General features: G+C 66.0%; 50 protein-coding genes, 1 tRNA gene and 1 pseudogene (2 of these 52 only partly in view). 29 read left to right on the top strand and 23 right to left on the bottom strand.

Going from position 1 to position 56560, the window contains the following annotated elements; translation table 11 throughout:
• The 3 genes from NJD74_RS13435 to NJD74_RS13425 all read left to right on the top strand — a co-directional run.
• On the top strand, positions 1-1464 hold the final stretch of the coding sequence (locus NJD74_RS13435; RefSeq protein WP_319624334.1) for a TIM-barrel domain-containing protein. The gene continues 1896 nt to the left of window position 1, outside the view; only the last 1464 of its 3360 coding nucleotides appear in the window; its start codon lies beyond the left edge, outside the window; its stop codon occupies positions 1462-1464.
• 138 nt (positions 1465-1602) lie between these two features.
• Entirely contained in the window at positions 1603-4575 is a 2973-nt protein-coding gene (locus tag NJD74_RS13430) for a TonB-dependent receptor (protein WP_319624333.1), read from the top strand.
• A 53-nt stretch (positions 4576-4628) separates the two neighbouring features.
• The gene (locus tag NJD74_RS13425; RefSeq protein WP_319624332.1) at positions 4629-5984 is read left to right on the top strand and encodes a Gfo/Idh/MocA family oxidoreductase; all 1356 of its coding nucleotides are present in this window, start codon (positions 4629-4631) and stop codon (positions 5982-5984) included.
• A 142-nt stretch (positions 5985-6126) separates the two neighbouring features.
• On the opposite strand, the gene NJD74_RS13420 is transcribed toward NJD74_RS13425, so the two are convergent.
• Positions 6127-6203, bottom strand: a tRNA-Arg gene (locus NJD74_RS13420).
• A gap of 158 nt (positions 6204-6361) precedes the next feature.
• Between NJD74_RS13420 and ubiA the strand changes: the two genes are divergently transcribed.
• From ubiA to NJD74_RS13405, 3 genes are all read left to right on the top strand, one after another.
• Positions 6362-7255, top strand: coding sequence for a 4-hydroxybenzoate octaprenyltransferase (gene ubiA, locus NJD74_RS13415; RefSeq protein WP_319624331.1), 894 nt, complete (start codon positions 6362-6364; stop codon positions 7253-7255).
• 122 nt (positions 7256-7377) lie between these two features.
• Positions 7378-8802, top strand: coding sequence for a TIGR00366 family protein (locus NJD74_RS13410; protein WP_319624330.1), 1425 nt, complete (start codon positions 7378-7380; stop codon positions 8800-8802).
• Positions 8803-9069: 267 nt separating this feature from the next.
• Positions 9070-9213, top strand: coding sequence for a hypothetical protein (locus NJD74_RS13405; RefSeq protein WP_319624329.1), 144 nt, complete (start codon positions 9070-9072; stop codon positions 9211-9213).
• A gap of 64 nt (positions 9214-9277) precedes the next feature.
• Here the strand turns inward: NJD74_RS13405 and NJD74_RS13400 are convergent, their stop codons facing one another.
• Complete coding sequence (locus tag NJD74_RS13400) at positions 9278-9949, bottom strand: VOC family protein (RefSeq protein WP_319624378.1); 672 nt, start codon at positions 9947-9949, stop codon at positions 9278-9280.
• 780 nt (positions 9950-10729) lie between these two features.
• On the opposite strand from NJD74_RS13400, the gene lanKC reads away from it, so the two are divergent.
• From lanKC to NJD74_RS13375, 5 genes are read left to right on the top strand one after another with little or no spacing between them, the layout of a single operon-like run.
• A complete protein-coding gene (gene lanKC / locus NJD74_RS13395; protein ID WP_102788641.1) occupies positions 10730-13438 on the top strand; it encodes a class III lanthionine synthetase LanKC in 2709 nt (902 codons plus the stop codon).
• Positions 13410-15116 carry an ABC transporter ATP-binding protein gene (locus tag NJD74_RS13390; protein ID WP_319624328.1) on the top strand — a complete coding sequence of 569 codons (1707 nt, stop codon included), beginning with the start codon at positions 13410-13412 and terminating at the stop codon, positions 15114-15116. The genes lanKC and NJD74_RS13390 overlap by 29 nt, the downstream gene beginning before the upstream one ends.
• Complete coding sequence (locus NJD74_RS13385; RefSeq protein WP_167390343.1) at positions 15116-16435, top strand: ABC transporter permease; 1320 nt, start codon at positions 15116-15118, stop codon at positions 16433-16435. The genes NJD74_RS13390 and NJD74_RS13385 overlap by 1 nt, the downstream gene beginning before the upstream one ends.
• A gap of 11 nt (positions 16436-16446) precedes the next feature.
• Positions 16447-17661, top strand: coding sequence for an FtsX-like permease family protein (locus NJD74_RS13380; protein WP_102788638.1), 1215 nt, complete (start codon positions 16447-16449; stop codon positions 17659-17661).
• Between the two features lie 50 nt (positions 17662-17711).
• The gene (locus tag NJD74_RS13375; protein WP_102788637.1) at positions 17712-18407 is read left to right on the top strand and encodes an ABC transporter ATP-binding protein; all 696 of its coding nucleotides are present in this window, start codon (positions 17712-17714) and stop codon (positions 18405-18407) included.
• Positions 18408-18503: 96 nt separating this feature from the next.
• Here the strand turns inward: NJD74_RS13375 and NJD74_RS13370 are convergent, their stop codons facing one another.
• On the bottom strand, positions 18504-20006 hold the full coding sequence (locus NJD74_RS13370) for a YifB family Mg chelatase-like AAA ATPase (RefSeq protein ID WP_319624327.1): 1503 nt from the start codon (positions 20004-20006) through the stop codon (positions 18504-18506).
• A gap of 158 nt (positions 20007-20164) precedes the next feature.
• Between NJD74_RS13370 and yidA the strand changes: the two genes are divergently transcribed.
• Positions 20165-21004 carry a sugar-phosphatase gene (yidA, locus tag NJD74_RS13365; RefSeq protein WP_319624326.1) on the top strand — a complete coding sequence of 280 codons (840 nt, stop codon included), beginning with the start codon at positions 20165-20167 and terminating at the stop codon, positions 21002-21004.
• 22 nt (positions 21005-21026) lie between these two features.
• Here yidA and NJD74_RS13360 read toward each other — a convergent pair whose 3' ends face one another.
• The gene (locus tag NJD74_RS13360) at positions 21027-21290 is read right to left on the bottom strand and encodes an accessory factor UbiK family protein (protein WP_019185256.1); all 264 of its coding nucleotides are present in this window, start codon (positions 21288-21290) and stop codon (positions 21027-21029) included.
• Positions 21291-21416: 126 nt separating this feature from the next.
• On the opposite strand from NJD74_RS13360, the gene NJD74_RS13355 reads away from it, so the two are divergent.
• Positions 21417-21755, top strand: coding sequence for a P-II family nitrogen regulator (locus NJD74_RS13355; RefSeq protein WP_070472404.1), 339 nt, complete (start codon positions 21417-21419; stop codon positions 21753-21755).
• A 30-nt stretch (positions 21756-21785) separates the two neighbouring features.
• On the opposite strand, the gene NJD74_RS13350 is transcribed toward NJD74_RS13355, so the two are convergent.
• Positions 21786-22439 (bottom strand): RIO1 family regulatory kinase/ATPase, encoded by a 654-nt coding sequence (locus NJD74_RS13350; protein ID WP_070426140.1) that lies wholly within the window; start codon positions 22437-22439, stop codon positions 21786-21788.
• 475 nt (positions 22440-22914) lie between these two features.
• Between NJD74_RS13350 and NJD74_RS13345 the strand changes: the two genes are divergently transcribed.
• On the top strand, positions 22915-23820 hold the full coding sequence (locus tag NJD74_RS13345) for an aspartyl/asparaginyl beta-hydroxylase domain-containing protein (RefSeq protein ID WP_070472400.1): 906 nt from the start codon (positions 22915-22917) through the stop codon (positions 23818-23820).
• A 138-nt stretch (positions 23821-23958) separates the two neighbouring features.
• Here the strand turns inward: NJD74_RS13345 and speE are convergent, their stop codons facing one another.
• The gene (gene speE, locus NJD74_RS13340) at positions 23959-24813 is read right to left on the bottom strand and encodes a polyamine aminopropyltransferase (RefSeq protein WP_319624325.1); all 855 of its coding nucleotides are present in this window, start codon (positions 24811-24813) and stop codon (positions 23959-23961) included.
• A gap of 192 nt (positions 24814-25005) precedes the next feature.
• On the opposite strand from speE, the gene speA reads away from it, so the two are divergent.
• Positions 25006-26895, top strand: a complete 1890-nt coding sequence (gene speA, locus NJD74_RS13335) for an arginine decarboxylase (RefSeq protein WP_070426138.1) — start codon at positions 25006-25008, stop codon at positions 26893-26895.
• Between the two features lie 94 nt (positions 26896-26989).
• Entirely contained in the window at positions 26990-27307 is a 318-nt protein-coding gene (locus NJD74_RS13330; RefSeq protein WP_070426137.1) for a DUF6122 family protein, read from the top strand.
• A gap of 146 nt (positions 27308-27453) precedes the next feature.
• On the opposite strand, the gene NJD74_RS13325 is transcribed toward NJD74_RS13330, so the two are convergent.
• The 3 genes from NJD74_RS13325 to NJD74_RS13315 are packed head-to-tail and all read right to left on the bottom strand — an operon-like array spanning position 27454 to position 29695.
• Entirely contained in the window at positions 27454-28794 is a 1341-nt protein-coding gene (locus NJD74_RS13325) for a sensor histidine kinase (RefSeq protein ID WP_102788632.1), read from the bottom strand.
• Positions 28791-29453, bottom strand: coding sequence for a response regulator transcription factor (locus NJD74_RS13320; protein WP_019185264.1), 663 nt, complete (start codon positions 29451-29453; stop codon positions 28791-28793). The genes NJD74_RS13325 and NJD74_RS13320 overlap by 4 nt, the downstream gene beginning before the upstream one ends.
• Positions 29453-29695, bottom strand: a complete 243-nt coding sequence (locus NJD74_RS13315; RefSeq protein ID WP_046273066.1) for a PepSY domain-containing protein — start codon at positions 29693-29695, stop codon at positions 29453-29455. Before NJD74_RS13315 ends, NJD74_RS13320 begins: the two co-directional genes overlap by 1 nt.
• 198 nt (positions 29696-29893) lie before the next feature.
• On the opposite strand from NJD74_RS13315, the gene NJD74_RS13310 reads away from it, so the two are divergent.
• Positions 29894-30328, top strand: a complete 435-nt coding sequence (locus NJD74_RS13310; protein ID WP_019185266.1) for a PepSY domain-containing protein — start codon at positions 29894-29896, stop codon at positions 30326-30328.
• Between the two features lie 78 nt (positions 30329-30406).
• On the opposite strand, the gene NJD74_RS13305 is transcribed toward NJD74_RS13310, so the two are convergent.
• The 3 genes from NJD74_RS13305 to NJD74_RS13295 all read right to left on the bottom strand — a co-directional run bounded on the left by NJD74_RS13305 (position 30407) and on the right by NJD74_RS13295 (position 32725).
• A complete protein-coding gene (locus NJD74_RS13305; RefSeq protein ID WP_019185267.1) occupies positions 30407-30913 on the bottom strand; it encodes a hypothetical protein in 507 nt (168 codons plus the stop codon).
• Between the two features lie 98 nt (positions 30914-31011).
• Positions 31012-32223, bottom strand: a complete 1212-nt coding sequence (locus tag NJD74_RS13300) for an FAD-dependent oxidoreductase (protein ID WP_319624324.1) — start codon at positions 32221-32223, stop codon at positions 31012-31014.
• Positions 32224-32230: 7 nt separating this feature from the next.
• The gene (locus NJD74_RS13295; RefSeq protein WP_046273045.1) at positions 32231-32725 is read right to left on the bottom strand and encodes a lipocalin family protein; all 495 of its coding nucleotides are present in this window, start codon (positions 32723-32725) and stop codon (positions 32231-32233) included.
• 183 nt (positions 32726-32908) lie between these two features.
• Between NJD74_RS13295 and NJD74_RS13290 the strand changes: the two genes are divergently transcribed.
• Both NJD74_RS13290 and NJD74_RS13285 read left to right on the top strand, forming a co-directional pair.
• Positions 32909-33157 carry a hypothetical protein gene (locus NJD74_RS13290; RefSeq protein WP_026070111.1) on the top strand — a complete coding sequence of 83 codons (249 nt, stop codon included), beginning with the start codon at positions 32909-32911 and terminating at the stop codon, positions 33155-33157.
• 117 nt (positions 33158-33274) lie between these two features.
• Positions 33275-35689: a DUF3772 domain-containing protein gene (locus NJD74_RS13285; RefSeq protein ID WP_319624323.1), complete on the top strand. Its 2415-nt coding sequence runs from the start codon at positions 33275-33277 to the stop codon at positions 35687-35689.
• 282 nt (positions 35690-35971) lie between these two features.
• Here the strand turns inward: NJD74_RS13285 and NJD74_RS13280 are convergent, their stop codons facing one another.
• Positions 35972-38074 (bottom strand): phosphoglycerol transferase I, encoded by a 2103-nt coding sequence (locus NJD74_RS13280; RefSeq protein WP_319624322.1) that lies wholly within the window; start codon positions 38072-38074, stop codon positions 35972-35974.
• A 305-nt stretch (positions 38075-38379) separates the two neighbouring features.
• Positions 38380-40035 (bottom strand): annotated as a pseudogene (locus NJD74_RS13275) (AarF/UbiB family protein); the annotation flags it as partial.
• A 166-nt stretch (positions 40036-40201) separates the two neighbouring features.
• On the opposite strand from NJD74_RS13275, the gene NJD74_RS13270 reads away from it, so the two are divergent.
• Positions 40202-41113 (top strand): DUF808 domain-containing protein, encoded by a 912-nt coding sequence (locus NJD74_RS13270; protein WP_070472385.1) that lies wholly within the window; start codon positions 40202-40204, stop codon positions 41111-41113.
• A 12-nt stretch (positions 41114-41125) separates the two neighbouring features.
• Here the strand turns inward: NJD74_RS13270 and NJD74_RS13265 are convergent, their stop codons facing one another.
• From NJD74_RS13265 to NJD74_RS13255, 3 genes are read right to left on the bottom strand one after another with little or no spacing between them, the layout of a single operon-like run.
• The gene (locus NJD74_RS13265) at positions 41126-41785 is read right to left on the bottom strand and encodes a hypothetical protein (protein WP_070472381.1); all 660 of its coding nucleotides are present in this window, start codon (positions 41783-41785) and stop codon (positions 41126-41128) included.
• Positions 41786-41794: 9 nt separating this feature from the next.
• Positions 41795-42307 carry a sigma-70 family RNA polymerase sigma factor gene (locus NJD74_RS13260; protein ID WP_046273067.1) on the bottom strand — a complete coding sequence of 171 codons (513 nt, stop codon included), beginning with the start codon at positions 42305-42307 and terminating at the stop codon, positions 41795-41797.
• Between the two features lie 57 nt (positions 42308-42364).
• Positions 42365-43927 carry a diguanylate cyclase gene (locus NJD74_RS13255; RefSeq protein WP_319624321.1) on the bottom strand — a complete coding sequence of 521 codons (1563 nt, stop codon included), beginning with the start codon at positions 43925-43927 and terminating at the stop codon, positions 42365-42367.
• A 147-nt stretch (positions 43928-44074) separates the two neighbouring features.
• On the opposite strand from NJD74_RS13255, the gene NJD74_RS13250 reads away from it, so the two are divergent.
• The 5 genes from NJD74_RS13250 (at position 44075) to NJD74_RS13230 (ending at position 49290) form a co-directional block, all read left to right on the top strand.
• Positions 44075-44713, top strand: a complete 639-nt coding sequence (locus tag NJD74_RS13250; protein ID WP_070472375.1) for an NAD-dependent dehydratase — start codon at positions 44075-44077, stop codon at positions 44711-44713.
• Between the two features lie 71 nt (positions 44714-44784).
• On the top strand, positions 44785-45663 hold the full coding sequence (locus tag NJD74_RS13245; protein ID WP_019185279.1) for a tryptophan 2,3-dioxygenase family protein: 879 nt from the start codon (positions 44785-44787) through the stop codon (positions 45661-45663).
• A gap of 243 nt (positions 45664-45906) precedes the next feature.
• Positions 45907-47409 carry a peptide MFS transporter gene (locus NJD74_RS13240; RefSeq protein WP_046273049.1) on the top strand — a complete coding sequence of 501 codons (1503 nt, stop codon included), beginning with the start codon at positions 45907-45909 and terminating at the stop codon, positions 47407-47409.
• 8 nt (positions 47410-47417) lie between these two features.
• Complete coding sequence (locus NJD74_RS13235; protein WP_102788627.1) at positions 47418-48026, top strand: thioredoxin family protein; 609 nt, start codon at positions 47418-47420, stop codon at positions 48024-48026.
• A 121-nt stretch (positions 48027-48147) separates the two neighbouring features.
• The gene (locus tag NJD74_RS13230; protein WP_102788626.1) at positions 48148-49290 is read left to right on the top strand and encodes a hypothetical protein; all 1143 of its coding nucleotides are present in this window, start codon (positions 48148-48150) and stop codon (positions 49288-49290) included.
• Positions 49291-49294: 4 nt separating this feature from the next.
• Here NJD74_RS13230 and NJD74_RS13225 read toward each other — a convergent pair whose 3' ends face one another.
• A complete protein-coding gene (locus NJD74_RS13225; RefSeq protein WP_026070113.1) occupies positions 49295-49783 on the bottom strand; it encodes a MarR family winged helix-turn-helix transcriptional regulator in 489 nt (162 codons plus the stop codon).
• Between the two features lie 127 nt (positions 49784-49910).
• Here NJD74_RS13225 and hppD point away from each other — a divergent pair, with 127 nt between their 5' ends.
• A complete protein-coding gene (hppD, locus tag NJD74_RS13220; RefSeq protein WP_070426127.1) occupies positions 49911-51026 on the top strand; it encodes a 4-hydroxyphenylpyruvate dioxygenase in 1116 nt (371 codons plus the stop codon).
• A 119-nt stretch (positions 51027-51145) separates the two neighbouring features.
• A complete protein-coding gene (hmgA, locus tag NJD74_RS13215) occupies positions 51146-52447 on the top strand; it encodes a homogentisate 1,2-dioxygenase (protein WP_102788625.1) in 1302 nt (433 codons plus the stop codon).
• Positions 52448-52453: 6 nt separating this feature from the next.
• On the opposite strand, the gene NJD74_RS13210 is transcribed toward hmgA, so the two are convergent.
• Positions 52454-52984 (bottom strand): hypothetical protein, encoded by a 531-nt coding sequence (locus NJD74_RS13210; RefSeq protein ID WP_102788624.1) that lies wholly within the window; start codon positions 52982-52984, stop codon positions 52454-52456.
• Between the two features lie 156 nt (positions 52985-53140).
• On the opposite strand from NJD74_RS13210, the gene NJD74_RS13205 reads away from it, so the two are divergent.
• Both NJD74_RS13205 and NJD74_RS13200 read left to right on the top strand, forming a co-directional pair.
• Positions 53141-53722: a hypothetical protein gene (locus NJD74_RS13205; protein WP_174704350.1), complete on the top strand. Its 582-nt coding sequence runs from the start codon at positions 53141-53143 to the stop codon at positions 53720-53722.
• A gap of 100 nt (positions 53723-53822) precedes the next feature.
• Positions 53823-54779 carry a sodium:calcium antiporter gene (locus NJD74_RS13200; RefSeq protein WP_070426122.1) on the top strand — a complete coding sequence of 319 codons (957 nt, stop codon included), beginning with the start codon at positions 53823-53825 and terminating at the stop codon, positions 54777-54779.
• A 126-nt stretch (positions 54780-54905) separates the two neighbouring features.
• Here the strand turns inward: NJD74_RS13200 and NJD74_RS13195 are convergent, their stop codons facing one another.
• The 4 genes in view from NJD74_RS13195 to NJD74_RS13180 are tightly spaced (each overlapping or abutting the next) and all read right to left on the bottom strand, a layout consistent with a single transcriptional unit that may run on beyond the window.
• Positions 54906-55319, bottom strand: a complete 414-nt coding sequence (locus NJD74_RS13195) for a Na+/H+ antiporter subunit G (RefSeq protein ID WP_019185291.1) — start codon at positions 55317-55319, stop codon at positions 54906-54908.
• A complete protein-coding gene (locus NJD74_RS13190; protein ID WP_070472350.1) occupies positions 55316-55600 on the bottom strand; it encodes a K+/H+ antiporter subunit F in 285 nt (94 codons plus the stop codon). The genes NJD74_RS13195 and NJD74_RS13190 overlap by 4 nt, the downstream gene beginning before the upstream one ends.
• Complete coding sequence (locus NJD74_RS13185; RefSeq protein WP_070472347.1) at positions 55597-56103, bottom strand: Na+/H+ antiporter subunit E; 507 nt, start codon at positions 56101-56103, stop codon at positions 55597-55599. Before NJD74_RS13185 ends, NJD74_RS13190 begins: the two co-directional genes overlap by 4 nt.
• Positions 56100-56560, bottom strand: partial view of a monovalent cation/H+ antiporter subunit D gene (locus NJD74_RS13180; RefSeq protein ID WP_102788622.1) — the end only. The gene runs 1075 nt beyond the window's last position; only the last 461 of its 1536 coding nucleotides appear in the window; the start codon falls outside the window, past its right edge; the stop codon is at positions 56100-56102. The genes NJD74_RS13185 and NJD74_RS13180 overlap by 4 nt, the downstream gene beginning before the upstream one ends.

The following is a 56560-nucleotide window of genomic DNA, read 5'->3' as shown; positions in this document are numbered from 1 at the left end:
GACGGTGAGAAGCCGCTGGATGAAGTGACCTTCGATCTGTACCCGCGGGGCACCTCGCAGTACACGCTGTACGAAGATGATGGCGCCACCCGCCGCTATGAGAAAGGCGAATCGAGCACGCAGGCGATCACGGTGCAGGCCCCGGCGCAGGGCACTGGCCCGGTGCAGGTGCGCATCGATCCGGTGCAGGGCCGGTATGCCGGCCAGCTGCCGCAGCGCCGCTATGCGCTGCGCGTGCTCAGCCGCCAGCGCCCGGCCACGGTGACGCTGGGCGGACGCGCGCTGCCGATGCTGGCCGACCAGGCAGCGTGGCAAGGTGCGGGCGAGGGCTGGTACTTCGATGCGGCAGAGCGCCGCGGCACCCTGCACGTGCGCACCGCGCCGACCGACATCCGCCAGGCACTCACGCTGCAGCTGGATCTGCCGATCGCCGCCGCACCGGTCGACGATGCCTTCCCGGCCGCACCGGAACTGGGCCGCGCGCTGCCCTCCGACAGCCTGCTGGTGGTCAACCGGCCGGCCGAGGAGCAGGGCTATGAGATGGAGAAAGCCTTCGACGATGATCCGGCCACGTGGTTCCGCACCGTGCGCAACCAGGCGGTCAAGACCGGCGCGCACGAGTGGGTGCTCGGCTTCGGCGAACGCAAGCTGATCGACGGCATCGAACTGGCGCCGCGCAACGACCAGCACTGGAAGAACGGGCAGATCCGCGACTACGAAATCTACATGGCCGACAGCAACGGCGAGTGGGGTGAGCCGATCAAGCGCGGTCGTCTGACCCTGCAGCAGGGAATGCAGCAGATCGACTTCCCCGCCCATGCCGGCCGCCTGCTGCGCTTCCGCGTGCTGAGCACGCAGAACCCGGAAGGTGATGGCGCCAGTGGTGCCGATCCGATGGTGACGGCTGCGCAGGGCAGCGTGGCACGTGCGGTGGATGCGCTGCAGCCGCGCGATGTCGGCCCGATCGTGCTGTCCACCTTCCACGTGCTGGAGCATCCGCAGCCGGACGGCCCGGCGCAGCAGCTGTACCTGTCTGCGCTGCCGCTGCCGACACCGTTGCAGGCCAGCGTCGCCACTGACCACGCCTTCGGCGGGCAGGCGGAAATGCGCATGAACGGCCTGCATTTCCGCCGCGGCCTGGGCGTCAACGCCAGCGGCCGCATCGACCTGAAGCTCAACGGCAGCTGGCGCCTGCTGCGCGCCGACCTGGGTATCGATGATCAGTGCCGCACCGCCGGCGGCATGCAGTTCCAGGTGTGGGGTGACGGTCGGCTGCTGTATGACAGCGGCCTGGTCAACGCACCCGGCGTGGTCAAACCGGAGCTGGACGTGCGCGGCCTGCAGCGGCTGAGCCTGCGCACGCTCGGAGCGCAGGGCGACCACCCCGCGGAGGTCTGTGGCAACTGGGCCAATGCCGCCCTGATCGGACAGGAGGGCGATACCGCCAGCATCGTGTCGCCGTAACCGAAGAAACACGCTTTCAGAAAAACAGCTCTCTCCCGTTTCCCGTCTGCGGCCCTTTGGCCGCGGCACGGGGGACGTTTGCCCGAACACACCCATCCACCGCCAGCCCCACGCTGCGGATCGAACAAGGAGCCCAAGATGTTGACCGAACGCCATCGCCATCGCCGCATCACCGCCACCCCCTTGTCCATCGCACTCGGCCTGGCCGTCGCGGTGGTCGGCAGTGCCAGCGCCCAGGACGCAACGCCCGATACCAAGGCCACCGAGCTGTCGCGCATCGAGGTGACCGGCTCCAACATCCGCCGCAGTGATGTGGAAACCGCCTCGCCGGTGCAGGTGATCAGCAAGCAGGACATCGAGAACATGGGTGCGCGCACCCTGCTGCAGGTGCTCGACAATCTGCCGGCGGCACGTCCGGGTCAGCAGGATGCGCGCTCGCTGTTCACCGGTTCGGATGGTGCCTCGCAGGCCAACCTGCGCGGCCTCGGCGCACAGGGTACGCTGGTGCTGCTCAATGGCCGTCGCCTGTCCTACTACGGCGCGCCGGCCGGCTTCCAGACCCAGTTCGTCAACATCGATGCAATCCCCGCTGCAGCGATCGAACGCATGGAAGTGCTGACCGACGGTGCCTCGGCCGTGTACGGCACCGATGCGGTGGCCGGTGTGATCAACGTGATCACCAAGCGCTCCTACCAGGGCGCGGAGATCAATCTCACCACTGACAAATCCTCGCGGATCAGCTCCTACGGCGAACACCAGGGCAGCATCACCGCCGGCTTCGGCGACCTGGATGAAGACCGCTACAACGTCTACGCCTCGGTGAACCTGTACCGGCGCGATGCGATTCCGCTGAGCGACTTCTACGACAAGCGGCCCGACCAGTACTACGTCAACAACCCGAACTACCTGCCCAACCTGCGCCTGGGGACCGGCAGCAAGCCGGGCGAGTTCAACCCGGGCAGCTACTTCGCCTTCGATCCGGTCACCGGCCGCCGCGTGCAGGAAGCCGCCCCGGGCTGCAACAACGTACTCACCAGCGAAGCGGCCGGCCCGCGCTGTATCTGGGAGACGTGGATGAACAACGAGATCGACGCCGGCGCCAAGTCCGAGCGCAACACCGGCTACGTCAACGCCCACTTCCTGATCGGCGACAGCACCGAAGCCTTCGCCGAAGCCACGTACACCGACATCGACCTGACCGCCAACGGTGGCACGCCGCGTGCCTACGGCACCACCACCGGCAACCCGACCAGCTGGTTCTCGCGCAATACCGGCACCACGGTCAACCAGTTCCTGTATCCGTACCTGGGCCCGAACAACGAATACAACAACGCCTCGCCCGAACTGAAGGCACTGATGGGCGGCGTGGTCGGCCTGCAGTACCTGCTGCAGGACGTGGGCGCCAACCACTTCGGCCAGCGCAACACCGATCAGAGCTACCGCGTGGTGGCCGGGCTGCGCGGTGACATTGGCGACTGGAACTGGGAAACCGCCTTCGCCACCGCGGGCAGCCACTCGGTCACCTACCAGACCACCAACGTGAACCTGGCCGGCTTCGAGAAGGCCTTTGGCCCGTACTCCGTCGACCCGGGCAGTGGCCGCGTCATCATTTCCGACCATCCGGCCTACAAGTTCGGCGAGATCAGCGAGGCCAACGCCGCGCTGATCCGCGAAGCGTTCCCGACCTTCGATATCCAGTCCTGGACGCGCCTGCATACCCTGGACGGCAAGATCGAAGGCCCGCTGTTCCAGATGCCGGCCGGCGAAGTGCGTGCGGCCTTCGGCTTCAACGCCAGCCGCGAGACCTTCTACACGCCTGGCAACCCGGACGCGGCCAACGGCCTGATCACCCAGCAGGGTGGCTCGTGGTTCGACGGCAAGCGCAACACCTACGCGCTGTTCGCCGAGACGGTGGCGCCGCTCACCGAGAAGCTGGAACTGGACGCCGCGCTGCGCGTGGACAAGTACCCGGACTTCAGCGCCAACCTGGCCCCGAAAATCGGCCTGAAGTACCAGATGTTCGACCAGCTGATGCTGCGCGGCACGTACTCCACCGGCTTCCGCGCGCCCAGCCTGGCCGAGTCCGGCAACGGCGGCGTGTTCGCCCAGCTGGGGGGCTACCGTGATGAAGTGCGCTGCAACGAGACCAACGCGATCGCCAACCTGCTGCTGAAGTCGCAGCGCGGCGGTGACGTGGACCTGGGCAATACCCTGCTCAATACCGATTGCAGCCGCACCGTGGCGCGCATGACCCAGCCCAACCCGGACCTGAAGCCGGAAAAGGCCAAGATCACCACGCTGGGCTTTGTCTACGAGCCGACCCAGTGGCTCTCGGTATCGGCCGATTACTGGTTCATCTACCGCAGCAACGAAATCGTCGCCCCGGATTTCACCCGCGATGAAGACATCATCTCCTCCACCCGCTCGCCGATCACCGACAGCGACCGCGCCAACCTGGCCGCCCTGGCGGCGATGTGCGCCGACCCGGCCAGCGGCGTCGCCTGTCCCGGCACGCTGCCCGGCTACAGCGTCGGCAACGTGGCCAGCGTGGTGGGCCAGTACAAGAACCGTGGCAAGACCCTGATCGACGGCTTCGACATCGACGCGCGCAGCCGCTTCTCGCTGGGCGAGTGGGGCAACCTGAACATCGGCGTGGCTGCCACCCTCGCCAACCGCAACCGTTCCTACCTGGATGACGAAAGCGGCTGGTACTACGGCGACCTGGTCGGCTACTACAACAACCCGCGCCTGCGCGCCACGTTGAACGCGGACTGGAGCTACAAGCAGGTCACCACCAGCGTTTTCGTCAACTACGTCGGCGGCACCAAGTGGGCGCTGCAGCAGATCGACGAGGAAGACAACAACCCGCAGACGTGCACCGCCGGCTACCTGCCGGTGGAGCAGAGCAAGTGCGATGGTGCGCCGTCGTGGTGGACCGCCAACCTGAGCGTGGCCTGGCGCCCGGACGAGCACTGGAACGTGGGCTTCACCATCAAGAATCTGTTCGACCGTCTGCCGTTCTATGACCCGAACAGCTTCCTGGGCGACTCCAGCGATTACGCCACCATCTTCGGTCGCGGCTACAGTCTGACCGTGGGCTACAAATTCTGATGCAACCCTCGCGCCGGTCCCGGCCGGCGCGATCTTCACACGAGGTACTGTCCATGAAACGCAGAGAATTCATCGCCGCCAGCGCGGCCGTCGCCGCCACCAGCCTGCTGCCGAACACGCCCGCCTGGGCGCGCGGTCGCAAGGTACGGCTGGGCCTGATCGGCACCGGCATGCGCGGCCAGGTATTGTTGAAGGAACTGGTCCGCCGCGATGACGTGGAGGTGGTCGCGCTGTGCGACATCGAGCCGATCATGCTCAAGCGCGGCATGGACATGGTCGCCAAGGCCGGCAAGCCGGCGCCCAAGGCGTACGGCCAGGACGGCGACGTCAACGCCTGGAAGCGGCTGATCGAGCAGCGCGGCCTGGATGGCGTGGTCATCGCCACGCCCTGGGAATACCACGCGCCGATGGCGATCGCGGCCATGCAGGCCAAGGTCGCGGTGGGCTGCGAAGTGGTCGCCGGCATCACCCTGCAGGACCACTGGGATGTCCTCAAGACCCAGCTGTCCACCGGCACCCCCTACATGCTGCTGGAGAACGTCTGCTATCGCCGCGACGTGATGGCGGCGCTGCAGATGGTGCGGCAAGGCCTGTTCGGCGAACTCGTGCACCTGCAGGGCGGCTACCAGCACGACCTGCGCGGGGTGAAGTTCAATTCCGGCGACCCCAGCCAGCCCTATGACAGCGGCGTGGAGTTCGGCGCCAAGGGCTGGTCCGAAGCCCGCTGGCGCACCGAGCACTCGATGAAGCGCAACGGTGAGCTGTACCCCAGCCACGGCATCGGCCCGTGCGCGATGTACACCGGCATCAACCGCGGCAACCGCTTCACCCATATCAACGCTTTCGCCAGCAAGGCGCGCGGTCTGCATGAGTACACCGTGGCCAAGAGCGGCGGCACCACCCATCCCAGCACCAAGGTGAACTTCAAGCTCGGCGACATCGTCACCACCACGCTGGCCTGCGAGAACGGCGAAACCATCCTGCTGCAGCACGACACCTCGCTGCCGCGCCCGTACTCGATGGGCTTCCGCGTGCAGGGCACCAAGGGCCTGTGGATGGATGTGAACCAGTCCATCCATATCGAAGGCCGCAGCCCGCCGCACAAGTGGGAACCGTTCCAGGCCTACCAGGACCAGTACGAGCACCCGCTGTGGAAGCAGCACGCCGCTACCGCGGCCAGCGCCGGCCACGGTGGCATGGACTGGTTCGTCATCCATGCCTTTGTGGAGGCCCTCAAGGCCAAGGCACCGATGCCGATCGACATCTACGACGCGATCACCTGGAGCGCGATTACGCCGTTGTCCGAGCAGTCCATCGCCAACAGCTTCCAGACGCTGGAGTTCCCTGACTTCACCGCCGGGTTGTGGAAGCAGCGCAAGCCGATCTTCGCGTTTGATGGGACGTACTGAGGAAGGCTGACGTCCCAGGGCCGGTACCGATGTGTACCGGCCATTCCGTGCGCGCGTTCACCCGGTCGGCCAGGCGATGGCGCGGCCCAGCCTGGGCGCGGTCAGCGCAGGCAAAGCAATGAACACGGGGAAGTGGCGAGGATGGTGCGCCCGGAGGGATTCGAACCCCCGACCAATGGCTTCGGAAGCCACTACTCTATCCGGCTGAGCTACGAGCGCGTTGTGTCCTGCGTCCCGCCGGGCCGCCTGATGGGGCCACGGACCGCCAAAGCGGCGCGGGAGGAGCATTCTATCCGTAAACGCCGCGCAGGTCTGCCCCCCGCACCGATGCGCCGGGCGACGGCGCGCCCGGCCAGCCCAGGCGGTATCCTTTACCGATGGCTTACGAACGTTTTGAGGCGCCCGAGGCGGCGCCCCCGTCGCGCTGGCGGCACTACTGGAAGTTGATGCGCGCCGACCGTCCGATCGGCACCCTGCTGCTGCTCTGGCCCACCTGGTGGGCGCTGTGGCTGGCCTCGGGCGGGCTGCCGCCGCTGTGGACGCTGTTCGTGTTCACCGCCGGCGTCTGGCTGACCCGCTCGGCCGGCTGCGTGATCAACGATTACGCCGACCGCTGGCTGGACCCGCACGTCAAGCGCACCAAGGACCGCCCGCTGGCCAGCGGCGCTGTCTCCGGGCGCGAGGCGCTGGCCCTGTTCGCCGGGCTGATGATCGTCGCCTTCGCCCTGGTGCTGACCCTGAACTGGCTCACCATCGGCATGAGCTTCATCGGCGTGTTCCTGGCCGCCAGCTACCCCTACCTCAAGCGCTACACCCACCTGCCGCAGGTCTATCTCGGCATGGCCTTCGGCTGGGGCATCCCGATGGCCTTTGCCGCAGTGCAGGGCGAGGTGCCGGTGATCGGCTGGCTGCTCTACGGCGCCAACATCCTGTGGTCGACCGCGTATGACACCTGGTACGCCATGGTTGACCGCGATGACGACCTGAAGATGGGCTCGCACTCCACCGCGATCCTGTTCGGGGATCTGGACCTGGTGATCCAGGGGATTCTCTACGCGCTGTTCCTGGGCACGATGGCGCTGGTCGGCCTGCGCGCCGGGCTGGGCGTCTATTACGGCCTCGGCGTCGGCGTGGCCGCCGGGCTGATCGCCTACGAGTTCTGGATCGCCCGCAAGCGCGAGCGCGATCCGTGCTTCAAGGCCTTCCTGCACAACAACTGGGTCGGGGCGGCGCTGTTCGCCGGCATCGCGGTGTCGCTGGCACTGCGCTGAGGGGTCCACCCGACCGACGGTCGGGTGCTACCGGTAACGCGCACTACGACCATTAGGCGACTGACAGCGCCGCCCCCAACGCCCAGAATCCCTCCCATTGAATGATCGGGGAGGGCGGGACGATGAACACGTCGACGGTGGTACAGGACGGCTGGATGGCGCGCGCGGCACTGCGCTCGGCCGCCTGGGCGGAAAAGTGGTTCCCTGATGCGTACGTGTTCGCGGTGCTCGGCGTGGTCATCGTCGCCGCCGCCGCGATGGGCTTCGGCGCCACCCCGCAGGCCACCGCTACGGCATTCGGCGAGGGCTTCTGGAGCCTGATCCCCTTCACCATGCAGATGGCCTTCGTGGTCATCGGCGGCTATGCCGTCGCTACCGCGCCGATCGTCGCGCGTTTCATCGATCTGCTGGCCCGCGTCCCCAGGACCGGCCGTGGCGCGGTGGTCTACGTCGGTCTGATCAGCATGCTCGCCTCGCTGCTCAGCTGGGGCTTCTCGCTGGTGTTCGGCGGCTTGCTGGTCCGCGCACTGGCCCGCCGCGAAGCACTCCACATGGACTACCGCGCCGCCGGTGCCTCGGCGTATCTCGGCCTGGGCGCGGTCTGGGCGATGGGCCTGAGCTCCTCGGCCGCGCAGCTGCAGGCCAACCCGGCCAGCATGCCGCCCGGCCTGGTCGAGATCACCGGCGTGCTGCCCTTCACCGAAACCATCTTCCTGTGGCAGTCGATCGCGCTGACCGCCGCGCTGATCCTGGTCTCGCTGCTGATCGCCTGGCTGACCGCCCCCGGCGCCGCCACTGCGCGCACCGCCAAGGACTTCGAAGGCGCTGCCCGCGCCGAGGCCGAGCCGCTGCAGCCGCGCACCCGCCCCGGCGAGTGGCTGGAGTACAGCCCGCTGCTCACCGTGCTGCTCTCGCTGCTCGCGTTCGGCTGGCTGTTCGGCGAGTTCGCCAGCAAGCCGGTGGTGACCGCCATCGCCAACCTCAACACCTACAACTTCCTGTTCATCTCGCTTGGCCTGCTGTTGCACTGGCGCCCGCGCAGCTTCCTCAACGCCGTGGCCAAGGCCGTCCCCAGCACCACCGGCGTGCTGATCCAGTTCCCGCTGTATGGCGGCATCGCGATGATCCTCACCCACGCCACCGGCAGTGGCGATGAGACGCTCGCGCATCGGCTCTCCACCCTGTTCGTGCATATCGCCACCACCGACACCTTCGCGCTGGTGATGGGCGTGTACTCGGCCGTGCTCGGCTTCTTCGTGCCCTCCGGCGGCGGCAAGTGGATCATCGAAGCGCCGTACGTCATGCAGGCGGCCAACGAACTGAAGGCCCATCTGGGGTGGGCGGTACAGGTCTACAACGCGGCCGAGGCGTTGCCGAACCTGATCAACCCGTTCTGGATGCTGCCGCTGCTTGGGGTGCTCGGCCTGAAGGCGCGCGACATCGTCGGCTTCACCTTCATCCAGCTGCTCGTGCACATCCCGCTGGTGCTCGGCCTGCTGTGGCTGCTCGGCATGACGCTGACCTACGTGCCGCCGGTGATGCCGTGATCGTCATCTGCGCGTCATCTGCAGACGTTGGCTCAGCGATGCCCTGTTCAGTCGCACGACGAGGCATTCTGTGGGAAGCGGAATAAGGGAATTCGAACCGTTCATATGCGGGTCAACGCTTACTGCGACATGGGGTTTATAACTGCAGAAAAGGCTGGCGTGGGGACGTTGACGAATTCGTATACAAACCCCCATACGTCGTTAACCTCGCGCTGCAGAGGATGGCCCGGACCGCGACATTCCGTTTGCGGCAACCGGAGAACCGAGATGGCTCAGCAGAACCAGCAGAGCCCGAATCAGCGCGGTGAGCAGCAGGAAGGTGGTCGCGGCCAGCAGCAGCAACAGCAGCAGGAACAGCAGCAGCGCAACCAGAACCAGCAGCAGGGCGGCCAGCAGGACGAGGAAGAGTGAGCCCAGCTGGCTGTTGTGTGAACTGAAGCCCCGCTCCGGCGGGGCTTCGTTCGTCCGGGCCTGCTCAGGCCGAGCGCAGGTGCCAGCCCAGTGCCGCGTCTTCAACCACCGCGCCCGGCACCACGTCATGCAGCACCACGCGGATGCCGCGCGCATTGGGCAGCACCTTCTGCTCGGGGAACCAGCGGCGGGTGGCATCGACCACGATCAACAGGCCTTCGTCATCGCCGAGTGGTGCGAAGTGCGGCGTGGGCTGTGACAGCGGCGCCAGCCCGAAGGCGTTCTGTGCGTTTGCCTGCACTTCACCGACGTGTTCAGCGGGTAGGCCGACCTCGCTGATGCAGGTCATCTCGCTGCCGTGGAACCCGCCCTGGCACTCGCCCGCAGGCAAGCGTCGCCGCGCGATCAATTCCAGGATCAGGCCGTCCGGCCCGGTGAAATAGATCGATTCCGAATCCCAGCGGCCATCGAACGTGAAGTGGTCATGGCCTTTCAGATCGCGCTGCAGGGTGGCGCGTGCTTTGAGCCAGTCGGTGGCCGCCTCGAAGCGATTGGCGGGCACGTTGAACGCCAGGTGCACACCGCCGACCGGGTTCGATCCTGCGGGTTGCAACTGCAGGGTGCTCCAGCCGATGCGCACGGCCGAGCCCTCGACCCGCAGCTGAAGTTCATCGCGGAAGTACGCCACGGTGGCGGCGACATCGGCCACAGGGAGATCGATCTGATGGATGCGCATGGTGCGGGAGGCCTCGCGTAGATACGTCGACATTCTGCTGGATAACCGGGGCGCGCGCTATGCGTTGATCTGATCACATGGACGCCGTTACAAGGGCATTTCCTACTTCATTACGCGGAGAAGACCGGCTACTCGCTTGGCTACGAAAGGCGTTGAATATTCGTCAACGCCTTCGCCCCTTCGCGGACGTTTATCGGCAGGAAAATCAACCGCAATCCGCAGTCCGCAGTCCGCGGCGCTACACGGTCCATTACGGTTGTTGCTGTTTCGTAATGCCCATCTATCTGCGCAACTGAAATGCCAGTGCGCAGTGTCACCGACTGATTCGATACACAATCAAGTCAGATCGGATTCTTCGTTTCATAATAAGGAGATATCTCATGAATCGCGTACTCAATCTGCAGCGCCTAGCCTTGGACACCAATACCGGCACGATGGGAAACAGCTCGGGTAGCTCGACGCACACCTGCTGCGGCGCCGGGAGCGTGGATCGTTAACCACCGCCTGTGACTGATGTGAATAATCGTGGGTGTGGAACGCACCCACGATTCAGACCTTCAGTGATCGGCTTCCAAGCTGGAGATCCTGCCTGACGGTGGGCAAGGTGAGAGGAGGAGCTCTCACCCCGGCGTCCTACCTGCGACATGCGTCTCAGGATCGCTAGCCGGCGTATCCAGCCGGAGAGGGGACCGCTGCCCGATGTCCTTCCCGCAACAGTGTTGGACACCGCTTGGCTCAATACACGGGTCAAGCGCCGAGCCCATTCAAGGAGCGCGCGCCATGGCATCTGAAAATCTGACACTGCGGGAACTTCGGCACGTAGACAAGATCACCTTCATCAATAGCGATGATCGCTTCTATGAGCCGGATTACGACCATTACACGCCGGGCGATGAGCTCGCCGCAATCGTGCGACCACTACTGGCAGCGCATGGGCGTGGTTGGGAAATTCGCCGGAAGAATGTTTGGTCGCACGTGACGCCTGGTGGCGATGCTCAGGTGCGCTCTCTTCCCATCCAAGGGTGGAAGATTCACCTGTCGGCGATCGAGGGCAATTGCCGCGCCATGCTGGCTGACGCTGCGGCGCTGTTGCTGGAGCAGGATGTCCAGTTCAAGTTCGCGAACGATTGCCGGACGATGAGGATGATGACATCCAAGCGATGGCCCCGGGGAGGGTCCGGAAAGTTCATCACCGTCTATCCGCACACGGAGGGCGAATTCATCCAGGTGATCGAGGCGCTTTACCAGGCGCTTGGCGCCCGGACCGGCTCCTACATTCTGTCCGACAGACGCTACAAGGACAGCCGCTGCCTGTACTACCGCTATGGCGGCATCATCCAGGTGAGCCACCTGGACATCATGGGTAAGCGGATACCGATGCTAGTGGGGCCATCGGGAGAGCACATGCCTGACCGCCGGAACCCATACTTCGAGAGTCCGCCGTGGGCTCAGGATCCGTTCCCGAGTGATGAGGATGAAACTGACGACCGATCCCTCAATGGGGGACGATATCTCGTCGAAAGCGCGCTGGGCTTCTCCAACACGGGAGGTGTCTATCTGTCGGTCGAGCGCGCTACCGGCCGACAGGTGGTCATCAAGGAGGCACGTCCTCATGTCGAGCTTTACGAGAACGGCGGGGATGCGACTACCCGTCTCAAGCGCGAGATGGAGAACCTGAGCATCCTGAGTTCCTTGGGTATCGCGCCAGCGGTCCTCGATATGTTCTGGGACTGGGAAAACCTCTACATGGTCGAAGAGTACGTCGATGCCCATGACATGCGTCAGGTCATGCTGCAGTTCTCTCCATTGATGAAAGTACGCCCGACGCTGGCGGACAGTGATGCGTTCTACGCGATGTACAGGGACATCTTCGTCAACCTCGTGCGTGCAGTTGATCTAGCTCATGGGGCGGGCATGGTGATCGGTGACTTGTCTCCTCCCAATATCCTTGTTGCCAAGGACAGTCTGGCAGTCCGCCTGATCGATCTTGAGGCCGCGTTTCGACCCGAGCTCGGAGAGTCAGAGGACATCCACACACCTGGATTCCGGAGCAAGCTTAAGAGCCGGGCAAGGATCAGCAGCTACGAAGATGACAACTATGCCGTGGCTGCCATCATGATGTACGCCATGTTCCCGATCGTCGCCATGGCCTACATCAGAGATGATCTATTCGATACAGTGCTGCCTGAGATTGTGTGGGATATCGGCTGGGAGGACACGCCCGTCATGGGGGTCATCCGTGACCTCGCACGAGGCAAGGTCAGCCTGAAAGAGGCGGAGGAACGGCTGCTGCAGCCGGTGAGCATTCGCCAGCCCTATGCCTCCAGAGCTGGTAAACGCCTTCCCGCTGACAGCGTGCTGAAGAGGCTGGCCGCCTTCATCCAGGTCAATTATCGCCTCGACCCGAATCACACGCTCTTCCCGTGCGATCCATTCGCGCTGGCGACCAACGGTAGCAGCCTTGGTTTTGGGTCATCAGGGGTGATCTACGCGCTCATCCGTGCCGGAGTGGAGGTGCCCCAAGCTGCATGGGATCGGCATCTCGCCGAGGTCTCGAGCCTGAACAGCCAGAATGCGGCACCGGGCTTCCTTACCGGCCTCGCGGGGATCGGTTGGGCGCACCTGGCAATGGGAGAGGCCGCCACTGGCCTCAGCTTTGTGGACCAAGCCAACAGGAGTGCGCAGAAAATCACACATCCTTCGCTGTACTACGGGATGGCGGGCTTGGGTTTGGCCGATTTGGCCGCCTACGTGGTCTCTGGTCACCATCGCTATCTTGACCTGGCCCTGGAGCTCGCGGCACAGCTCGAGTCCTCCGCGCTTCGGAGCAACGACGGGCTGTATTGGGAAGACGATGGAGTCGTCCGAATTGGCTTTGGCTATGGACAATCCGGTATCGCTCTTTTCTTCCTTCGGCTGTCACAGGCCGCCGGGGACCAGCGCTGGCGAACTCTGGGCAAGGCTGCCCTGTGCTACGACCTCGCTCATGGCCATGAGCTGGAGGCAGGGGTGACGACATTTGCCGCTGCTCCAGCAGGGATCACGACTTATGAGCATTACATTGAGCAAGGCACCGCCGGCATCGTCAAGGTGGCCATCCGGTACGGACTTTGGGAGACGGTGGATAAGCTCGTACTAGATCTGCACAGAAAGTACGCCGGCTTCGCAGGCCTCATGTATGGCTTGGCTGGCCTCATCGACACGCTGGTTGATGCCCACGTGTACTCCGGAAATCCGAAGTATCTGGAAATGGCCCAGCGTGCCTACCAAGGCCTTACCGATCTCTATGTTTTCGGGGACGACGACATGGCGGCGGTGCCTGGAGAGAACCTCTTCCGCATATCGTGTGATTATGCAACTGGAATGGCCGGGGTCATACGCGCCATCCAGAGGCTCAGTGCTCCCGATGGCGATGACTTCTGCTTGGATGTCATGGACGGGCCACTGCTGAAGCGCATTGGTGCGCACGCTGTCCAAGCGTCTGCGTGATCGCGAGGAGAGCGCAATGAAATTCGCAGCCCGAGGACAAGGAGTGCAGGCTGCCTCCACTGCCAAGACTAGCGTGAGAGACTTCGCTCGGCTGTTGGGCGGCGATCGACGTGAATACATCGGCGTGACTGCTGCAGGTGTGCTGATCGGCGCTGCCGAAGGCCTGATTCACCCCTTGCTGATCAAGGCAATTCTTGATCATGCGTCGTCCAGCGGCGAAGTTGAAAGGGTGATTATTTTGGTGCTCGGCTATCTGGTGCTTGGCATATCCCTGAATGCCGGCGCCTACGCCACCTCGTTGTGGCAGCAACGCCTGGATAACAGGATCGTGAGGCGAATCAGTGCGGATCTGCTTGGAGCGTTCTACACCGAAAACTACCGTCGTTTCCTCCGCAATGGGGTCGGGCACTACGTATCGCGCATACGAGCGGATGTAAAGGATGGGTTGGTACCGATGCTTGCGTTGGTGCGAGTGCTTGCGACGAAGATCTCCATGTTGCTGGCCCTGGTCTCCGCATTGATTCTCATCTCCTGGCAAGCATTTGCCGTGCTGGTTGTCATCATTCCCGTGGCGACAGTCGTGAGCTTGTCTGTCGGCAACAGAATCCGCCACCTGACATCGACCGAGCGTGAAAATGAAGCCGACGTGCTCGGTGTGCTGACCAAGGCCGTTGGAAGCATCAAGATGGTTTGCGGCTTTGGGCTTGTGAACAAGACGGTCAAGGAATTCGATAACGGTATGGGCGTGTTGCTTGATACCGGCTACACGCGATTCAAGGCCGTCCGCACCCTGCAGGGTGCCAGTGACCTGACCATGGTGCTGTCGGATGTCTGCTCGATCTTTGTTGGCGCGTTGTTCGTCCTTCAGAGAAAGATGACGTTCGGCTCATTCATTGCCTTCATTAATTCATTCTGGCGGGCCGCGACGACATTGATCGCGATCTTCAAGCACTGGGCCGAGCTCCAGAGCCATGGCGCAACCGTTCATCGGATCACCCAATTCCTTCATGGTCACGAGACGCCTGATTTCGACGTCTGCGACGGCGTGATCGCCATGGATGTTGGCTTCTCCTACAACGCGGCCGACGTGCTGCGGGATGTATCGGTGGCCTGGAAGGCCGGGCGCCGCGTTCTTATCACGGGCGACAACGGATCCGGGAAGACAACGTTTGCCAACATTCTGGCAAGATGCCTGTACCCGACGCAGGGGCGCGTTTTGCTTCCTTCCCGGATCAGTGCAGCTACGCTGCCACTTGCATTTCCACCGCTGAGGGTTGGACAGCTTGACGTCGAGCAGCGCCTGCTCCAGTCCTTTAGCCTGGACTGTCCGGAAATCCTAACGGCCTATCCCGACCAGCTGTCAGCCGGGCAGCAGCAGAAGCTCGCATTGGCCATGGTGCTGAGCAAAGCAGCGGATCTTTATGTGCTGGATGAGCCCCTTGCAAACTTGGATACCAGCGCTCAGGACGTCGCGATGCGAGAGATCATGGCATGGACCGAAGGCGGAACCCTAGTGATGATCATGCATGGCGGCAGCCGGTTCCGAGACCTCTTCGACGAATGTCACCACCTTGGGTCGCCGGAGCAGCCCTCACCAAGTGTGTTCAGCCCCGACCAACCGCGGGCGACGTCAGGAAGACAGAGAACCTTGGTGGCGAACCACGGAAATGCTTCATGATGATTTTCTACTACGTCAAGGTCGCTCTGCACAATGCAGCGAGAAGCAAGGTCGTCACCGGATTGATGGTTCTGGCGATCGCCGTCGGTATTGGTGCCTGCATGGCTACGCTGACCGTCATGCGACTGCTGTCGGGCGATCCACTTCCGGGAAAGAGTGCCCGCATCTTCTACCCTCAGGTCGATGTGAACCCTGCTTCCAGAGGACGCGAGCCGTATGACGTACTGGATTACCGGACTGCCCACGATCTGTGGTCGTCCAGCCAGGCCGACAGGCAGACGATGGTCGTGTCGAGCCCGGTGAAAGTACGATCAGATCTGGCCGGTACCGTTCCATTGATGGTGTCTTCGACCTCGACCACAGCCGACTTTTTCCCGATGTTCGAGGTGCCGATTCAGTACGGGCGAGCGTGGACGCAGGAGGACGATGGGCGGCGCAGCCGGGTAGTTGTCATATCCGATCGCCTGAATCGGCAACTGTTTGGAGGTCGTGACAGCGTCGGTCAGACCCTCACGGTCAAAGATGCGAAGCTGCAAGTAATAGGCGTACTCAAGCCATGGCGCCCTGCGCCCCTGTTTTACAAAATCCGAGGGGGGCGCTTCTCTGGTGGCAAGACCTCGGGATTCTATGGCGCAGCCGATGATGTCCTTCTCCCGATGTCAGCGAGCCTTGAGATAAACGAAGGGGACTTCCAGCCCTTTACGTGCTGGGCCGCCCCAGAGCGCACCGGCGTCCTGCAGGGGTCACCGTGCGTGGCGGTCGGTGTATGGGTGGAGCTTGGCAGTCGGGAGAAGGTCGCAAATTACCGTCGCTATCTCGCCAACTATGCCAGCGAGCAGAAGCGCCTGGGTCGTATTGCGCATGACCAGAACACTCGTATGCCATCGCTGATGGAGTGGCTGGACTTCAATCGCGTCGTACCCAGTGATGTGAAGGTTCAGGCCGTTCTGTCATTCGCTTTTCTCATCATCTGCTTGGCGAATGTCGTGGGCCTGTTGCTGGCCAAGTTCATGAGGCATGGCGGGGAGATTGGACTGCGGCGGGCGTTGGGAGCGAGCAGGACAGCGGTGTTTACGCAGTGCCTTGTGGAGGCGGGGGTCATTGGCATCATTGGTGGGGTCGCTGGCCTGCTTCTGACTCTGTTCGCCTTATGGGCGATCCGCATCCAGCCGGTGGCATACGCAGACCTGATACGCCTGGACGTCACCATGTTCATCGCTACGTTTGTCCTGTCTTTGGTGAGCAGTTTGCTGGCCGGTGCCCTTCCGGCCTACCGGGCCAGCTCGATCCAGCCAGTGGCCCAATTGAAGCTGCTATAGCGGAGTCCATCATGCAAGTGGGAATCATCGTCGCCGCCCTGCGAAAGCATCGATTGGCCACGTTTCTGATAGCAGCGGAGATTGCACTGGCATGCGCAGTGCTCTGCAATGCAATCTTCATGTTTATGGAAAGACGTCGGGCACTGAATCTGGACAGCGGGATCCAGGAGTCTGCGCTTGGTGTCGTTCAACTCTCTGGTTTCAGCTCGGACAACGCCAATGACATCAATGCCCGTGTGATGAGTGCCCTCAGGGCGATTCCCGGTGTCGAGTCGGTGGGGGTGATAAGCGCTGTGCCTTTTGGAGAGCCGGGAATCCGGGCCGGCGTGAGCACCGACGAGGCGCTGGAGCAACCTGGTGGCGTGCTGGATTTCTACCTGGGAGACTCCGCTGCGCTCCAGGCGTTGAGCTTGAGGCTTGTCGCGGGCAGGATGCCAGAGCCGGCGGAGTACACACCTGTTGCGCAGTACGTCCCTTCGAATGCGCCCGTGCTGATCACCCAACAATTGGCGGAGCGCTATTGGCCCGGCCAGAGCGCCGTGGGGCGGAGCCTGTGGGCGTTGGATACGCGATTCACTGTCATCGGCGTCGTCGAGCATCTCATCATCTCGCAACCCGGCGGCGGCGAGGCCTTGGGAAATGATTGGTCCCTCTTCGTGCCAGCAAGTCCTGGGCCATACCTTGCAGGACGTTACATCGTTCGAGCAATGCCCGACGATCTCCCGCGGGTATTTGGCCAAGTAGCAAGGGTGGTGTCATCTGCCGCCCCTGATGTGGTCTTCGATCAATCCGCCAGTCGAACGTTGAGTGAGCTCCGTACAGAGTTCTTCCATGATGCAACGGTGATGATGGGACTTCTGGCGGGCGTCATCGCCGCGCTCCTCGGTGCTACTGCACTCGGCATCGGCGGGTTGGCGAGCTACTGGGTGGAGCAGCGCCGCAAGCAGATCGGTATCCGCCGCGCATTGGGAGCAACACGATGGGACGTGCTTCGCTACTTCCAGATCGAAAATTTCATGATCGTGAGCGTCGGCGTCGCCGCAGGCCTGGTGCTGGCCTACGGACTGAATCTGGCGCTGATGCGCTTCTATGAATTGCCCCGGCTGCCCGCGATGTACTTGCCACTTGGCGCCGCGGCGCTATGGATACTCGGCCAGTTCGCAGTACTTGCGCCGGCGCTGAAGGCATCGATGATCACGCCTGTTCAGGCGATCCGGTCGTTCTGAATTGATCTAAGGGCGCCTGAAAGGCGTCTCCCTAAAGCGCGAGGTGGAAGATGTTGAGAATGCAGGGATTGAGCAAGGTCTTTCAGGTCGAACAGGTGCGAACGCATGCCTTGAGGGAGGTTGACCTTCACGTAGGCGAAGGGGAGTTCCTCGCTGTCACCGGTCCCTCGGGCTCTGGCAAGTCCACATTGCTCAACATTGCTGGTCTTTTGGAGGGTGTGACGACGGGTACGTACACGCTCGATGGCCGGGATGTGTCCACACTCAGTGACGGCAATCGAAGTCGGATCAGGAATGAAAAGGTTGGTTTCATCTTCCAGGGCTTTAATCTGATCCCTGATCTGACACTCTACGACAATGTCGATGTGCCCTTGAGGTATCGCGGACTCGGCGTGAAAGAGCGCACTGAAAGAATCATCCGCGTACTGCAGCGTGTCGGCCTCGGCTCCCGGATGCATCACTTTCCGCGAGCACTGTCTGGTGGACAGCAGCAGCGCGCAGCCATCGCGCGAGCGTTGGCTGGCCGCCCGCGGCTCCTGCTGGCGGATGAGCCAACAGGCAATCTGGACGCCGAGATGGCGGGAACTGTCATGGAGCTGCTGCAGGAGATCAACGCTGGCGGCGCCACAATCATCATGGTCACCCATGATCCTGATCTCGCCCTGAAGGCGACCAGAAACGTGCACTTCGTGGACGGTACCCTCAGTGACAGATTCAGGCTCGATGTGAATCTTGTGGCCGCTTAGCCGCTTAGCCGCTTAGCCGCTTAGCCGCTTAGCCGCCTGACGGCTTTGCCGGCTACCGGCAAGCTGATGGCTCGGACTTCGCCGGCTTGTGCCGCATCACGTCCCCCCACCCCGATCCAACTGCCGATACCCGATCGCCTCCGCCACATGCGCGGTCTCGATGTCTTGGGCATGCCCCAGATCCGCCAACGTCCGCGCCACCCGCAGAATGCGATGCATCGAGCGCGCTGACAGCTGCAGTCGCTCCACGGCGTCCTCCAGCAGTTGCTGATCCTCCCGCGACAACCGGCAATGCGCGCTCAGCTCGAACGGCAGCAGCTGGGCATTGGCCTTTCCGCTGCGCAGCAGCTGCACGTCCCGCGCGGCCACCACCCGGGCGCGAACACTCGCGCTGTCTTCGCCCAGCGGCGCGTCATCGCGCAGCTCGCGCGGGTCCAGCCGCGGCACCTCGACATGCAGGTCGATGCGGTCCATCAAGGGCCCGGAAACCCGCCCCCGGTAACGCTGGATCACCTCTTCGCTGCAGAGGCAGCGGCCACTGCGATCGCCCGCCCAGCCGCACGGGCAGGGGTTCATCGCCGCAACCAGCTGAAACCGCGCGGGAAAGCGCTCCGTCCTTGCCGCGCGGCTGACCACGGCCACCCCGGATTCGATCGGCTCGCGCATGACCTCGAGCGCGTGCCGGCTCCATTCGGGCAGCTCATCCAGAAACAGCACCCCGTTGTGTGCCAACGAGATCTCGCCTGGCCTGGGATGCGAGCCGCCGCCGATCAGCGCCACCGCGCTGGCGGTATGGTGCGGCGCCCTATACGGCCGCTGCCGCCAGCGCCCCGCATCAATGCCCTGACCGCTGCATGAGGCAATGGTCGCCGCTTCCAGGGCCTCGAGCTCGCTGGCCCCGGGCAGGATGCCGGGCAGACGCGACGCCAGCAGCGTCTTGCCGCAGCCCGGCGTGCCAAGCAGCAACAGGTGATGCCCGCCGGCGGCGGCCACTTCCAGCGCCCGGCGCGCCTGCAGCTGCCCGCGCACATCGCGCAGGTCGGGAATGCTGACCGGCACCGTGGCGGCGGCCACAGCCGGTGGCAGCGTGCCGCTTTCAAGGGCGCTGCAGACTTCCAGCAGAGTGCGGGCGATGCGTACGTCGGCATGCTGGGCCAACGCCGCCTCTTCACTGTTGGCGGCAGCCACGATCAGGCTCCGGCCGTCCCGCGCGGCAGCGATCGCGGCAGGCAGGACACCGTCGACACCGCGCAGCTCGCCGGTGAGGGCCAGTTCGCCCAGGAATTCGTACTTGTCCAGGGATTGCGCATCGATCTGGCCACTGGCGGCGAGGATGCCGAGCGCGATCGCCAGATCGAATCGGCCACCCTCCTTGGGCAGATCAGCGGGAGCCAGATTGATGGTGATCCGCCGCTGCGGAAACTCGAACCGCGCGCAGATCAGCGCGGCGCGCACGCGGTCGCGCGATTCCCGCACGGCCGCAGCGGGCAGCCCGACGATCTGGGTGTGCGGCAACCCGCCGGACAGGAATACCTCGATGCGCACGGCGGGGGCTTTTACACCGGCGCGGGCACGGCTGTGCACCAGCGCGAGGCTCATGCGGTTGTTTCCGGGGTCTGCGGCATGCCGAACACAATGGCAGCACATGGATAACCCATCCATCAGCGCTTGCCGCGCCACGGGGTAGGCAAGCACCGCCACCATACCCGGCACTGCCGCTAGACTGGATGCCCCCACGCTCCACGCCGTCGAACACCATGGATATGCACCACCGCTCCGGCCCGATCGAACTGGTCGCCATCGATATGGACGGGACCCTGCTTGATCCGTCCCACACGCTCACGCCCCGGGTGATGCAGGCCATCGCCCGCGCCCGCGCGCAGGGCGTCCAGGTGGTGCTGGCCAGCGGCCGTCCGGTGTCGGGGATGGCGCCGTTCCTGCAGCAGTTGGGGATCGAGAGCGAGCAGGACTATTGCATCGCCTGCAATGGCGCCGTGGTCCAGAACATCGGCAGCGGCCAGCGCGTCATCGAGTTTCCGCTGAGTTTCGAGGACTTCGTGTTCTGTGAGCGGATCTCACGTGAACTCGGTATCCACTTCCAGGCGCTCGATGGCCGCCGCATGTACACGCCCAACCAGGACATCAGCCACTACACCGTGGCCGATTCGCACCTGTCGAACGTGCCACTGTCATATCGCCGGGTGGCGGATATGGACCCGGCCATGCAGTTCATCAAACTGATGATGATCGACGAACCGGCCGTGCTGGATGCCGCCATCCAGCGCCTGCCCTCGGAGCTGACCGACCGCTTCGCGGTGCTCAAGAGCGCGCCGTTCTTCCTGGAAGTGTTTGATCACCGGGCGGGGAAGGGGCCGAGCCTGGAGAAGCTGGCCGCGCATCTGGGCGTGGACCGGGCCAACGTGATGGCCGTGGGCGACCAGGAGAACGACCTGACCATGCTGCAGTTCGCCGGGACCAGCGTCGCCATGGGCAACGCGATTCCGGCGGTCAAGCAGACGGCGCGCTTCGAGACCGCCACCAACGCCGAGGACGGCGTGGCGCTGGCGATCGAGCGGTTCGTGCTGCAGGACGCCTGACGCGCGTCAGCGCAAGCCCGGCTTACTCGCGCGGCGCAGCCGATCCGCCACGTGCTTCCAGCTCGGCCACCGTCTTCTCCAGCGCCTCCAGCTTCTCGCGGGTGCGCAGCAGCACGGCGCGCTGCACGTCGAATTCCTCGCGGGTCACCAGGTCCAGCTTGCCCAGCCCAGCCTGCAGCGCGGTCTTGAAGGTGGCCTGCAGTTCTTCGCGCGACTGGCGCAGGCCCGGGGGGACCATGTCGCTCAGGCGGCGGGCGAGGTCATCGAGGTGGTTGAGGTCGATCATGCTGCGGCTCCGCGGGGTATGCGCCAAGGATAAGCCGCCACGCTGCCGGCGGCACGGACCGCGCGCATCGCGTTCACCGGCGGACAGGCGTTATCCTCGCAGCCTGAGAGACAGGAGTGCAGACGGATGAAGATGGTCATGGCGGTGGTCAAGCCCTTCAAGCTGGACGACGTGCGCGAAGCGCTGGCCGAGCGCGGCGTCACCGGGATCACGGTCACCGAGGTCAAGGGCTTCGGGCGGCAGAAAGGCCACACCGAGCTCTACCGCGGGGCGGAGTACGTGGTCGATTTCCTGCCCAAGGTGAAGATCGAAGTGGCCGTCGTCGACAACCAGGTCGAGGAGGTGGTGGAAGCCATCGTCAAAGCCGCCGGCACCGGCAAGATCGGCGACGGCAAGGTGTTCGTGTACGACCTGGGCAGCGTGGTGCGCATCCGCACCGGTGAGCTGGACGCCGACGCGCTGTAACGCGCGCCGGCATTCCCAGGCCGCCCGCTGTCAGGCGTGGCCCTTGAACCAGCGGTAGAAGCGCTTCCAGGCCACGCGCACGCCGGCCACCCAGCGCGGGTCGGCCACCTGGGCCGCCTCGGAGGCGCTGGGGCGCTCGCCGGTCAGGCGCTGGCGCATCTTCAGCAGATTCTTCATGTCGCTGCGGCGCAGCTGGCGCGAGACCGGGTGCACCGGCAGCCAGCGCGGGCTGCGCCAGGCCGAGGTGAAATCCACCAGCACCGGCACGCCACCGCTGACCATCACGTTGGTGCCATGCAGATCGTTGTGGGTGATGCCGGCGGCATGCAGGCGGGTGAGCGCGTACTGCAGCTGCTCGAAGACCTCGATGCCGACCGACTGGGCCGCGCTCAGGGTCTGGCCGGGAATGAACTCCATGCCCAGGGCGAGGCCACCGATGGTGCCGAGCAGGGCCGGCGCGTGCTTCCAGCCGCTCAGGCGCTGCAGGATGCGCGCCTCGCGGCGGACCAAGAGGCGGGCGATCGGCGACAGCGGGGTGCCGCGATAGCGGGTGTAATCCTTGACCACGGCCGGCTGGCCATTGAGGCAGGTCCGGTAGACGTCGGGTTCCAGGAGGCGTTCGCCGCGCTTGAGCAGCTCGGCGGGGGCGGTGTCATCGACACACGAGGCAACAATTGTGTTCATAGGGGTCTGTGCGACCCGGCGGTCGGCGCAATGCGTCAGGCGTACCGGTGCTGCTTATGGTGGGAACTAAAGATTTCGTTAATTTTAGTACTCGCCAGTACACGAATCCAGATGATGTCGGAGAAATGTCGTCGCCCGGCGTGGAACAGTTCGTCACGCTGAAGCGGACAATCTTGTATCGTTTGGAATAATTTCGTTCTATATCAGCGGGTTGCCAGCGATCACCGGGGAGTGCGGGGCAGGCAACGCTTCCGTGCGTCCAACGCAGCAGGCGGTTGCATGGGTCACCCGGCGCTGAACATCGCCCAGCCTGTGCTTGACCGCGACGCAGGCGCTGCGGACCATATGCTGTTGTTCGCGACATCGGCGGCCGCCCCTCTCCGGCACGTCCCCGCCCTCTGCCGCCGTATCGGTGCCGGTCACTTCCGTGCATCGCCCCCACCATTTCGGGTCCGGCTGTGCCGGAGGAAGACTGATGATCAAGATCGTGCTGGCAGGGCTGTTCATCGCCTGCGTGCTGTACATCCATTACCGCGGCAAGGTGCGCGCGCGCTGGTCGCGCCAGCTGCTGGACCACTCAAGCTTCATGGCCCCGATCAACGTGATCATGTATGCGTTCTCGAAGGTGCCGACCACGCCCTTCCTGGACCCGGGCAAGGAATTCCCGCAGCTCGAGCCGCTGCGCCAGAACTGGCAGATGATCCGCGACGAAGCGCTGGCCCTGCGCGACGCGGACAAGATCGCTGCGTCCAGCACGTTCAACGATGCCGGCTTCAACTCGTTCTTCCGTCGCGGCTGGAAGCGCTTCTATCTGAAGTGGTACGGCCCCTCGCACCCCTCGGCCAAGGCGCTGTGCCCGAAGACCACCGCGCTGCTGGAATCGCTGCCGGACGTGCGTGCGGCGATGTTCGCCCAGCTGCCCTCGGGCAGCGAACTGCGCCCGCACCGCGATCCCTTCGCCGGCTCGCTGCGTCTGCACCTGGGCCTGGCCACGCCGAACGACGATGGCTGCTACATCGTGGTGGATGGCATCAAGAAGAGCTGGCGTGATGGCGAGTGGATGATGTTCGATGAGACCTACATCCACCACGCGCACAACGAGACGCCGGACGACCGCGTGATCCTGTTCTGCGACATCGCCCGCCCGCTGCGCTTCGGCCTGCCGGGCCTGTTCAACCGCGCGGTGGCGTCCACGCTGCTGGCCGGTGGCGCCTCGCCAAACCTGCCGGGTGACCCGACCGGTGGCGTTAACAAGGCCTTCGGCAGCGTCTACAAGGTGCGGCTGAAGGCCAAGGCGCTGCGCGAGCGCAGCGTGGTGGCCTACCAGGTGATCAAGTGGGGCCTGGTGGTGGCGGTGATTGCTGGGATCTGGGCGATCTGAGGCCTTGGGGTTCAGGGGGTTGCCGGCCAGCGGCCGGCACTACCCGGTGACGGAACAACAAAAAACCCGCGCTGCTGCCAGCGCGGGTTTCTTGTTGGCGAACCGGTAGGTGCCGACCGTTGGTCGGCACGCCTTCGATCAGCCCTTCAGGGCCGCTGCCACGAACGGCGGGGTCACGAGCACGCCGGTGTGCAGGGCGGCGGTGTAGTACAGCGTCTCGAACGACTTGCCAGCCGAATCGGCCTGGCGGAAGTCGAAGCTGCTCTCGCCCTTGCGGGCCAGGGTCACGCTCCACCAGCCGGTCGGGTAGCACGGCTGCGGGAACGGCAGGGTCTTGAACGAACCGAAGCCGGCCTTGCCCATCTCGGTGCGCATTTCGTTGATCAGGTCCAGCTGCATCAGCGGCGATTCGGACTGCTGCACCAGGATGCCGTCGTCCTTCAGGGCCTTGAAGCAGCTCTCGTAGAAGGCCTTGTTGAACAGGCCTTCGCCCGGGCCGACCGGGTCGGTGGAATCGACGATCACCACGTCCACGCTGCCGGCCGGGCAGTTGGCCATGTAGGCCACGCCGTCGTCGAACATCAGCTCGGCGCGCGGGTCGTCGTTGGAATCGCACAGTTCCGGGAAGTGCTTGCGCGCCATCACCGTCACCTGCTCGTCGATGTCGCACTGGGTCACGCTCTCCACGCCCTTGTGCTTGAGCACTTCGCGCAGGGTGCCGCAGTCGCCGCCGCCGATGATCACCACGCGCTTGGGCGCGGCGTGGGTGAACAGTACCGGGTGGCTGATCATCTCGTGATAGAAGAAGTTGTCCTTGCTGGTCAACATGATGGCGCCATCGATGGTCATCAGGTTGCCCCAGTCGGTGGTCGCGAAGATCTCGATCTTCTGGAACGGCGACTGCACTTCATCCAGCTTGCCGGTCAGGCGGTAGCCGATGGCCGAGCCGGTGCGCTCGAAGTGTTCGATGTACCAGTTGTTGTTGTCAGTCATGGAGAAGCAGTCCTGTTCGGAAGGGTGGTGGAGCCGGGCTGGCGGCGGTGCCGCGTGGCGCAAGCCACGTCCGGACGGGTTGGCCCGTTCAGGTTTCAAGCCTGAGCACGGGCGCGGGCGCGCATGATAACGGAGCTGTCGCCACATAGGCGTTATCATGCACCCCCTTTTTTACCAACCAGGCCCACTGAAATGACCGATTGGTCCCTCGACCAAGCCCGCAAGACCTACTCGATTCCGCATTGGGCGGATGGTTACTTCGACGTGGATCAGGCAGGACACATGGTGGTGAGACCGACTGGCCAGGACGGCCCGGTGGTGTCCTTGCCCAAGATCGTGGACGCCGCCCGCGAGGCCGGCGCCAAGCTGCCGCTGCTGGTGCGCTTCCCGGACATCCTGGGCCAGCGCCTGGGCAAGCTGCAGGCCGCGTTCGCGCAGGCCCAGGCCGATTGGGAGTACCCGGGCGGCTACACCGCCGTGTACCCGATCAAGGTCAACCAGCACCGCGGCGTGGCCGGCACCCTGGCCAGCCACCACGGCGAGGGCTTCGGCCTGGAAGCGGGCAGCAAGCCCGAGCTGATGGCCGTGCTGGCGCTGTCGCGCCCGGGTGGCCTGATCGTCTGCAACGGCTACAAGGACCGCGAGTACATCCGCCTGGCCCTGATCGGCCGCAAGCTGGGCCTGCAGACCTTCATCGTCATCGAGAAGCCCTCCGAGCTGAAGCTGGTGCTGGAGGAATCCAAGGCGCTGGACGTGAAGCCGGGCCTCGGCGTGCGCATGCGCCTGGCCTCGCTGGGCGCGGGCAAGTGGCAGAACAGCGGCGGCGACAAGGCCAAGTTCGGCCTCTCGCCGCGCCAGCTGCTGGACCTGTGGAAGTCGCTGCGCGATACCGAATACGCCGACTGCCTGAGCCTGCTGCATTTCCACATGGGCTCGCAGATCTCCAACGTGCGCGACATCGCCAACGGCATGCGCGAAGCCACCCGCTATTTCGTGGAACTGTCGCGCCTGGGCGCGAAGATCACCCACGTGGACGTCGGCGGTGGCCTGGGCGTGGATTACGAAGGCACCCGCTCGCGCAGCTTCTGCTCGATCAACTACGGCCTGAACTCCTACGCCAGCAACATCGTGCAGCCGCTGGCCAATGCCTGCGAAGAACACGGCCTGACCCCGCCGCGGATCGTCACCGAGTGCGGCCGCGCGATGACTGCGCACCACGCGGTGCTGATCGCCAACGTTTCCGAAGTGGAAGAGGCGCAGGAAGGGCGCGTGCCGGACCAGCACGACGACGAGCCGGCGGCGATCCGCCACCTGCGCGAAATCCACGCCGAGCTCGACGAGCGCCCGGCGGTGGAGCTGTTCCAGGAAGCGCAGCATTTCCATGCCGAAGGCCTTGCCAGCTATGCCCTGGGCCAGATCGACCTGCCGCAGCGCGCCCGCATCGATGACCTGTTCTACGCCATCGCCCATGCCGTGCGTGCCCGCCTGAGCTATGACGAGAAGAGCCATCGCCCGGCGCTGGACGAGTTGAACGAACGCCTGGTGGACAAGTACTTCGTCAACTTCAGCGTGTTCGAATCGATTCCCGATGCGTGGGCGATCGACCAGGTGTTCCCGATCGTGCCGATCGAGCGCCTGAACGAGCAGCCCGAGCGCCGCGGCATCATCGCGGACATGACCTGCGATTCGGACGGCATGGTGAAAACCTATGTCGAGAACGAGAGCCTGGACACCTCGCTGCCGCTGCATGCGCTGAAGTCGGGCGAAAGCTACCGCATCGCGTTCTTCATGGTCGGTGCGTACCAGGAAATCCTGGGCGACATCCACAATCTGTTCGGCGACACGGATGCGGTGGAAGTGCTGGCCGATGCCGATGGCTACGCGATTACCCAGCAGCGCCGCGGTGACACCACCGATGTGATGCTCGACTACGTGGGCTACAGCCTGGCCGATCTGCGGGCGAGCTATGCCGAGCGCGTGGCGGCGGCGAAGCTCTCGCCCGAGCGCGCGCAGGAACTGTCCGAGGCACTGGAGGCCGGCCTGACCGGCTACACCTACCTGTCCGACGAGCCGCTGACGTAAGCCAGCGTTTACGGGTAACGGCCTTCGGGCCGCACCCGGCTGTCCGTAACGCCGGGCATTGCCCGGCGGTCTTTGCAAGGCACCCGACACCGGCATGAGCGCGCGCGCGATCTTTCATCTGTTCCTGCATGCGGCCGTCCCCGCGCTGCTGGCGTGGATGTTCTGGCGCAAGCGCTTCCTGTCCGCCTGGGTGCTGATGCTGCTGGGCTGGATCATCGATCTGGACCACCTGCTGGCCGATCCGATCTACGCCCCGAACCGCTGCAGCATCGGGTTCCATCCACTGCACACCGCCCCGGCGATCGCGGTGTATGCGGGGCTGTGCGTACCGAAGAAGACGCGCCTGTTCGGGATCGGACTGATCATCCACATCGTGCTGGATGCCATTGATTGCTGGTGGATGCGCGCATGACAGGCAGGGGGGCGCCGTGGAGAAGAACGCGTCGCCACGCGCCCGACTCCGACCGGTGTTCGTAGCAGGTGCTCTAATGCTGGCAAGCTGGCGCGCACCTGGGCGCGTTGGGGTGTTCGCGAAAAGCAGCCGACCAACGGTCGGCTCTACCCGGTGGCTGCTCCGCCTGCCGGCAACGTCACCGTCGCCTGCAACCCCGGCGTGTCATTGGCCAGGACCAGCGTGCCACCGTAGCTCTCGGCGATGTCGGCCACGATCGACAATCCCAGCCCGCTGCCCGACGCGCGCTCATCCAGCCGCACGCCGCGTTCCAGCACGCGCTCCAGCTGCGCTGGCGGGAGTCCCGGGCCATCATCGGCCACGGTGATGCGTAGCTGCTTGCTGTCCCGTGCCACGTCCACCCGCACCGCCTGCGCGGCCCACTTGCCGGCATTGTCGAGCAGGTTGCCGAGCATCTCTTCCAGGTCCTCGCGCGCACCGGCGAACACGGCGGCATCCTCGCTGTCGCACGTGAAACGCAGCCCGCGCGCGGCATGTACGCGCTGCATCAGCCCGCACAGCGCGCTCACCACCGGCGCCACCGGCGTGCGCTGCTGGCTGTCCGCGCCCAGGCCTGCAGCGAGGTAACGATCGATGCTGGCCTGCATGCGCGCGGTCTCGCTGCGCAGGGTCTGGCGCCAGTCGCTGCCATCCCCCTCGGCTTCGGTGATGAGCACGGTCAGCGGTGTCTTCAGCGCATGCGCGAGGTCTTCGGCGCTGCGGCGGGCGCGCACCACCATGCGCTGGTGGTGATCGAGCAGCGCATTGAGCTGGCCGGCCAGCGGCGCGACTTCCTTGACCAGGCCCTGCTGCGGGAAGCGCACGTTCTCGCCGTTGCGGACCTGTCCGGCGATGCGGCCCAGTTCGGCCAGCGGCCGCAGCCCGTAATGCACCTGGGTGACCAGTACGGCGAACCACAGTGCGATCAGCACGGCCAGGGCCAGTGCGGTGCGCTGCCGGAAACTGGCAACCTGGGCATCCAGCTGGCTGCGGTCGGTGGCGACCATGACGATCACCGGTGCGGCGGCGCGCGGCAGGGTCACCTGCTGGGCCAGCACGCGCAGTGATTGCTTCAACGGGCCGGTGGCATCGAAGGCCTGCGCCGGCCCCGGGTGCAGCGCGGTCGGGGCGGCCAGCGCGTCATCCCACAGCGAGCGCGATTGCCCAAGCGGGCGGCCCTGCGCGTCCAGCACCTGCCAGTAGTCGCCGGAGAACACGCGCCGGTAGCGCTCGTCGGCCAGGGTGTCGCGCCAGTGCAGCTGCCCGTTGGCATCGCTCTCGGCCAGTGCCAGCACCGCGATCAGGTCGTTGCCCAGGCGCTCGTCCATCGCGGTGCGTGCCGAGCGCTCGAACATCGCGCCCAGCCACCAGGTGGCCAGCGCGGAGACCAGTACCAGGCCCAGGCCACCGGCCACCAGCAGGCGGGTGCGCAGCGAGCCGGTGGTCATGGCGTCGCCGAGAGGCGGAAGCCCTGCCCGCGGTGGGTGTGGATCAACGCGCTGCCCAGCTTGCGGCGGATCCGCCCGATCAGCACGTCCAGCGTGTTGGAGTCCGGATCGAAGCCGTCCTCGTAGACGTTCTCGCCCAGCCGCGCGCGGCTCAGCACGGTATCGGGGTGATGCATGAAGTAACTGAGGATGCGGTGTTCCTGCGCGCTGAGCGCAAGCGGCGCACCGTCCAGCTCGAAGCGGCCGGCATTGACGTCCAGCACCAGTGGGCCGCACTGCAGGCGCGGATGCGCATGACCGGCGCTGCGGCGGATCAGGGCGCGCAGGCGCAGCAGTAGCTCTTCGGGCTGGAACGGCTTGGTCAGATAATCATCGGCGCCGGCATCGAAGCCGGCCAGTTTGTCGTGCCAGCGGGCGCGGGCGGTCAGTACCAGCACCGGGAAGTCCCGGCCCGCCTGGCGCCAGCGCTCGATCACGCTCAGCCCGTCCAGGCCCGGCAGGCCCAGATCGACCACGGCCGCGGCGATGTCTTCGATCTGGCCCTGGTACTCGGCGTCCCGGCCCTCCGCACTGTGGATGACCACGTAGCCGGCGTCTTCCAGCAGCGTCTGCAGGCGGCGGGCGAGCAGGGCGTCATCTTCGGCAAGCAGCACGCGCATCAGTCTTTTTCCATTTTCAGCAGGCGGCCGGTGGCCGCATCGTAGTCCAGCTCCATCACCACGCCGTCCGGGCCGAGGATCTCGACCTCGTAGGTGTCCTCATCCAGCTCCACTTCGATGAGCTTGCCGGGATAGCGCCGCAGTGCATCGGCCACCACCTGTTCCAGCGGGACGAAACGGCCCTGCCGGACCGCCTGGCGCACGCTGTCCTGCTGGCGGCTGCCACCGTCGAGCACCCGCATCGGGTCCTGCGGGGCCAGGGTCAACAGCAGGGGCAGCATCAGGGACAGGGCGGACATGCGGGCACGCAGGGCAAAGGGCAGGCCACCGGTATACCGGGGATGTCTAAACAGTATCTAACAGTGCCCCTCATGGTCCGGTTAGGCGTGGTGGCCAGACTGGCGGTGCCGGAATGGACCGGCGCCCCCTCAAGGATTCCCATGAAGACGATGATTGCCGCTACCACCCTGGCCGCCGCCCTGTTCGCCACCCCGGCCTTCGCCGCCAACCTGTCCGCCGCCCAGGTGCAGGCCAGGCTCAGCGCGGCCGGCTACACCCAGGTGCACGAACTGGAGCACGATGATGGCGTGTGGGAGGCGGATGTGACCCGCAAGGACGGCACCGTCGATGAAGTGATCATCGATGACACCAAGGGTGAGATCTTCGACCCGCGCGATGGCCGCGCGCTGCTGGATGCCGGGCAGATCCTGGCGCTGGCCGGCAAGGCCGGGCTGACGCAGATCGAGTCGCTCGAGCGCGATGGCGCCACCTGGACGCTGGATGCACGCAATGCCCGCAACCAGCGCGTGGAAGTACGCATGAGCGGTCACGATGGCCGCGTACTGGCCAGCAAGCGCGATGGCTGGTGGGACTGATCCCGCGTCACGGCGCACGGATGCACGAACGGCCGCGTTGCCCCGGCCGTCCGCGTGAGTGTCCCACCGCTGCAGCGCTTACCAGCGCGCCGGGTAATCCCAGTAGCCGGGCCCACGGCCGTAGCCGCCGTAGCCATCGAAACCGTCATAGCCGTACGGGCCGAAGAAGCCCGGGCCCTTGCCTTCGCTCACCCGGATGTTGACGTTGACGTTGCGCGTATTGCCTTCGTCGGACGTGTAGTTCTTGCTCAGGTTGAGCTCGGCGGCGTTGTAATGGGTGTTGCCGAAATTCTTCGCGTAGCCGATGCCGGTGGTGACGCTGCCGTTGACCCGCAGTTTGTCGTCGGTCACGTGGGCGATGCCGTTGGCGGCCCGGTCGGTGGAGCGCCGGCCGGTGCGGTCGCCGTAGAAGGTGCCGGGCGGATCGCCGCGCAGGGACTGGTCGCTCAGGTACTGCAGCGGGGCGTCGGGGATGCTCAGGTCCAGCCCGGTGGCGGACTGCGGGCCGGTGGCGCCTGCGGCAGACTGGGCCAGCGCCACACCGGGCAGGGACAGGCACAGCAGCAGGGGAAGCAGGCGGATCATGAGAGGCTCCGGAGCAGACAGGCGGGACGGCCGACAGCGCTGACGCTAGCAGCCGTAGTTTGAATGATGCCTGTCATGGCGTGCGTTGCAAGGGGAACTCAGCCCAGGCGCTCAAATCCGAACAGCTCGGCCAGCGGATGCCGGCGGCGCTCGATCCGCGACCGCAGCAGCCCGGCGCCGATCATGGAGTAGGTGATGCCGTTGCCGCCGTAGGCCATCGCGAACAGCACCCGCGGCCCCCACTGTGGGTGTGGACCGAAGAAGGGCAGGCCATCGTGGGTCTCGGCGAAGGTGCCGCCCCAGGAGAAGGCCGGCTGCAGCGGCAGGTGCGGAAACAGCTTGGCGGTCTTCTTGAGCAGCTTGCCGGTCTTGCTCTCCACACGCCGGTCGCGCCGCGCCGGGAGATCGATGGCGTCGTCTTCGCCGCCGATCAGCAGCCGGTTTTCGCCGGTACTGCGCAGGTAGAGGTAGGGGCGCGCCGATTCCCAGGCCATCGTTTCACGCAGCGGACCGAGCAGATCCGGGTGGATCGGGTCGGTGATGAAGGCGTAGCTGCTGCGGTTGCGGGCCACCGAGGGCTTCAACCAGCGCTGTCCGGCATAGCCGGTGGCCAGCACCACATGCCGGGCCCGGATGCGTGCACCGCCCAGGGTGGTGGCGGTGACGCCACGCGCGGTGGGGGTGAGCGTGTCGAGCACGGTGCGGTCGTAGACCCCGCAGCCACGCTTGTGCAGCCGCATCAGCAGGCGGTAGGTCAGCCGGTACGGATCGATGCGTGCGGCGAGCGCGCTGAGGATCGCCCCCGGCGCGCGGATGCCGTACTTGTCCGCGACGCTGTCGCTGTCCAGCCAGCGCACGTCGAAACCATGCTTGGCACGCAGCGCGCATTCTTCGGCCAGTACGGCCTGATGCCCACGCTTGCTCGCGTAGTAGAGGCTGGCCATGCGATGGCAATCCACATCGCGGAACGGCGCGGCCACCTCGCAGATGGCCGGAATGGCATCGGCACACGCCTGGTAGGCCCGTACGGCAGCCTCCTCGCCGTAGCGCTGGGCCAGGTCGATCAGGTGGGTGTCGATCTCATACTGCAGCAGCGCGGTGCTGGCCGCCGTGCTGCCCCAGCCGATATCGCGCTGTTCGATCAGCGCCACGTCATGGCCGTGCGCGCACAGCTCGTCGGCGATCAGCGCACCGCTGATACCGCCACCGACCACCAGCACCTCGCAGTTCAGATCGTTTTCCAGCGGTGGAAACGCATGCATCAGGCCGTTGCGCACGGCCCAGAACGGGTAACCGCTCTTCAGATCCATTGCGGCCTCAGGCGGTGGGATGGCCGGTATGCGGGGTCTGGATCAGCTCGGACAGGTCGAAGCCCTGCAGCCGCGCCTGCGCCAGATAATGCTCCTGCGTGGTGCGATCGAGCGTGGGGGTACGTGAGAGCAGCCACAGGTACTTGCGGTCCGGGCTGCCGACCAGCGAGACACTGTAGTCCGGGGCGATCTGGATCACCCAGTAGTCGCCCTTGGTGAAGGGCAGCCAGCGCAGGCCCTTCGGCAGGAAGCTGACCTCCAGCCGCGCGGTGTCGTTATCGACCGGGCAGGCCTCACCGTCGGCTTCCTCGATCTCGTTGCCCATGCGGCAGCGGTTGACCACGGCGACATGGCCATTGTCCTTCAGGCTGTAATGCGCGGACACATCGGTGCAGCCTTCCGGCTCGTGCTTCATGGGCAGGCGGGCGATCTCGTACCAGGTGCCCAGGTAACGCGGCAGCTTGAGGTCGGGAACGGTCTTCAGGTCGGGATGTGTGGTCATGGGCAACGGCTGGTGGGAATGCGATCCCACGATGCCGGGCCTGCTGCCACGGCCGGGTGAAGCCGAGGCGAGTACGGCGTCGAGAACGCTGCGTTGTCGATGCGTCATGCTCCGGCCGCGTGGGCGGCGCTATGCTGGGCAGGGGCGCCATGAGCGCTTCTTTCAACAGCGATGGAGATGCGGATGTACCAGGTGATTCTGCTCAAGAGCGAAACCGGCTTTGCCCGCCAGCAGCGGGAGACCGCCGACGACGTGCTCGACCATGAGGGCGTGACCTATACCCTGCGTGCCGGGCCGCGGCAGCCGCTGCCGACCGATCATGCCTGGGACGAGATCGCGGTCTACGCGCCGGAGGAGATCACCGAAGAAGAGTTCCAGGACTGGTACGCGCGCCTGCAGCCGCAGGTCGAAGAGCTCCGCCTGAAGTACTGAGGGCCGCATACCTGTTCTGAACGGGGCCCGGTTTATAGTCGCGGGCAGGCGCGGTGGTCCGCGCGAACCGTTGGTGCTGGCGTGTCGCTTCGTCATTCTTCGTTTGTGGTGCGGTCGTTGTCGTGGCTGCTGTTGTTCGCCTGGCTCGGCGCCGCGCCGATCGCGCTGGCCCAGGCCGGCGACCCGGATCCGGACCCTGCCAAGCAGTTGACCCAGGCCGAAAAAACCTTCCGGTCGATCAATGACGACCTGGAGGATGCGGCCACCACCGAGACCCTCAAGGCGCTGTCCGACCGCGCGCTGGCCGTCCAGCGCGATGCGGACGGCCTGCAGAGTGCACTGGACCCGCAGCTCAAGCAGGTGGACGCGCGCCTGTCGCAGCTGGGCGAGGTGGCCGAAGGTACCGTCGAGCCACCGGAGGTCAGCCGGCAGCGCAAGGCGCTGAACCAGCAGAAGGCCGATATCAACGCGCAGATCGCCCGCGCCAAGCTGCTTTCGGTGGACGCCAGGCAGCTCGGCGAGCGGATCGAGAAGATGCGGGTCACCCAGTTCAGCGAACAGCTGACCCGCAAGGTCGCCTCGCCGTTGTCGCCGGCGCTGTGGCGCAGCTTCGCCAAGGATGTGCCGGGCGATGTGGATCGCTTGGCGATCCTGTACCACATGGGCGTGGACGCCGCGCGCAAGGCGATCGCCCGGCACGGCTGGACCGCGCCGCTGATCGGCCTGGGCGTGGCCCTGGTGATGTTCTTCCCCCTGCGGCTGTGGCTGCGCGCGCTGGGCCGGCGCTTCGCTGCCTCCGAGCGCGCACCGGATGGCCGCCTGCGTCGCTCCGGGCTGGCGGTGTGGCTGCTGCTGGTCGGCACCCTGCTGCCCGGCCTGGCGGCGGTGGCACTGGTCGAGTCACTGGATGCGATCGGCGCGATCCCGCCGCGCCTGCAGTCGGTGGCCCAGACCTTCGAAGTGGCCACCTTCGTGGCCGCCTTCATCGCTGCGCTCAGTGCCTGCCTGCTGGTGCCCAAGCGGCCGTCGTGGCGGCTGCTGTCGCTGGATGACAGCGCGGCCTGGCGCCTGCGCAAGTACGCCTGGGGCGCGGCCGGCCTGACCTGGCTGAGCATCATGCTGGTCGCCCTGGACCGCGCGGCACGTACCAGCGAAGTCACCACGGTGGCCGTGGATGGGCTGATCGCGCTCACGTACATGGCGTTGATCATCGCGATCCTGGTTTCGCTGGCGCGCATGCACAACCGCCAGGCGGCTGAAGCTGCCGAAGCCGAAGCACGTGCCGATCCCCGCGCTGGTGGCGATGGCAAGGTACGCGGCGCGCCCCGCCGCAGCGGCTGGATCGTGCTCGCGCGCCTGGCCGGCCACATCGCCGTGGCAGCGGCGGTGATCGCCACGCTGCTGGGCTATCTCAACTTCGCGCTGTTCGTGGCCCAGCAGCTGGTCTGGGGCGCGGTGGTGCTGATGGCCGTCTCGCTGCTGCTCAAATTCGCCGATGACCTGGCCACCTGGGCGCTCGCGCCCAGCAGCCGTGCCGGGCAGACCATCGTATTGACCACCGGGCTCAGCGAATCGCGGGTGGAGCAGGCCGGCGTGCTGCTCTCGGCGGTGCTGCGCGTGGGCGTGATCGTGCTCGGCCTGCTGGCGCTGGCCGCACCGTTCGGCAACCTCAACGCCTTCCTCGGGGGATTGGATTCGCTGTCCGGCGGGCTGAAGATCGGCGAGACCACGCTCCGACCGAGCAGCGTGATGTACGCGGTGCTGGTGTTCCTGGTGGTCTGGGCGGTGATGCAGGCGTTCCAGCGCTGGCTGAGCGACACCTACCTGCCGAAAACCGAACTGGATGCCGGTGCACGCAACTCGATCAGCACCGTCACCCGCTATCTCGGCATCATCGCCGCAGTGCTGTGGGGCCTGACCGCGCTGGGCATCGGCTTCGAGAAGCTGGCCCTGGTGGTCAGTGCGCTGTCGGTGGGTATCGGCTTCGGCCTGCAGGCGATCACCCAGAACTTCGTCTCGGGCTTGATCCTGCTGGCCGAGCGGCCGGTCAAGATAGGCGACTGGGTCAAGCTGGGCGACCAGGAAGGGGATATCAAGCGGATCAGCGTGCGTTCGACCGAGATCCAGGTCGGCGACAAATCCACCTTGATCGTGCCCAACTCCGAGCTGATCACCAAGACCATCCGCAACATGACGATGGGCAACGCGCAGGGCCGGATCCAGATCCAGTTCTCGGTGCCGTTGAACACCGACGTGGCCGCGCTGCGGCAGATCCTGCTGGATGCATACACCGATCACCCGGGCGTGCTGAGTGACCCGGCACCGTCGGTGTTCATCGATTCGATCGCCAATGGGCAGATCGCGATCAACAGTTTCGCCTACGTCTCGGGTCCGCGTGCGGTGTACGGCGCACGCAGCGAGCTGTATTTCACGATGCTGCAGAAGTTTGCCGCCGCCGGGATCGCGTTGTCCGCACCGACGGATATCCATCTGGTACGTGACCCGGCGGCAACGCCGGACCCCGACGCATAACAAGGCCGGTAGGTACCGGCCGTTGGCGGGCAGCGTCCTGATCCGGGTAGTGCCGCGATCCAGGTAGTGCCGGCCGCTGGCCGGCAGCGCGCTGATAGAGGTAGCACCGGCCGGCAGCGCCCTGATCCAGGTAGTGCCGGCCGCTGGCCGGCAGCTGCACGATGCAGAGAGAACCGGGAGCCGGCCAGCGGCCGGCACTACCGATACGACCAGCAGACCTGCTAAGGACAGCGGACCCGATACGAACGACGGACCGCCCCCATGCCCGGCGGGAGGGCCGGATCAGCCGCGGTTGCCGCGGCGCGACGGCACCAGCGCGAAGGTATCCACGGCCAGCTTCTCGGCGTGGTTCAACCAGGCGCGCACTTCCAGATCATCCACCTCGTGGTCCAGGCCGAAGCTCAGGTTTATGCGGCCTTCTGCATCGGGCTGCACCCACTGCTGGGCCACCACCACCTTGCGCTGCGAGGAGACGGCTTCGATCCAGAAGCCACGGTCCGGCGACTGCTTGGTCACCAGCTGCACCATGTACTGCCCGGCGCGGGTGCGGCGGCCCTTCTGCGTGATCATGTGCGCCTGGCGGATGCTCGGGCGCGGGCCGTTGAACGGATCCAGCGGGCCATCCACCGCCACGCCACCGCGCAGCTGGTCATCGCGGAAGAGCTTGATGCCCTTGTCCTGGTTGACCAGCATCGCGCACCAGTCGCCATCGGCCGAGCCATCCTCGAACGCAGTGCAGCGATCCACGTAGGCCAGCGTATTGGATGGGTCGGCCAGATCGAACTGCTTGGACGTGTTCTCCAGATACACCGACTTCAGATCCCAATGCTTGTCGTACTCCAGCAGCACCGGCGGCTGCACGTGCTGCAGGCCGATCACCACCTGGTTGTCGTCATCGATGCGCAGCTGGCGGGTCTTGTCGCCCAGCCACAGCGAGCGCGAGAACGCGAGGTAGCGCGGGTAGTCCTTGCCGTTGTCGCGGAACACCGCGGCGCTGGCACTGTCCGAATGCTCCGGATGCAGCAGCGAGCGGCCGAAGCCGATCGAATCGATGGCCGGGTCGATCAGGCTCAGCAGCGTGGCGCCCGAGTCCAGCGTCGAGCCGGCCGGCGCGGTCAGCTGGCGCGGGGCGATGTCCTTGCCCAGGAACAGCAACAGGTTCTCGCGATCCTGCTTGGCCAGGATGTGGCTGAGATCGTTGGGCATGGCCAGGTGATCGGAGGCGATCACGATCAACGTGTCTTCGCCGTACGGACTGGCCTGGATACGATCGACCAGTTTGGCGATCAGCCCGTCGGTGCACTTGAGTGCGTTGAGCATGCCGATGTTGCCGTGCTCGCTCTGGTAACGGGTGCCTTTGCAGGCCACGGGGAGGTGACCGGCGGGATGATGGGTGTCCATGGTCAGCGTGGTGAGCATGAACGGCTCGCCCTTGCGCGAGAGCTGCACGAAGCGGTCGTACGCCTTGTCCAGCAGCACATCATCATGCACGCCCCACGGCGAGAAATGCGCGCGCGTGATCTTCTGCTTCTTGAACCAGGCCAGATCATCCACGGTATCGAAGCCGTGCGTGGCCAGGAACTGGCCCTTGCCCGCGAATTGGCCGTTGGCGCCGCCCAGATAGTGGTTGGTGTAGCCCTGCTGCTTGAGGTAATCGCCGAGGCAGACCGCTTCGGGCAGGAAGCTGCCCATGCGCCCCATGCTGTTCTCATCTTCCTTGGCGGTGGTCAACGGCACGCCGCACATCGAGGAGACCAGGCCGGCGATGGTCCAGCCACCGCCTTCGGCCGAGACCAGCCCGCGCACGTCCAGCGACTGCGCGGCCAGCCGGTTGATGTTGGGCATCAGGTCGGGGAAGGTGGTTTCATTGAGATAGGTGCGTTCCAGGCTTTCGCCGTAGATCCACACGATGTTGCGCGGCTTGGTCAGCGGCTGCTGCGGCACGCGGTACTCGGCCTTGACCATGCTGTAGTCGACCGGGCGCATCTGCTGGTACAGGCGCTGGCCATCGCTGTACAGCGGGCTGACCACGATCGCGACGAACCACATCGCCAGGAAGCCGGCGAAGACTGCCTTGCCGTGTTCGGGTCGGTGCCGGCGACGCAGGCGTGCCAGCAGCAAGGGGGTGAGCGATACCAGCGCCAGTGCGATGAAGCCGGCGATGTAGTACTTGAAGTCGGCGATGCCGGCGCCTTCCATGTCCGCGCCAAGGTGGTACAGGGTGGCGGCATTGAGGCCATCACCGGACAACTTGTTGATCAACCACCACGCACTGAGGGTCAGCAGCAGCAATGACATCAGGCTTGCCTTCCACCACACCCACTTGTCAGATGCGAGGAACAGCCAGGTGAGCAGCAACAGTGACAGCAGCAGGATCCAGAGCATAAGCACTTTTGGCAGTGGAGACAGGTGGTGATGGACGTCATGACGACGTATGTCCCATCCGACCGGCTGTCCCAACCACACATGCATGACAAGCCGATGACCCGATCATGCCTGCACGAACCTGACTGAAATGTTTGTTGAAAACGACAGCGGGATTCACGCATCGCATTGCGGGATGCGACGTAAAACAGGCGTGAAGACGTACGCACGATGCTGCGTTGCATCGCGCGTTACGCGGTGTGTTTTCCCGGTTGTCTGGTGAGCTTTCCCGGTTGTCTGAATGCGTGACGCGCGTGGTGAGCGCGTCAACGATGCCCGCGTTCTTCCTTGGAGCGCGCACGACGATCGAAGATCAGCGCACTGAGGATGATGCCCAATCCGAGAAAAACACCGATCAACATCAAGGTGAACGCGATGGCGGGATAGCCGAACAGATGCCATCCGGTATCGACCTTCATCATCATCGCGGCGGCCAGTATCAGCGCCGCGGTGACGATGCCGGCAGAGACGCGGTTGGCTATCTTCTGCAGGTTCTCCATCAGGCGGGATTCTTCCAGCCCGGTGACCTTCATCTGCAGGCGGTTCTCGGCCAACAGCGCGAGGATGTCGGTCATCTTGCGTGGCCCGTCGCGCAGCAACTGCTGCATCTCCATCGCCTCGCTGGCGAGGTTGGCGGCCGACAGCGATTTCTTCAGGCGCGCGCGCATCACGTGCTGCAGCTGTTTCTCCACGATGCGCCGGGTATCCAGGTCCGGCGACAGCAGCCGGCACACGGTTTCCAGATTCAACAGCGCCTTGCCCAGCAGGCTCAGCTCCGGCGGGGTGCGCAGGCCGCTGGCGGTGGCAATGCGCACCAGGTCCAGCACCACGCGGCCTTCGGAGAAGCTGCTGTTGGCGGCATAGCGCGCGATGATCTGCCCGGTCTCGCGCAGATAGCGTTCTTCATCGAAGAACTCCAGCCGCGTGCTGATGCCGATGATTTCATCGGCGACTTCCTCACCGCGCCCATCCACCGCGGCGAACAACAGTTTGAGCAGGCGCTCGCGCAGGCGCGGCGGCATGTGCGCGACCATGCCCAGGTCGAAGATCGCCAGGCGACCGGCCGGGGTGACGCGCAGATTGCCGGGATGCGGATCGGCGTGGATCTCGCCATGCACGAAGATCTGGTCGACATAGCCGCGGATCAGCGCGGCAGCGAGCGGAGCCATCGGCTGCTCGGTACGGCGCACATCGGGGATCATGTCCACGCGCACGCCCTGCGCCAGCTCCATGGTCAGCACGCGGTGGCTGCAGTAGTCCCAGATCGGCTGTGGCACCCACAGCGGCTTGAACGGCTTGAGATGCTGGCCGAAGCGCTGCAGGTTCTCGGCCTCGGCCTGGTAGTCCAGCTCCTGCATGAGGGTCTTGGCGAATTCATTGAGCCAGTCGCGCAGGCGCACGCGGCGTCCGACCTGGGTGAGATGGTCGGCGGCCAGCGCAAAGCTGCGCAGCACGTCCAGATCCGAGCGCAGCTGGGCGGCGACCTCCGGCTTCTGCACCTTGACCGCCACCTGGCGGCCATCGTGAAGCTCGGCGCGGTGCACCTGGGCGATCGAGGCGCAGCCCAGTGGCACCGGGTCGAAGCTGGCAAACAGCTTGGACACCGACGCGCCCAGTTCCTTTTCGATGATCGCCGCGACGCGCTCGACCGGGATCGGCGCAACGTTCTCCTGCATGCGCTCCAGGGCCGTGGCGAACTCCACCGGCACCATGTCCGGGCGGGTGGAGAGCATCTGGCCCAGCTTGACGAAGGTCGGCCCCAGCGATTCCAGGTCGGTGACGAACTGTTCCGGGTTTCCTTCCGGTGGCACATCGTGGACCGCGCCTGCGTCCAGGTTCATGCCGGAAAATACGCCGGAATTACGGTAGCGCAACAGCAGGCGCAGGATCTGGCTGCGGCGGTTCATGCCCTTGACCAGCGACGGCGAACCGGGAAGGACGGGCGTGGTGTTCAAGCAGGACTCCGGGGCGACGATCACCAGCAGTGTGGCCGGGCGGCAGTGGTGGACTGGTGAATCCGCTCCGGCTACCGCGACAGGGGTCGGATCGGTCAGAATCGGCGCTCCCGCTTCCTCCTTTGGATCCACCATGGCCGGTGCCAGTCTGTTCGCGTTGCTCGATGACATTGCGTCCCTGCTGGACGATGTGTCGGTGCTGACCAAGGTCGCGGCCAAGAAAACCGCCGGCGTGCTCGGCGACGACCTCGCGCTGAACGCCCAGCAGGTGACCGGGGTCAGTGCCAACCGCGAGCTGCCGGTGGTCTGGGCCGTCGCCAAGGGCTCGCTGGTCAACAAGGCGATCCTGGTGCCGGCCGCGCTGGCGATCAGCGCCTGGCTGCCCTGGGCGATCACCCCGCTGATGATGATCGGCGGCGCGTTCCTCTGCTACGAGGGCGTGGAGAAGCTGGCGCACCGCTTCCTGCATTCGCGCGACGAGGATGAGCAGCGCAAGGCCGAGCGGGCCAAGGCCCTGGCCGACGAGAAGGTGGACATGGTCGCGTGGGAGAAGGACAAGGTGAAGGGCGCGATCCGCACCGATTTCATTCTGTCGGCGGAGATCATCGTGCTGTCGCTGGGCGTGGTCTCCAGTGCACCGTTCCTCAACCAGGTCAGCGCGCTGGTGGTGATCGCCCTGGCGATGACGGTGTTCGTCTACGGTCTGGTCGCCGGCATCGTCAAGCTGGACGACCTGGGCCTGTACCTGTCGCGCAAGGGCGCGGCGCTGGCCGCAGTGGGCCGGGGCCTGCTGGTGGCTGCACCGTGGCTGATGAAGTTCCTCTCGGTGGCCGGCACCGCGGCGATGTTCCTGGTCGGCGGCGGCATCCTGGTGCACAGCATCGAACCGCTGCACCACGCCATCCTGGAGATGGGCGGTGACGGCAGCTGGGGCTGGTTGATCAATGCGCTGGGCAACGTGATCGTCGGCGTGGTGATCGGTGCGGTGGTGCTGGCGGCGGTGACCGGGTTCCAGAAGCTGCGCGGGTCCAAGCCCGCGCACTGACGGCCGGCCGGTTCAGGTCGGCGTCCAGCCGCTCAGGGCGTCCAGCTCGGCGCGGGCGCGGGCCAGCCGGCGCCCGGACAGCGCGTCGATTGCGCGCTGCAGCCACGGCGACGCCGGTGCGTGCTGCACCCAGCGGCGGGCAAGGAGCACCGCGGCCAGCATGGCCAGCGCCCCCGCCGCCAGCGAGGCCAGCAGCCACGGTGCGGCCAAGGCCCCCAGGTCCACACCCCAGGCCTGCCAGGCCACCAGGACCGGCACCGCCAGCCACAGCCAGCACCACGGCAGGCCGAGCAGCAGCTCGGTCAATGCGGTGTGCCGGGCAAGCGCGGCCAGCTGCTGCGATTGCTCCACCACCGTGTGTGTCGGCTCCAGCTGCCGGCGGCGATGCAGGCGGGTGATGCTGGCGATGATCACCGCGATGCAATAGGCGTGCAGCGCCATCGCGCTGAGCATCACCGCCAGCGGCGGTTGCTGCCACCACTGGCTCCCGCAGTACACCGCCAATGCCAGCCAGGCCACCAGCTGCAGCCTCTGCCAGAGGCTGAAGAGCCCGAGTTGGCGCTGCACCGCCCGGTGCCGATGGCTGCGCCATGCCTCCAGCGCGAAGGTCTCCTGCGTATCCGCGTGCTGGCTGGTGCTGTTCCACAGCTGCTTGAGGTCATCCGGTTGCATGGTGGGCTCTCAGTCGGTGGGATTCAGGCGCGTGCGCAGCTGCTGGCGCAGGCGGTGCAGGCGGGTAGAGACATTGGCGACGCTGATGCCCAGCACTTCAGCGATCTGCCGATGGTCGTGATCGTCCAGGTGCAGCAGCATCAGCGCACGATCCAGCGGCGGCAGCGCGTGGATGGCGACCTCCAGCTGGTGCAGCGCGTGACGCTGCTCGGGCGGCGCGCTTTCGTCGGCGGCGGGCAGGTCGTCGTCCAGCGCGGCGTGGTGGCGCTGCCGATGCTGCTGCCGGCGCCATTGCGAGATCGCCACGTTGAGCGCCACCCGGTACAGCCAGGTCGAGAAACGCGCCCGCGCCGGGTCGAACGCCTCGAAGGCCGCCCAGGCCTGCACGCTGATCTCCTGGACCAGATCCAGCCGGTCCTCGTGCTGCGGGCAATAGCCGCGCGCCACCTTCAGCACGATGCCGCGGTGCTGCTCCAGCAGCGCGGCGAAGCGCGGGCGCAGATCGGTGTCGGTGGCGGGCAGTGTCATGTCCATACCCGGATGATTCGCGCCGCTGCGCCGAATATCACAGGCGCAGGCTCAGCGCGGCGGCTCGGCCGCCAGTACCCGGTTCTTGCCGACCCGCTTGGCCGCATACAGCGACGCATCGGCGCGCCGCAGCAGCGCCTCGGCCGGCTCGCCCGGTTGCCACTGCGCCAGCCCGGCACTGAAATGCACCGGCACGCGCTGTTCGTCCAGCGGCAGCGGCCGCTGTGCCAATGAGCGCTGCAGCCGCAGCAGGGTGGACATGCTGTCGGCCGCCGGGGTTTCCGGCAACAGCAGGACGAACTCGTCGCCACCGAGCCGGGCGATGGCATCGCTGCTGCGCAGGTGCAGCTGGCAGACGCTCACCAGGTGGCGGAGTACCGCATCGCCACCGGCATGGCCGTGCAGGGTGTTGGTCTGGTGGAAATCGTCCAGGTCGAGCAGCGCCAGCGCCAGTGGATGGCCGTGGCGTGCGGCGCGCGCCAGCTCGCGCTCCAGCAGCTCGTCCAGACCGCGCCGGTTGAGCGCACCAGTCAGCGGGTCGGTACGGATCAACCCGGACACCTCGCGCAGCTCCTGCTCCAGTTCGGCGATGCGCTGTTCGGCCTGTTCCACTTCGCGGCGTGCATTGCCCAGGTGGTCGCGCGCCTGCAGCGCCTGGTCCTGCACGCGCCCGGTGTCCTGCAGCACATCCTGCAGCAGCTGGTTGAGGTCGGCGATGCTGCGCGCTTCCTTCAGGGCCAGCGCGTAGCTGCTGATCCGGTCGTGGTACTCGCCGGTGCTCACCGCCATGCCGTCCAGGCGCTCGATGAAGCCACCCATGACGTTCTTCATCGCCGCCTTGGATTCAACGATGCCCTGCTTGAGCAGCCCCTGCTTGTAGATCACCTCGCGCAGGTTGGCGCGCGCCTGTTCGACCGAATCGCGATCCAGCGGGCCGCCGATCAGCGAACGCACCGCATGGACCTGGCCGTGCAGCCAACTGCTGTCATCCAGCAGCTCGCTGATGTTGTCCAACAGCAGATCGAACAGACTCAGCAGCAGCTCCTGCTGCTCCTGCCAGCCGTCGCTGCGCACGCCGATCTGGTGCGAGAGCTCGCGCAGCCGCTGTTCGATCGGCTGCAGCGGCTGGCCAGGATGCCAGTGGCGCAGTTCACCGGCCAGCTGCACCGGCTCCTCGCGCAGCTCGGGCATGTTCTGCAGCAGGCTGGCCACGGTCACCCCGACGGTGTGCCGCAGCAGCTCGCGCAGGCGCAGGCTGTCAGGCTGGCCGTCGGGCGTTTCCTGCTCGATGGTGCGGATGTACTTGTCGATCAGCTGGCGCATCGCGCGGCCATAGCTCACCCAGTCCGCGCTGCGCTGCGCCGACTGCAGGCGCAGGCCCATGTCGCCCAGCTCGCCGGGCAGGGTGGACATGCCATTGGCGAACGCAGCCAGCAGCGGCTCGGGCGCATTGATGCCGGCGAACAGCCGCTGCAGCATCGCGCTGCTGCCGCCTTTGGGCCCGGGCGCCGGCTCGCTGGCGGTCTCCACCCCGGTGCCCACGCTCTGTCGCCGCGACAGCAGCCGCCCGACGGCGGTGCCGGGGCGGGGGGAAGCGTCGTGCGGGTCCGTCATGCGGCAGGTCCTTGGCAGTGACCGGCGAGGTGCGCCGGGGCGAGGGGAGGTGGCAACAGTATCGGCGCGGGGCACGCCGGCTTGAACGCGGGGCCCGCTACGCCCGATATGCCACGATGGTAGGCAATCTGACCGCAGGAGCGTGCGATGAAGGTGATGCTGGTAGGCGCGACCGGACTGGTCGGGGGCCATGTGCTGCGGCAACTGCTGGATGACCCGCGTTGCGATGCGGTGATCGCCCCGACCCGCCGCGCGCTGAAGACCACGGATGCAGCGCTGCTCAACCCGGTGGTGGACTTCGCGCAGCTGCCGGCCGGGGCCGACTGGTGGGCGGTGGATGCCGTGATCTGTGCGCTTGGCACCACGATCAAACAGGCCGGCAGCCAGGAGGCCTTCGCACGGGTCGACCATGATTTCCCGCTGGCCGTGGCGCGGCTGGCGCGTGCCCACGGTGCGCATGCCTTCGCATTGAACTCGGCGATGGGCGCCGACCCGGGCTCGCGGATCTTCTACAACCAGGTCAAAGGACGGTTGGAGCAGGACCTGCGGGCGCTGGGCTACCCCTCGCTGACCCTGGTCCGGCCCGGGCTGATCGGCGGTGAGCGTGCCGAACGGCGTACCGGCGAGCATCTGGCCAGCGTGGTGCTCGGCGTGCTCGGCCCGGTGCTGCCGCGCGCCTGGCGGATCAATCCGGCCGGGAACATCGCCGCCGCGCTGGTCGAGGCGGCGTTGGTGCCCACGCCCGGCGTCAGGATCGTGGGTTCGGCCGACCTGGCGGAGCGGTGAGCCGCTGACGGCCGGATGCGCGGCGACCCGGTCACTGCGCTACCCTTTCAGCCCCTTTAGCGGTCCCTGCCATGTCCGTCGACAAGAACCAACGCGATCTCGAAGCCGGTATCCACACCGATCTGGAGGGGCGGCTGACCTACGGCGGCTACCTGCGCCTGGACCAGCTGCTGTCGGCCCAGCAGCCGCTGTCCAACCCGCCGCACCACGACGAAATGCTGTTCATCATCCAGCACCAGACCTCCGAGCTGTGGCTGAAACTGCTGGCGCACGAACTGCGCGCGGCGATCGGGTTCCTGCAGCGCGACGAGGTCTGGCAGTGCCGCAAGGTGCTGGCGCGCAGCAAGCAGGTGCTGCGCCAGCTGACCGAGCAGTGGTCGGTGCTGGAAACGCTGACGCCTTCGGAGTACATGGGCTTCCGCGATGTGCTGGGCCCGTCCTCGGGCTTCCAGTCGCTGCAGTACCGTTACATCGAGTTCCTGCTGGGCAACAAGAACGCGCAGATGCTGCAGGTGTTCTCGCACGACCCGGCCGGCCAGGCCCAGCTGCAGGAGGTGCTTGATGCCCCCAGCCTGTATGAGGAGTTCCTGCGCTACCTGGCCCGCTTCGGCCACCCGGTCCCGGCCGGCTACCAGGGCCGCGACTGGCAGCAGCCGCACGTGGCCGACGACGCCCTGCACCCGGTGTTCGAGCGGATCTACCAGAATACCGACCGCTTCTGGCGGGAGTATTCGCTGTGCGAGGACCTCGTCGATCTGGAGACCGCCTTCCAGCTGTGGCGCTTCCGCCACATGCGCACGGTGATGCGGGTGATCGGGTTCAAGCGCGGTACCGGCGGCTCCAGCGGGGTCGGCTTCCTGCGCCAGGCGCTGGAGCTGACCTTCTTCCCGGAGCTGTTCCAGGTGCGCACCACGATCCGCAACGACGACCCGATGCCGCCGGACGCCTGATCGGACATCGGCCGCAATAAGCCTATTCATATTTACCTGCCCCATCCGCCGTAGGGTGCGGCAGGCCCCGCCGTTGCTGCGCTGCCGGTCTCTGGCCGGAAGTTGCAGATGCAAGTTCAGCGACCATGCTGCCAGCGGTACACATCAGCGTGTATTTGACGTGAACGTGGTTGGTCTGGGATTCTCCCGCGCTGCTTTCGCACATCGGACGTGCATGTCTTCCACCGAACCCAGGAATCCCGCATGAGCGTAGACGCCGCCGCGAAATCCGTTCCCGATCCGGCGCTGCCGGAGTTCAAGACCACGCTGGGCCATCCGCGCCCGTTGTGGATGCTGTTCATGACCGAATTCTGGGAACGCTTTGCGTTCTACGGGATCCGCTGGGCCCTGGTGCTGTACATCGTCGCGCAGTTCTTCGACGGTGATTCGGCCGGCCAGGCCGCGGCCAGCCGGACCTACGGCGCCTACCTGGCGCTGGTCTACGCCGCCGCCATCTTCGGTGGCTACGTCGCCGACCGGGTGCTGGGCTACCAGCGTTCCATCCTGACCGGCGCGGTGATCATGGCTGCCGGCCTGTTCATGGTCGCGATGCCCAACAAGGAAATCTTCGAGCTGGGCCTGGCCACGATCATCATCGGCAACGGCCTGTTCAAGCCCAACATCTCGACCATGGTCGGCAAGCTGTACGGCCTGAAGGATGAGCGCCGCGACTCGGGCTTCACCATCTTCTACATGGGCATCAACATCGGCGCGATGATCGCCCCGGTGCTGACCCAGTACCTGGCCGAGCGCGTGTTCGGCACGCAGGCGATGCCGTCCTACAAGATGGTCTTCATCGCCTCGGGCATTGGCATGCTGATCAGCCTGGCCTGGTTCTACGTCGGCCGTGCCGGCCTGAAGGGCATTGGCGCCCCGCCGGCCGGTGCCGAAGGCTACGGCCGCATCGTGATGGTGTTCATCGGCGCGATCGTGGCGATCCCGGTGGCCTTCTTCCTGCTCTCCACCGGCGCCACCGCGCTGGCGTGGATCCTGGGTGTGATGTTCATCGCCCTGGCGATCCTGCTGCTGGTCGAAGGCATCCGCGAAGGCAAGGTCCAGCGTGACCGCGTGATCGCGATGCTGATCATCTTCACCTTCAACGTGATGTTCTGGATGTTCTTCGAACAGGCCGGCAGCTCGTTCACCTTCCTGGCCGACAACATCGTCAACCGCAACCTGGGCGGCTGGGAATTCCCGACCGCCTGGTTCCAGTCGGTCAACTCGGTGGCGATCATCACCCTGGCCCCGATCATTGCCTGGATCTGGATCAAGCTGGGCCGCGCCAACCCGTCCATCCCGCGCAAGTTCGGCCTGGGCCTGCTGTTCAACGGCGCGGCGTTCGCGCTGCTGATGGTGGCGCTGTCGAGCATGGTCGTGGACGGCAAGATTCCGTTCTGGACGCTGTTCATGGTCTACGTCATCCAGTCCATCGGTGAGCTGTGCCTGTCGCCGATCGGTCTGTCGATGGTGACCAAGCTGGCCCCGGTGCGCCTGGTCGGCTTCGGCATGGGCGGCTGGTTCCTGTCCACCGGCATCGGCAACAACATGTCCGGCATCTTCGCCGGCGTGGTCAGCGGCGAAGGCGGCATGACCGTGGAATCGGCCCTGAAGGGTTACACCTTCGGCTTCTGGGCGTTGATCATTTCCGGCGTGGTGCTGTTCCTGGTCGCCCCGCTGATCAACAAGCTGATGCACGGCGTCAAGTGAGGACCGCGATGCGCATGAAAGCAGCGGCAATGTCGATGATCGTGGCCGGCCTGCTGGCCGCCTGTTCGCCGTCGTCGGCGCCCACCACTGCGCCTGCGCAGCCGCTGGACACCTCCGAGCAGAAAACCCCGGTCGCCGATCCCGGCGCACCGGTGGCCTCGGGCAACACCCCGGCCGCGGCGGACATCGCCGCGATCGCGGCGCTCAACGCCCAGTTCGATCCTGCGCGTGATCCGGTCGCCGATCTGGCCACGGCCAAAGTCGAGGCCCAGCGCGGTGGCAAGCGGATCATCCTGGATGTGGGCGGCGAGTGGTGCCCGTGGTGCCATCTGATGGACGGGTTCATCGAAGGCGATGCGGAGATCCGCAGCTTCCGCGATGCCAACTACGTCTGGATGAAGGTCAACTACAGCGAAGAAAACGAGAACGCGGCGTTCCTGTCGCAGTTCCCGGCAGTGAAGGGCTACCCGCACCTGTTCGTGCTCGACGCCGACGGCACGCTGCTGCACTCGCAGTTCACCGGCGAGCTGGAAGCGGACAAGGGGCAGAAAAAGGGCTACGACCGTGGCCGCTTCTTCGCCTTCATGAAGCAATGGGCGCCACCCAAGGCGTCGTGACTGAACAGGCCGCGGATTCCGCGGCCTTTTCTTTTGCGCTCAATTTGTCGGCCACCCTGCCGCTACCTCCAAGGACCTCATGCCGCGCTGTTCGTGGCGGGCAACCGACGGAATTGGACGCATGCAGCCGGGCACCAGTGACACCCCCACCGATGTTTCCCTCGATGCGCCCGCCGGCGTGAGCCTGCCGTCGGTCGATGTGCTGCTGGACGACCAGACCGCGCCGGATGCGCTCGATGGCGAGGGCGGGACGCCGGCGCCGGGTGCGATCCGCTACCGCCTGCCGATGGTCTCCGTGCCCGGCAACGTGCTGCTCAAGGCCGCGGTGCAGAAACTGGTCGAGCAGAAGGCGCAGCTGGACGCGCTGGCACGCCAGGGCAGCCTGATCGGCCTGATCCCGGCCGAGTGGCAGGGTAGCGGCCTGCGCGGGGTGGACCTGCAGGGCTTCGTGCTGAGCGTGGTCCCGTTCCTGCACAACGCCAGCAAGGACGAAACCGCCCCGGCGCGCGTGCCGCTCAAGCATGTACTCGGTGATGCCGGCCGCTGGGACCAGCACGACGTCGAAGAACCCAAATCGCTGGCGTTCTTCCTGGCCAGCGACGATCGCGCCAGTGCCGGTACGAAGGACCCTGCCGAGGTGTATCTGGTCGGCGCGCTCGGCCTGGCCTGGGCGCACGAGGGGCGTACCCGCCCCGGCTTCCTGCGTGCGATGGGCTACGGCAGCATGGCCGCGCGCGTGCACCTGCTGCCGTACCCGGCGCCGGCGCAGCTGGCGCTGTACAGCGTGACCGCGCACGGGGTGACGCAGCTCTGGTGCGTGCTGGATCGCCGCAAGGTGCGCCCGCTGCTGGCGCCGTGGCTCAGCGTGCCGCTGCTGACCGCCTATGGGGTCACCCCCCCGCAGACCTGGCCGACCAGCTTCCCGGCGGTCGATGAGGTGGCCGCGGTGCTGGCCGCCGCACGTGGTGGCAAGGGCCCGGTCGAAGCGGACCTGGGCAAGGTGGCCGCCAAGGTTGCCCAGGACGCCTCCGGCGAAGCCTGGATGCCGGTCAGCCTGCTCCAGGTCGGCACCTGGTCACCGCGCTGGCGCTACTTCATGGCGACCTTCATCGGTCTGCCATCCCTGTTGCTGGTGGTGGCCGCGCTGGCCTTGCCGGGGGCGATCGAAGCGGCCGCCGTGGCGGCCTCGCTGGGGTTCGCCGGCGGTGCCATCGGCGCCCTGGCCGCGCCCTGGGTGCATGCGCGGCGCAAACACCTGAACTGAGGCGCTACTCGTCCATCCGCTGCAGGCCTTCGCCGGCCAGGCGCAGGATCAGCGTTTCCAGCATCTGTTCTTCTTCCTCGCTGAGCACGGACATCAGCTTGCGGGTGATGTCGATCACCAGCGGGGCGATGGTTTCGTACACCTCGAAACCGGCCGCCGACAGCGCCAGCACCGAGCGGCGCCGGTCGTCGCCATGGGTTTCACGCTTGATGAAGCCCCGTTCGAGCAGTCTGGCCACGGCGCGGCTGACCGCGACCTTGTCCATCGCGGTGCGATCGGACACCTCGCTGGCCGACGAGCCCGGGTACAGCGCCAGGACCGTGATCACCCGCCACTCGGGGATCGCCAGCCCATAACGGTCCCCATACAGCTTGGCGATGTTGCCGCTGACACGGTTGGACAGAACGCTCAGCCGGTACGGCAGGAACTGCTCCAGATCGAGCAGGGCGTGCGACGCGCGGATGCTGTGACTGCTGGGATCGGGCGGGCTCATGTTGCGGTGCACCTTGATGGTGGTTTCATGTGAAACTATAACCTACGTTCCGGACTCCGCATTCTCGCGGGTCTGCCTTCCTACCGCACCTGGTTTTTTCCGATGCGGACTGCTTTGGAGCCACAGCATGACCAGCCAAACGAGCACCGCGTCCTACGCACCCGATCCGGGCATGCAGGTCACCACCTTCGAAAACCCGATGGGCATCGATGGGTTCGAGTTCGTCGAGTTCGCCGCCCCGGCCGGCCGTGGCGCCGAACTGCACGACTATTTCCGCAAGATGGGCTTCACCGCCGTGCTGCGCCACAAGCAGCGTGCGATCACAGTCTATCGCCAGGGCGACGTGAACTTCCTGGTCAATGAAGAGCCGGACTCGTTCGCCTCGGATTTCGCCGAGAAGCACGGCCCGTGCGCCTGCGGTTTCGCGATCCGCTTCAAGAAGCCGGGCGACGAGGTCTACCAGATGGCCCTGGGCAACGGCGCCGAAGCGATCGACTTCAAGCCTGACACCCGCGCCGTCGCCGCCCCGATCATCAAGGGCATCGGCGACTGCATGCTGTACCTGGTCGACCGTTATGGCGCCAACGGCAGCATGTTCGATACCGATTACGCGCCGATCGAGGGCGTGGACCCGCGCCCGAAGGGCTTCGGGCTGACCTTCATCGATCACCTGACCCACAACCTGTACTTCGGCAACATGCAGCAGTGGTCGGACTACTACGAGCGGCTGTTCAACTTCCGCGAGATCCGCTACTTCGACATCAAGGGCCTCAAGACCGGCCTGGTGTCCAAGGCGATGACCGCGCCGGATGGCATCGTGCGCATCCCGCTCAACGAATCCTCCGATCCGAAGAGCCAGATCAACGAATACCTCGACGCTTACAAGGGCGAGGGCATCCAGCACATCGCCTGCTTCACCGAGAACATCTACGAGACCGTGGAAGCGATGCGCGCCCAGGGCGTGGAGTTCCTGGACACGCCGGAGACGTATTTCGACGTGATCGACATGCGCGTGCCCAACCACGGTGAAGACGTGGCCCGGCTGGCGAAGAACAAGATCCTGATCGATGCTGATCCGGAGACCAAGCAGCGCAAGCTGCTGCAGATCTTCACCACCAACTGCATCGGCCCGATCTTCTTCGAGATCATCCAGCGCAAGGGCAACGAAGGGTTCGGCGAAGGCAACTTCACCGCGCTGTTCGAGAGCATCGAGCGCGACCAGATGAAGCGCGGCGTGCTGTAAGACGCGCGCTGTAACGCACCGGCAGCCGCCCGCGTTACGCTGCAACGATGGCATCGGCGTCCGCGCCGGTGCCATCGGCTGTACTCCCTTGCCATCCACGCCTCCGGCGGAGCAGGACCATGAACAACCCGATGTCATCGCGCGGCTACCAGACCGGTTTCGGCAACGAGTTCGCCACCGAGGCGGTGCCTGGTGCGCTGCCGGTGGGGCAGAACTCCCCGCAGCGTGTCGCCCATGGCCTGTATGCCGAACAGCTGTCCGGCACCGCATTCACCGCGCCGCGCGGCAGCAACCGCCGCAGCTGGGTGTACCGCATCCGCCCCGCGGTGACCCACGGTGAGTTCACCCCCTTCGCCCAGCCGCACCTGCACGGTGACTTCGCGCAGGGTGCGGTCTCGCCCAACCAGCTGCGCTGGGATCCGTTGCCGCTGCCCGGTACGCCCACGGATTTCGTCGAGGGGCTGTACACGATGGGCGGCAACGGCTCGCCCGACGCCCACCATGGCGTGGGCATCCACCTGTATGCGGCCAACCGCGACATGCAGGGCCGCTACTTCTACAACGCCGATGGCGAGCTGCTGATCGTTCCGCAGCTCGGCCGCCTGCGCCTGCTCACCGAAATGGGCGTGATCGAGATCGAACCGCAGCAGATCGCGGTGATCCCGCGTGGCGTGCGCTTCCGGGTCGAACTGCCCGATGGCGATGCACGCGGCTACGTCTGCGAGAACTTCGGCGCCCTGCTGAAGCTGCCCGACCTGGGCCCGATCGGGTCCAATGGCCTGGCCAATCCGCGCGACTTCGAGACGCCCCACGCCGCATTCGAGAACGTCGATGGCGCGTTCGAACTGATCGCCAAGTTCGAGGGCCAGCTATGGCGCGCGGACATCGATCATTCGCCGCTGGACGTGGTCGCCTGGCACGGCAACTACGCGCCGTACCGCTATGACCTGCGCCGCTTCAACACGATCGGCTCGATCAGCCATGACCACCCCGATCCGTCGATCTTCCTGGTGCTGCATTCGCCCAGTGATACGCCGGGCACCAGCAACATGGATTTCGCGATCTTCCCGCCGCGTTGGCTGGTCGCGCAGAACACGTTCCGCCCGCCGTGGTTCCACCGCAACATCGCCAGCGAGTTCATGGGCCTGATCCACGGTGCCTACGATGCGAAGGCCGAAGGCTTCGTGCCGGGCGGTGCTTCACTGCACAACTGCATGAGCGGCCACGGCCCGGACGCGGCGACCTTCGAGAAGGCCTCCGCCGCCGACCTGAGCAGACCGGACGTGATCAAGGACACCATGGCCTTCATGTTCGAAACCCGCGGCGTGATCCGCCCGACCGCCCAGGCCATGGCGGCAGCGCACCGCCAGCGCGGGTACCAGCACTGCTGGCAGGGCTTGAAGGCGAATTTCTCGGGGTAGGCAGCCTCAAACCGCCGCGATCTGGAACCGCTCGGCATGCGCCGTCGGCAGCACCTCCAGCAACCGCTGCCGCACCCGTCCGGCGTAGCCGGTCGAGGTCAGCCCGGGCAGCGCCTCCAGCGCGGCGTGCAGTGCGGCCATGACCGCGTCGTCGCTGCGGGCCTGCTGCAGGGTGTGGAACAGCGCCGCCGCCTGCGGATGGCGCTGCAGTTCCAGGATGTCGAGCAGGTAGATCCGCGCGGCGACCAGCGAGCGGCGGCGTTCGGTCACCGGCGCCAGCGCCGCGGTCGGCATCACGCTGGGTGCGGGCGCGGCGGGCGCGGCAACGGTGACCTCCGCGGCCGCACTGGACACCAGATACCCGGTCTGGATCAGCTGGATCACCATCGCCGGGGTCTCCGGGCCCACCAGCTGGCCCAGCTGGACCAGGTCACGCTGGCCGTCGCACAGGATCAACAGCCGGCGCTGGCGCATGTCCAGCGGAGCGCGGTGGGCCTGCAGCGCGGTGCGGGCAAGGTCGGTCTTCTGCGGTTGCATGGGGGCGGGGTCGATGCGGTGCAGGCCGAGCCTGAACGCGGCAGGTGAAACGCCGATGACAACGACAGTGTGCATGCCGCCCACACGGCGCACGCGCTAGGCTGCGCCCATTCACCGGGAGATGCAGGCATGAAACAGCTGGGAAGCGTGATGGCACTGGGGATGGTGCTCGCCTTGGCCGCGTGCGGACGCGCGCCGGAAACCCCGTCCAGCGACGCCGAGGCAGCGGTGCCTGCGCCGGCGGCGTACACCGCGCCCAGCGCGCCCGCCACGGCGGCATCGGGCACGCCAACAGCGGGGCCGGCACGCCTGGACGGCTACGGCCCCGTCGCGTTGGGCAGTACGCTGGAGGAGGTCCGCGCGGCCTGGAAAGAACCGCTGCAGGGCGAGGTCGCCGACGACTACTGCCATGCGCTGCGACCCGAAGGCGCACAGGCCGAGGACGTCATTTTCATGATCGAGGGCAAGCGCCTGGTCCGCTATGACGTGCGCAACGACCGCACCGTCGCCCCCGGTGGCGGCAAGGTCGGCATGTCGCTGGGCCAGCTGCAGACGCTGTACCCCGACCGCGGCGATCTGACCCCGCACAAGTACGACGCGCAGGGCCACAACCTGCGCGTGCGCCCGGCGGCCGAGGGCGGTGCGCTGATCAACTTCGAGATCAACGGCGATGGCAACGTGACCGCGTGGCGCGTTGGCAAGACACCGCAGGTCGACTACGTGGAAGGCTGTTCCTGAGCCACCGCTACCGTCCTGGCCCGGGTGCCGGGGCGGGCGTTCACCGTTCGGGCCGGGCGGGCCCTAGAATCGGCCCACATCCGTCACCGGGGAGCACCAGATGATCGCTGCCACTGTTTGGTTCGTGCTGGGCCTGGTGCTGTTGGCACTGGGCGGGGACAGCATCGTCCGTGCCGCCTCCGGGCTGGCCCAGCGCTTTGGCGCCTCACCGTTCGTGGCCGGGTTGCTGCTGGTGGCCTTCGGCACCTCGCTGCCGGAACTGGTGGTCAACGCCCGCGCCTTCGTGGTCGGGGCGGAAGAACTCGCGCTGGGCAACGCGGTGGGCAGCAACATCGTCAATGTCGGCCTGACCCTGGGGCTGGCGGCGCTGGCCGCACCGCTGCTGGTCCGTGCGCGCCTGCTCTCGCCGCTGCTGGTGTGCCTGGCGGCGGCAAGCCTGCTGCTGATCCTGTTCGGCCTGGATGGCGTCATCGCGCGCTGGGAAGGGGCGGTTCTGCTGCTCGCCTTCGTCGGGCTGCTGGTGTTCCTGCTGCGCCGTGCGCGGTTGGAATCCGAGCCGGTGCGCGAGGCCATCGCCGGCTATGCCATGACCCGCACCGGGCTGTTCCTGAACCTCCTGCGGCTGCTGTTCGCGGCGCTCTGCCTGTATGTCGGCGCGCGCTGGGTTGTGCAGGCCGCGCCGGTGTTCGGCGCCGGGCTGGGCTGGTCGCCGTTGCTGGTTGGCCTGTTGCCGGTGGCGATCGGCACCGCATTGCCCGAAGTGGCGGCGGCGATCGCGGCGGCGCGGCGTGGGCAGGGTGACATGGTGCTGGGCCATGTGATCGGCTCGAGCCTGTTCAACCTGCTGGTGGTGGTCGGCGGCATGGCCGCGCTGCGCCCGCTGGCGCTGCCCGCATCGTTCGTGAAACTGGAGCTGCCGGCGGCGATCGCCTTCGTGCTGGTGCTCTACCCGATGCTGCGCGGTGATCTGACGATCAGCCGGCGTGAGGGCGCGGTGCTGGTGGTGGCCTTCGTCGGCTGGATCGCGCTCGAGCTGGCGTTGATCGGCAGCGTGTGAGGTTGATGGCCAACTGTTGAAGCAGCCGGCCAGCCGCCGGCGCTACCGTTTCGCAGGCTGGTTGCAGCCGGCCAAAGGTCGGCCCTGCCGTTTTGCAGGCGTGTTGCAGCCGACCAACGGTCGGCTCTACTGGCTGTCCCGGGAAACGGGGGCCTTGGCATCGTCGGTCTCGTCTGCGCGGCGCGGTTCCGGCGGCGGCAGCTGTTCTTCCTTGGCGGTCTTGTGCCCGGGCAGCTCTGGCCGGGTTTCCATCAGCAGCGACAACGCGGCCTTGGCCATCATGTGCGCACTGATCGGTGCGGTGATGAACAGGAACACGGTGATCAGCAGTTCGCGCGGCTGCGGGTCTTCGCCGAGGAAGATGTGGTAACAGACCGAGCCGACCAGCACGCAGCCCACGCCCAGCGTGCTGGCCTTGGTCGGTGCGTGCAGGCGCTTGAAGAAGGTCGAAAGCTTCACCAGGCCGAGCGCGCCGACCAGGATGAAGAAGCAGCCGAACAGCAGCAGGATCGACAGCACGATCTGGATGAAGGTGATCATTCGACGATGTCCCGGCGCAGCACGAACTTGCTCAGCACCACCGTGCTGCCGAAGCCGAGCATGGCGATGATCAGCGCGGCTTCGAAATACACCGCCGAGTTGAGGTACATGCCGAACAGCATCAGCTCGGCGATCGCCGTCACCGACAGCGTGTCCAGGGCGAGGATGCGGTCGGGCACGGTCGGGCCGCGCAGCAGGCGCCAGGTGGCCAGCAGCATGGCCAGGCCGACCACGTGCATGCACACCACCATCGTGGTCTGGATGAACATGTATCCGGTCATGGGAAGATCTCCATCAGCGGGGCTTCGTAGCGGGATTTGATCTGCCGGATCAGCGCATCCGGATCATCCAGATGCAGCACGTGCACCAGCAGATACCTGCGGTCATCGGACAAGGCCGCCGACACCGTGCCCGGGGTCAGCGTGATCATGCTGGTCAACGCGGCGATGCCGTGGATGTTGGCGATATCCAGCGGCAGCCAGATGAAGCCGGGGTGGATGCGGCGCTCCGGCCCCAGCACCTGGATCGCGACCCGGATGTTGGAGATCAGGATGTCCCACAGGGTCACGAACAACAGCTTGGGGAGGGGCTTGAGCGAGCCGATCCGCGCGAACTCGCGGTCCAGCCGGGCGGCGAACAGCGGCACCACCACGCCCAGGATCATGCCGAGCACGAACTGGCCCAGGGTGAAGCTGTCGGACATCAGCAGCCAGAACACCACGACCATCACGCTCAGCGAGGGCGAGGGCAGCACGCGTTTGTAGAGGGAAGGCTTGCGCGTCATGGCTGGCGGATCTCCGGCGTGGTGGCGCGCAGCTCACCCACGTAGTCCTGCGGCTGCAGCAGCTGGGTGGCCATCGCATCGGTGTGCTGCATCAGCGGGCCGGCGAACACGCTCATCGCGATGCCATAGCTGAGCAGCAGCGCGGCGGCGAACAATTCCACGGTGCGCGTGGGCGCCTTGCGCGGCTTGGGTGCGCCTTCTTCGACCACCGGCACGCGCCAGAACAGGCGGATGCCGCCGCGGGTCAGGCCGACGATGACCATCAGGCTGCTGCCCAGCACGGCGGCCCAGACTGCCCAGGTGTACTGCGCGGGCATCCCGGCCAGCAGCGCAGCCTTGGCCAGGAAGCCGGACAGCGGCGGCAGGCCCGCGACCGACACCGCACCGATCAGGAACAGTACCGCAGGCGTTTCCTTGCCCGGCATCGGCGCGATGACTTCCTTGCGATCGCTGGCAC

It is taken from the genome of Stenotrophomonas sp. RG-453, from assembly GCF_033843685.1.
In the GTDB taxonomy this organism is placed as follows: Bacteria; Pseudomonadota; Gammaproteobacteria; order Xanthomonadales; family Xanthomonadaceae; genus Stenotrophomonas; species Stenotrophomonas bentonitica_A.
This window is presented reverse-complemented; position numbering and strand designations above follow the sequence as displayed.

Bases quoted from the DNA above. Each gene is read 5' to 3' on its own strand.
- NJD74_RS13360 (WP_019185256.1), bottom strand. From the start codon at position 21,290: ATGATCGACCTCAACCACCTCGATGACCTCGCCCGCCGCCTGAGCGAC.
- speA (WP_070426138.1), top strand. From the start codon at position 25,006: ATGACCGATTGGTCCCTCGACCAAGCCCGCAAGACCTACTCGATTCCG.
- NJD74_RS13320 (WP_019185264.1), bottom strand. From the start codon at position 29,453: ATGCGCGTGCTGCTTGCCGAAGATGACGCCCTGCTCGCCCGCCGCCTG.
- NJD74_RS13425 (WP_319624332.1), top strand. From the start codon at position 4,629: ATGAAACGCAGAGAATTCATCGCCGCCAGCGCGGCCGTCGCCGCCACC.
- NJD74_RS13400 (WP_319624378.1), bottom strand. From the start codon at position 9,949: ATGCGCATCCATCAGATCGATCTCCCTGTGGCCGATGTCGCCGCCACC.
- NJD74_RS13190 (WP_070472350.1), bottom strand. From the start codon at position 55,600: ATGACCGGATACATGTTCATCCAGACCACGATGGTGGTGTGCATGCAC.
- NJD74_RS13255 (WP_319624321.1), bottom strand. From the start codon at position 43,927: ATGACGGACCCGCACGACGCTTCCCCCCGCCCCGGCACCGCCGTCGGG.
- NJD74_RS13280 (WP_319624322.1), bottom strand. From the start codon at position 38,074: ATGCTCTGGATCCTGCTGCTGTCACTGTTGCTGCTCACCTGGCTGTTC.
- NJD74_RS13300 (WP_319624324.1), bottom strand. From the start codon at position 32,223: ATGGATCTGAAGAGCGGTTACCCGTTCTGGGCCGTGCGCAACGGCCTG.
- NJD74_RS13240 (WP_046273049.1), top strand. From the start codon at position 45,907: ATGAGCGTAGACGCCGCCGCGAAATCCGTTCCCGATCCGGCGCTGCCG.
- yidA (WP_319624326.1), top strand. From the start codon at position 20,165: ATGGATATGCACCACCGCTCCGGCCCGATCGAACTGGTCGCCATCGAT.
- NJD74_RS13345 (WP_070472400.1), top strand. From the start codon at position 22,915: ATGATCAAGATCGTGCTGGCAGGGCTGTTCATCGCCTGCGTGCTGTAC.
- NJD74_RS13195 (WP_019185291.1), bottom strand. From the start codon at position 55,319: ATGATCACCTTCATCCAGATCGTGCTGTCGATCCTGCTGCTGTTCGGC.
- NJD74_RS13230 (WP_102788626.1), top strand. From the start codon at position 48,148: ATGCAGCCGGGCACCAGTGACACCCCCACCGATGTTTCCCTCGATGCG.
- NJD74_RS13350 (WP_070426140.1), bottom strand. From the start codon at position 22,439: ATGAACACAATTGTTGCCTCGTGTGTCGATGACACCGCCCCCGCCGAG.
- NJD74_RS13310 (WP_019185266.1), top strand. From the start codon at position 29,894: ATGAAGACGATGATTGCCGCTACCACCCTGGCCGCCGCCCTGTTCGCC.
- NJD74_RS13185 (WP_070472347.1), bottom strand. From the start codon at position 56,103: ATGACGCGCAAGCCTTCCCTCTACAAACGCGTGCTGCCCTCGCCCTCG.
- NJD74_RS13355 (WP_070472404.1), top strand. From the start codon at position 21,417: ATGAAGATGGTCATGGCGGTGGTCAAGCCCTTCAAGCTGGACGACGTG.
- lanKC (WP_102788641.1), top strand. From the start codon at position 10,730: ATGGCATCTGAAAATCTGACACTGCGGGAACTTCGGCACGTAGACAAG.
- NJD74_RS13250 (WP_070472375.1), top strand. From the start codon at position 44,075: ATGAAGGTGATGCTGGTAGGCGCGACCGGACTGGTCGGGGGCCATGTG.
- NJD74_RS13235 (WP_102788627.1), top strand. From the start codon at position 47,418: ATGCGCATGAAAGCAGCGGCAATGTCGATGATCGTGGCCGGCCTGCTG.
- NJD74_RS13315 (WP_046273066.1), bottom strand. From the start codon at position 29,695: ATGCGGGTGCTCGACGGTGGCAGCCGCCAGCAGGACAGCGTGCGCCAG.
- hmgA (WP_102788625.1), top strand. From the start codon at position 51,146: ATGAACAACCCGATGTCATCGCGCGGCTACCAGACCGGTTTCGGCAAC.
- NJD74_RS13370 (WP_319624327.1), bottom strand. From the start codon at position 20,006: ATGAGCCTCGCGCTGGTGCACAGCCGTGCCCGCGCCGGTGTAAAAGCC.
- ubiA (WP_319624331.1), top strand. From the start codon at position 6,362: ATGGCTTACGAACGTTTTGAGGCGCCCGAGGCGGCGCCCCCGTCGCGC.
- NJD74_RS13375 (WP_102788637.1), top strand. From the start codon at position 17,712: ATGTTGAGAATGCAGGGATTGAGCAAGGTCTTTCAGGTCGAACAGGTG.
- NJD74_RS13225 (WP_026070113.1), bottom strand. From the start codon at position 49,783: ATGAGCCCGCCCGATCCCAGCAGTCACAGCATCCGCGCGTCGCACGCC.
- NJD74_RS13270 (WP_070472385.1), top strand. From the start codon at position 40,202: ATGGCCGGTGCCAGTCTGTTCGCGTTGCTCGATGACATTGCGTCCCTG.
- NJD74_RS13330 (WP_070426137.1), top strand. From the start codon at position 26,990: ATGAGCGCGCGCGCGATCTTTCATCTGTTCCTGCATGCGGCCGTCCCC.
- NJD74_RS13305 (WP_019185267.1), bottom strand. From the start codon at position 30,913: ATGATCCGCCTGCTTCCCCTGCTGCTGTGCCTGTCCCTGCCCGGTGTG.
- NJD74_RS13325 (WP_102788632.1), bottom strand. From the start codon at position 28,794: ATGACCACCGGCTCGCTGCGCACCCGCCTGCTGGTGGCCGGTGGCCTG.
- NJD74_RS13200 (WP_070426122.1), top strand. From the start codon at position 53,823: ATGATCGCTGCCACTGTTTGGTTCGTGCTGGGCCTGGTGCTGTTGGCA.
- NJD74_RS13265 (WP_070472381.1), bottom strand. From the start codon at position 41,785: ATGCAACCGGATGACCTCAAGCAGCTGTGGAACAGCACCAGCCAGCAC.
- NJD74_RS13385 (WP_167390343.1), top strand. From the start codon at position 15,116: ATGATTTTCTACTACGTCAAGGTCGCTCTGCACAATGCAGCGAGAAGC.
- NJD74_RS13430 (WP_319624333.1), top strand. From the start codon at position 1,603: ATGTTGACCGAACGCCATCGCCATCGCCGCATCACCGCCACCCCCTTG.
- speE (WP_319624325.1), bottom strand. From the start codon at position 24,813: ATGACTGACAACAACAACTGGTACATCGAACACTTCGAGCGCACCGGC.
- NJD74_RS13210 (WP_102788624.1), bottom strand. From the start codon at position 52,984: ATGCAACCGCAGAAGACCGACCTTGCCCGCACCGCGCTGCAGGCCCAC.
- hppD (WP_070426127.1), top strand. From the start codon at position 49,911: ATGACCAGCCAAACGAGCACCGCGTCCTACGCACCCGATCCGGGCATG.
- NJD74_RS13380 (WP_102788638.1), top strand. From the start codon at position 16,447: ATGCAAGTGGGAATCATCGTCGCCGCCCTGCGAAAGCATCGATTGGCC.
- NJD74_RS13295 (WP_046273045.1), bottom strand. From the start codon at position 32,725: ATGACCACACATCCCGACCTGAAGACCGTTCCCGACCTCAAGCTGCCG.
- NJD74_RS13290 (WP_026070111.1), top strand. From the start codon at position 32,909: ATGTACCAGGTGATTCTGCTCAAGAGCGAAACCGGCTTTGCCCGCCAG.
- NJD74_RS13245 (WP_019185279.1), top strand. From the start codon at position 44,785: ATGTCCGTCGACAAGAACCAACGCGATCTCGAAGCCGGTATCCACACC.
- NJD74_RS13405 (WP_319624329.1), top strand. From the start codon at position 9,070: ATGGCTCAGCAGAACCAGCAGAGCCCGAATCAGCGCGGTGAGCAGCAG.
- NJD74_RS13410 (WP_319624330.1), top strand. From the start codon at position 7,378: ATGAACACGTCGACGGTGGTACAGGACGGCTGGATGGCGCGCGCGGCA.